This is a genomic window from Tritonibacter litoralis, from assembly GCF_009496005.1.
GTDB classification, from domain to species: domain Bacteria; phylum Pseudomonadota; class Alphaproteobacteria; order Rhodobacterales; family Rhodobacteraceae; genus Epibacterium; species Epibacterium litoralis.
Genome location: NZ_WIBF01000001.1, coordinates 1 through 55,561 on the forward strand (window position 1 = coordinate 1; position 55,561 = coordinate 55,561).

Annotated in this window: 55 protein-coding genes, 1 tRNA gene and 1 riboswitch (1 of these 57 cut by a window edge); of the genes, 28 read left to right on the forward strand and 28 right to left on the reverse strand. The window is 58.5% G+C overall.

The window, feature by feature from the left end; translation table 11 throughout:
- The 12 genes from GFB49_RS00005 to thiD form a co-directional block, all read right to left on the reverse strand.
- On the reverse strand, positions 1-230 hold a 230-nt coding region (locus GFB49_RS00005; RefSeq protein ID WP_281347130.1), incomplete at its 3' end, for an acetyl-coenzyme A synthetase N-terminal domain-containing protein.
- Between the two features lie 154 nt (positions 231-384).
- Positions 385-1,137 (reverse strand): ABC transporter permease, encoded by a 753-nt coding sequence (locus tag GFB49_RS00010; RefSeq protein ID WP_153213763.1) that lies wholly within the window; start codon positions 1,135-1,137, stop codon positions 385-387.
- Positions 1,134-1,787 carry a TenA family protein gene (locus GFB49_RS00015; protein WP_153213764.1) on the reverse strand — a complete coding sequence of 218 codons (654 nt, stop codon included), beginning with the start codon at positions 1,785-1,787 and terminating at the stop codon, positions 1,134-1,136. The genes GFB49_RS00010 and GFB49_RS00015 overlap by 4 nt, the downstream gene beginning before the upstream one ends.
- The gene (locus GFB49_RS00020; protein ID WP_343032419.1) at positions 1,787-2,512 is read right to left on the reverse strand and encodes an ABC transporter ATP-binding protein; all 726 of its coding nucleotides are present in this window, start codon (positions 2,510-2,512) and stop codon (positions 1,787-1,789) included. Before GFB49_RS00020 ends, GFB49_RS00015 begins: the two co-directional genes overlap by 1 nt.
- A complete protein-coding gene (tenA, locus tag GFB49_RS00025; RefSeq protein WP_153213766.1) occupies positions 2,509-3,183 on the reverse strand; it encodes a thiaminase II in 675 nt (224 codons plus the stop codon). The genes GFB49_RS00020 and tenA overlap by 4 nt, the downstream gene beginning before the upstream one ends.
- 2 nt (positions 3,184-3,185) lie before the next feature.
- Complete coding sequence (locus GFB49_RS00030; protein WP_153213767.1) at positions 3,186-4,121, reverse strand: ABC transporter substrate-binding protein; 936 nt, start codon at positions 4,119-4,121, stop codon at positions 3,186-3,188.
- Positions 4,118-5,128: a HesA/MoeB/ThiF family protein gene (locus GFB49_RS00035; protein ID WP_246149558.1), complete on the reverse strand. Its 1,011-nt coding sequence runs from the start codon at positions 5,126-5,128 to the stop codon at positions 4,118-4,120. Before GFB49_RS00035 ends, GFB49_RS00030 begins: the two co-directional genes overlap by 4 nt.
- A complete protein-coding gene (locus tag GFB49_RS00040) occupies positions 5,107-5,703 on the reverse strand; it encodes a thiamine phosphate synthase (RefSeq protein WP_153213768.1) in 597 nt (198 codons plus the stop codon). Before GFB49_RS00040 ends, GFB49_RS00035 begins: the two co-directional genes overlap by 22 nt.
- On the reverse strand, positions 5,700-6,473 hold the full coding sequence (locus GFB49_RS00045) for a thiazole synthase (protein ID WP_153213769.1): 774 nt from the start codon (positions 6,471-6,473) through the stop codon (positions 5,700-5,702). Before GFB49_RS00045 ends, GFB49_RS00040 begins: the two co-directional genes overlap by 4 nt.
- A gap of 11 nt (positions 6,474-6,484) precedes the next feature.
- Entirely contained in the window at positions 6,485-6,682 is a 198-nt protein-coding gene (gene thiS / locus GFB49_RS00050) for a sulfur carrier protein ThiS (RefSeq protein ID WP_153213770.1), read from the reverse strand.
- On the reverse strand, positions 6,660-7,646 hold the full coding sequence (locus tag GFB49_RS00055) for an FAD-dependent oxidoreductase (RefSeq protein WP_153213771.1): 987 nt from the start codon (positions 7,644-7,646) through the stop codon (positions 6,660-6,662). Before GFB49_RS00055 ends, thiS begins: the two co-directional genes overlap by 23 nt.
- Entirely contained in the window at positions 7,643-8,488 is an 846-nt protein-coding gene (gene thiD / locus GFB49_RS00060) for a bifunctional hydroxymethylpyrimidine kinase/phosphomethylpyrimidine kinase (RefSeq protein WP_153213772.1), read from the reverse strand. Before thiD ends, GFB49_RS00055 begins: the two co-directional genes overlap by 4 nt.
- Before the next feature lie 84 nt (positions 8,489-8,572).
- Positions 8,573-8,677: riboswitch (TPP riboswitch) on the reverse strand.
- Between the two features lie 361 nt (positions 8,678-9,038).
- Here thiD and GFB49_RS00065 point away from each other — a divergent pair.
- Positions 9,039-11,180 (forward strand): methyl-accepting chemotaxis protein, encoded by a 2,142-nt coding sequence (locus tag GFB49_RS00065; protein ID WP_153213773.1) that lies wholly within the window; start codon positions 9,039-9,041, stop codon positions 11,178-11,180.
- A 170-nt stretch (positions 11,181-11,350) separates the two neighbouring features.
- Here GFB49_RS00065 and GFB49_RS00070 read toward each other — a convergent pair.
- A tRNA-Asn gene (locus tag GFB49_RS00070) sits at positions 11,351-11,425 on the reverse strand.
- A 320-nt stretch (positions 11,426-11,745) separates the two neighbouring features.
- On the opposite strand from GFB49_RS00070, the gene dusA reads away from it, so the two are divergent.
- Positions 11,746-12,738 (forward strand): tRNA dihydrouridine(20/20a) synthase DusA, encoded by a 993-nt coding sequence (dusA, locus tag GFB49_RS00075; protein WP_153213774.1) that lies wholly within the window; start codon positions 11,746-11,748, stop codon positions 12,736-12,738.
- 90 nt (positions 12,739-12,828) lie between these two features.
- Positions 12,829-13,653 (forward strand): sulfite exporter TauE/SafE family protein, encoded by an 825-nt coding sequence (locus GFB49_RS00080; RefSeq protein WP_153213775.1) that lies wholly within the window; start codon positions 12,829-12,831, stop codon positions 13,651-13,653.
- 13 nt (positions 13,654-13,666) lie between these two features.
- On the opposite strand, the gene GFB49_RS00085 is transcribed toward GFB49_RS00080, so the two are convergent.
- Genes GFB49_RS00085 through ccmI form a run of 3 tightly spaced genes read right to left on the reverse strand, consistent with a single transcriptional unit; the run spans position 13,667 to position 15,618 of the window.
- On the reverse strand, positions 13,667-13,897 hold the full coding sequence (locus tag GFB49_RS00085; RefSeq protein ID WP_153213776.1) for a DUF1289 domain-containing protein: 231 nt from the start codon (positions 13,895-13,897) through the stop codon (positions 13,667-13,669).
- Positions 13,898-13,906: 9 nt separating this feature from the next.
- Complete coding sequence (gene ruvX, locus GFB49_RS00090; RefSeq protein WP_153213777.1) at positions 13,907-14,380, reverse strand: Holliday junction resolvase RuvX; 474 nt, start codon at positions 14,378-14,380, stop codon at positions 13,907-13,909.
- Positions 14,377-15,618, reverse strand: coding sequence for a c-type cytochrome biogenesis protein CcmI (gene ccmI, locus GFB49_RS00095; protein WP_153213778.1), 1,242 nt, complete (start codon positions 15,616-15,618; stop codon positions 14,377-14,379). The genes ruvX and ccmI overlap by 4 nt, the downstream gene beginning before the upstream one ends.
- A gap of 185 nt (positions 15,619-15,803) precedes the next feature.
- Between ccmI and GFB49_RS00100 the strand changes: the two genes are divergently transcribed.
- The 6 genes from GFB49_RS00100 (at position 15,804) to GFB49_RS00125 (ending at position 22,423) form a co-directional block, all read left to right on the forward strand.
- Positions 15,804-17,048, forward strand: a complete 1,245-nt coding sequence (locus GFB49_RS00100) for a sarcosine oxidase subunit beta family protein (RefSeq protein ID WP_153213779.1) — start codon at positions 15,804-15,806, stop codon at positions 17,046-17,048.
- A gap of 40 nt (positions 17,049-17,088) precedes the next feature.
- Positions 17,089-17,442 (forward strand): sarcosine oxidase subunit delta, encoded by a 354-nt coding sequence (locus tag GFB49_RS00105; RefSeq protein ID WP_153213780.1) that lies wholly within the window; start codon positions 17,089-17,091, stop codon positions 17,440-17,442.
- 70 nt (positions 17,443-17,512) lie between these two features.
- Positions 17,513-20,533, forward strand: coding sequence for a sarcosine oxidase subunit alpha family protein (locus GFB49_RS00110; RefSeq protein ID WP_153213781.1), 3,021 nt, complete (start codon positions 17,513-17,515; stop codon positions 20,531-20,533).
- The gene (locus GFB49_RS00115) at positions 20,526-21,095 is read left to right on the forward strand and encodes a sarcosine oxidase subunit gamma (protein ID WP_153213782.1); all 570 of its coding nucleotides are present in this window, start codon (positions 20,526-20,528) and stop codon (positions 21,093-21,095) included. The genes GFB49_RS00110 and GFB49_RS00115 overlap by 8 nt, the downstream gene beginning before the upstream one ends.
- 106 nt (positions 21,096-21,201) lie before the next feature.
- A complete protein-coding gene (locus GFB49_RS00120) occupies positions 21,202-21,609 on the forward strand; it encodes a hypothetical protein (RefSeq protein ID WP_153213783.1) in 408 nt (135 codons plus the stop codon).
- Positions 21,610-21,823: 214 nt separating this feature from the next.
- The gene (locus GFB49_RS00125; protein ID WP_153213784.1) at positions 21,824-22,423 is read left to right on the forward strand and encodes a superoxide dismutase; all 600 of its coding nucleotides are present in this window, start codon (positions 21,824-21,826) and stop codon (positions 22,421-22,423) included.
- A gap of 73 nt (positions 22,424-22,496) precedes the next feature.
- On the opposite strand, the gene GFB49_RS00130 is transcribed toward GFB49_RS00125, so the two are convergent.
- Positions 22,497-23,399 (reverse strand): LysR family transcriptional regulator, encoded by a 903-nt coding sequence (locus tag GFB49_RS00130; RefSeq protein ID WP_153213785.1) that lies wholly within the window; start codon positions 23,397-23,399, stop codon positions 22,497-22,499.
- A 95-nt stretch (positions 23,400-23,494) separates the two neighbouring features.
- Here GFB49_RS00130 and GFB49_RS00135 point away from each other — a divergent pair, with 95 nt between their 5' ends.
- Complete coding sequence (locus tag GFB49_RS00135) at positions 23,495-24,475, forward strand: sodium-dependent bicarbonate transport family permease (protein WP_153213786.1); 981 nt, start codon at positions 23,495-23,497, stop codon at positions 24,473-24,475.
- Between the two features lie 12 nt (positions 24,476-24,487).
- On the opposite strand, the gene GFB49_RS00140 is transcribed toward GFB49_RS00135, so the two are convergent.
- A complete protein-coding gene (locus GFB49_RS00140) occupies positions 24,488-25,030 on the reverse strand; it encodes an LOG family protein (protein WP_153213787.1) in 543 nt (180 codons plus the stop codon).
- A gap of 120 nt (positions 25,031-25,150) precedes the next feature.
- On the opposite strand from GFB49_RS00140, the gene GFB49_RS00145 reads away from it, so the two are divergent.
- From GFB49_RS00145 to GFB49_RS00155, 3 genes are all read left to right on the forward strand, one after another.
- A complete protein-coding gene (locus GFB49_RS00145; protein WP_153213788.1) occupies positions 25,151-27,013 on the forward strand; it encodes a LysM peptidoglycan-binding domain-containing protein in 1,863 nt (620 codons plus the stop codon).
- Between the two features lie 107 nt (positions 27,014-27,120).
- Positions 27,121-28,938, forward strand: coding sequence for an ABCB family ABC transporter ATP-binding protein/permease (locus GFB49_RS00150; RefSeq protein ID WP_153213789.1), 1,818 nt, complete (start codon positions 27,121-27,123; stop codon positions 28,936-28,938).
- Positions 28,939-29,231: 293 nt separating this feature from the next.
- Positions 29,232-29,480 (forward strand): penta-EF hand family protein, encoded by a 249-nt coding sequence (locus GFB49_RS00155; RefSeq protein WP_153213790.1) that lies wholly within the window; start codon positions 29,232-29,234, stop codon positions 29,478-29,480.
- 88 nt (positions 29,481-29,568) lie between these two features.
- Here GFB49_RS00155 and GFB49_RS00160 read toward each other — a convergent pair whose 3' ends face one another.
- The 3 genes from GFB49_RS00160 to GFB49_RS00170 form a co-directional block, all read right to left on the reverse strand.
- On the reverse strand, positions 29,569-30,345 hold the full coding sequence (locus GFB49_RS00160) for a Stf0 family sulfotransferase (protein WP_153213791.1): 777 nt from the start codon (positions 30,343-30,345) through the stop codon (positions 29,569-29,571).
- 103 nt (positions 30,346-30,448) lie between these two features.
- The gene (locus GFB49_RS00165) at positions 30,449-34,225 is read right to left on the reverse strand and encodes an efflux RND transporter permease subunit (protein ID WP_153213792.1); all 3,777 of its coding nucleotides are present in this window, start codon (positions 34,223-34,225) and stop codon (positions 30,449-30,451) included.
- 1 nt (position 34,226) lies between these two features.
- Entirely contained in the window at positions 34,227-35,474 is a 1,248-nt protein-coding gene (locus GFB49_RS00170; RefSeq protein WP_153213793.1) for an efflux RND transporter periplasmic adaptor subunit, read from the reverse strand.
- A 269-nt stretch (positions 35,475-35,743) separates the two neighbouring features.
- Here GFB49_RS00170 and GFB49_RS00175 point away from each other — a divergent pair, with 269 nt between their 5' ends.
- The 5 genes from GFB49_RS00175 to GFB49_RS00195 all read left to right on the forward strand — a co-directional run bounded on the left by GFB49_RS00175 (position 35,744) and on the right by GFB49_RS00195 (position 41,157).
- Complete coding sequence (locus GFB49_RS00175; protein WP_153213794.1) at positions 35,744-36,415, forward strand: hypothetical protein; 672 nt, start codon at positions 35,744-35,746, stop codon at positions 36,413-36,415.
- Positions 36,416-36,488: 73 nt separating this feature from the next.
- Positions 36,489-37,811, forward strand: a complete 1,323-nt coding sequence (locus GFB49_RS00180) for a PQQ-like beta-propeller repeat protein (protein WP_246149560.1) — start codon at positions 36,489-36,491, stop codon at positions 37,809-37,811.
- Positions 37,812-37,861: 50 nt separating this feature from the next.
- A complete protein-coding gene (gene der / locus GFB49_RS00185; RefSeq protein WP_153213795.1) occupies positions 37,862-39,331 on the forward strand; it encodes a ribosome biogenesis GTPase Der in 1,470 nt (489 codons plus the stop codon).
- A 203-nt stretch (positions 39,332-39,534) separates the two neighbouring features.
- Positions 39,535-40,494: a fatty acid desaturase gene (locus tag GFB49_RS00190; protein ID WP_153213796.1), complete on the forward strand. Its 960-nt coding sequence runs from the start codon at positions 39,535-39,537 to the stop codon at positions 40,492-40,494.
- A gap of 60 nt (positions 40,495-40,554) precedes the next feature.
- Positions 40,555-41,157: a helix-hairpin-helix domain-containing protein gene (locus tag GFB49_RS00195; RefSeq protein WP_153213797.1), complete on the forward strand. Its 603-nt coding sequence runs from the start codon at positions 40,555-40,557 to the stop codon at positions 41,155-41,157.
- A gap of 47 nt (positions 41,158-41,204) precedes the next feature.
- Here GFB49_RS00195 and serS read toward each other — a convergent pair whose 3' ends face one another.
- Complete coding sequence (gene serS / locus GFB49_RS00200; protein ID WP_153213798.1) at positions 41,205-42,497, reverse strand: serine--tRNA ligase; 1,293 nt, start codon at positions 42,495-42,497, stop codon at positions 41,205-41,207.
- Positions 42,498-42,717: 220 nt separating this feature from the next.
- Here serS and yajC point away from each other — a divergent pair, with 220 nt between their 5' ends.
- The 9 genes from yajC to GFB49_RS00245 all read left to right on the forward strand — a co-directional run bounded on the left by yajC (position 42,718) and on the right by GFB49_RS00245 (position 49,030).
- Positions 42,718-43,002, forward strand: a complete 285-nt coding sequence (gene yajC / locus GFB49_RS00205; protein ID WP_153213799.1) for a preprotein translocase subunit YajC — start codon at positions 42,718-42,720, stop codon at positions 43,000-43,002.
- Between the two features lie 33 nt (positions 43,003-43,035).
- A complete protein-coding gene (secD, locus tag GFB49_RS00210; protein ID WP_153213800.1) occupies positions 43,036-44,697 on the forward strand; it encodes a protein translocase subunit SecD in 1,662 nt (553 codons plus the stop codon).
- A gap of 3 nt (positions 44,698-44,700) precedes the next feature.
- Positions 44,701-45,669 carry a protein translocase subunit SecF gene (secF, locus tag GFB49_RS00215; protein ID WP_153213801.1) on the forward strand — a complete coding sequence of 323 codons (969 nt, stop codon included), beginning with the start codon at positions 44,701-44,703 and terminating at the stop codon, positions 45,667-45,669.
- Positions 45,670-45,838: 169 nt separating this feature from the next.
- Positions 45,839-46,192 carry an Mth938-like domain-containing protein gene (locus GFB49_RS00220; RefSeq protein ID WP_153213802.1) on the forward strand — a complete coding sequence of 118 codons (354 nt, stop codon included), beginning with the start codon at positions 45,839-45,841 and terminating at the stop codon, positions 46,190-46,192.
- 105 nt (positions 46,193-46,297) lie between these two features.
- Positions 46,298-46,912 (forward strand): heme ABC exporter ATP-binding protein CcmA, encoded by a 615-nt coding sequence (gene ccmA / locus GFB49_RS00225; protein ID WP_153213803.1) that lies wholly within the window; start codon positions 46,298-46,300, stop codon positions 46,910-46,912.
- Entirely contained in the window at positions 46,909-47,565 is a 657-nt protein-coding gene (gene ccmB, locus GFB49_RS00230) for a heme exporter protein CcmB (RefSeq protein WP_343032420.1), read from the forward strand. Before ccmA ends, ccmB begins: the two co-directional genes overlap by 4 nt.
- 31 nt (positions 47,566-47,596) lie before the next feature.
- Positions 47,597-48,352 (forward strand): heme ABC transporter permease CcmC, encoded by a 756-nt coding sequence (gene ccmC / locus GFB49_RS00235; RefSeq protein ID WP_153213804.1) that lies wholly within the window; start codon positions 47,597-47,599, stop codon positions 48,350-48,352.
- Entirely contained in the window at positions 48,352-48,507 is a 156-nt protein-coding gene (gene ccmD / locus GFB49_RS00240; protein ID WP_153213805.1) for a heme exporter protein CcmD, read from the forward strand. The genes ccmC and ccmD overlap by 1 nt, the downstream gene beginning before the upstream one ends.
- Positions 48,500-49,030 (forward strand): DsbE family thiol:disulfide interchange protein, encoded by a 531-nt coding sequence (locus GFB49_RS00245; RefSeq protein WP_153213806.1) that lies wholly within the window; start codon positions 48,500-48,502, stop codon positions 49,028-49,030. Before ccmD ends, GFB49_RS00245 begins: the two co-directional genes overlap by 8 nt.
- 78 nt (positions 49,031-49,108) lie before the next feature.
- Here the strand turns inward: GFB49_RS00245 and GFB49_RS00250 are convergent, their stop codons facing one another.
- Positions 49,109-49,393 (reverse strand): putative quinol monooxygenase, encoded by a 285-nt coding sequence (locus GFB49_RS00250; protein ID WP_153213807.1) that lies wholly within the window; start codon positions 49,391-49,393, stop codon positions 49,109-49,111.
- A gap of 394 nt (positions 49,394-49,787) precedes the next feature.
- On the opposite strand from GFB49_RS00250, the gene GFB49_RS00255 reads away from it, so the two are divergent.
- Positions 49,788-50,450: a DUF1223 domain-containing protein gene (locus GFB49_RS00255; RefSeq protein WP_343032421.1), complete on the forward strand. Its 663-nt coding sequence runs from the start codon at positions 49,788-49,790 to the stop codon at positions 50,448-50,450.
- Position 50,451: 1 nt separating this feature from the next.
- On the opposite strand, the gene GFB49_RS00260 is transcribed toward GFB49_RS00255, so the two are convergent.
- From GFB49_RS00260 to GFB49_RS00280, 5 genes are all read right to left on the reverse strand, one after another.
- Positions 50,452-51,369, reverse strand: a complete 918-nt coding sequence (locus GFB49_RS00260) for a lysophospholipid acyltransferase family protein (protein WP_153213808.1) — start codon at positions 51,367-51,369, stop codon at positions 50,452-50,454.
- A gap of 112 nt (positions 51,370-51,481) precedes the next feature.
- Positions 51,482-52,636 (reverse strand): flagellar motor switch protein FliG, encoded by a 1,155-nt coding sequence (locus tag GFB49_RS00265; RefSeq protein WP_153213809.1) that lies wholly within the window; start codon positions 52,634-52,636, stop codon positions 51,482-51,484.
- A gap of 78 nt (positions 52,637-52,714) precedes the next feature.
- The gene (locus GFB49_RS00270) at positions 52,715-53,248 is read right to left on the reverse strand and encodes a tetratricopeptide repeat protein (RefSeq protein WP_153213810.1); all 534 of its coding nucleotides are present in this window, start codon (positions 53,246-53,248) and stop codon (positions 52,715-52,717) included.
- Between the two features lie 247 nt (positions 53,249-53,495).
- Complete coding sequence (purB, locus tag GFB49_RS00275) at positions 53,496-54,800, reverse strand: adenylosuccinate lyase (RefSeq protein WP_153213811.1); 1,305 nt, start codon at positions 54,798-54,800, stop codon at positions 53,496-53,498.
- Positions 54,801-54,930: 130 nt separating this feature from the next.
- Positions 54,931-55,561, reverse strand: partial view of a bifunctional alpha/beta hydrolase/OsmC family protein gene (locus GFB49_RS00280; protein WP_153213812.1) — the 3' portion only. It continues 602 nt past the right edge of the window; only the last 631 of its 1,233 coding nucleotides appear in the window; its start codon lies off the right edge, out of view; it ends in the stop codon at positions 54,931-54,933.

The window sequence follows — 55,561 nt, forward strand, 5'->3', positions numbered from 1 at the left end:
GCCACATTCAGCGTGCCATCGGCAAACCAGTTGATCGACACATTGCCCGGCGCAAAGCTCACATCTTTGACTTGGGTAAACGGTTTGATCCAATCCACCCGCTTCGCCTGCTCCCCCCAGAACCCTTCAGGGTCAGACACAGATGCAGAATAAAGACTGCTGTATTGCGCTGCGTTGACATGGGCCTTGGCCACCATGTCCTGAGGTGGCTCATGTGTGTTTGTGGTCATCGATCTCTCCTCGCTGTCAGAAGCACGTTTAATTCTGCCGCCTGCGCGGTGGCTCCGGCAACGTGTTCTCTCCGTCTTTAGTGCACCATAGTTTGTCCCTCTTTGGGAAGGAACTTGACTTAAAGTCGTAGAGTTTTTGGAAGAAAAATTGTCGCTAGCGGTGCTGGTTCAGGATCTTCACACAAAATCGGTCCACGCAAGTGTGGAGAAGCAGTGTAAAGAACGCCAGAACCACAAGGGCGGCGAACATCAGATCGATTTTGGCACGGCCATTGGCCAGGAGCATCAAATAGCCGAGCCCCTTGGAGGCACCAACCCATTCACCGATGATCGCGCCAATCGGAGCATAGACGGCGGCCAGTCGCAGGCCCGAAGCAAAGCCGGGCAGTGCGGCAGGGATGCGGATTTGCCGCATGATTTGCCATTTGCTGGCGCCCATAACTTGGGCAAGGCCGAGCCATCCGCTGGGTGTGCGAACCAATGCATCAAAAAACGCGGATGTAACCGGGAAGAAGATGATCAGCAGCGCCATAGCGATCTTGGACAAAAGCCCATAGCCCAGCCATAGCGTTAATAGCGGCGCGAGGGCAAAGACCGGGATGGTTTGCGAGAACACCAAAAGCGGTCGCACCAGGACTTCGGCGGTTTTCGACGACGCCAGCCAAATCGCGGTAAGCCCGCCTATGGTGGCCCCCAGAACCAGTCCTGCAATGACCTCGAATATTGTGATCACCGCATGTTCCGCCAGCAATGCGCGGCTCTTCCACAGGGTTTCGGCAACCAGCTGCGGGGCTGGCAGGATGAATTTGGGCAGGTCAAAGACCACAACCACCCCATGCCACAGGGCCAACCCGACGCACAGCGACAGCGCCACCCTGTGCCAGGTTTTTAGCCCCGATAGGGTCATCGCGCGACCTCAAACCCGGCCCAGGCGGCGTCAAAGAAGGCACGCTCCAGCTGCACAGTGTCGAAGAACCGTTGTGTGGCGGCGGTTTGCGCCGTGTCGCTCAGCGAAGGCCAGATCGCGTCCAATTGACCGCGCAGATATTCAACCACGCCTTCAAAACCAGGGCCCGCGTGCAGGGTGATCCATTCGCCAAAGTAAAAGGGGAGACCAGCGGCGCGTTTTTCCTGCGGCGCAGCCCAGGACAGATAGGTCCACTCTGCAACCACGAGCACCGCCAGCATTTCCTCGTATTTGCCCGTCAAACGCGCGTCGCGCATTTGGATCAGAAAGGCCTGTGTTTGTGGTGCAGCGGCCTCCGCCTCGGGCGCGTCAAGGGCTGCGAGGCTGCGCTGGAAATAGGTGTTTTCGGGGCCTGTGATGACGGCCAGAAACTGTGCGGCGGGCACCGCGTCTGTTAGGCTGGGTGCGTTGGAAATTGCAGCCGCCAGAAGGCGCACGAATTCTTCGACAAACAGGTAGTCCTGTTGCAAATATCCGCGCATCTTGTCCAAATCCAATGTGCCATCACACAAGGCATCGGTGAAGGCATGGGCGGTTGCGGCGTCCCAGTTGGATTGGCATTGGGATTTCAGGAATTCGGTCGGGCGCATCAGCTGTCCTGTCTGAGTTGGTTCAAAAGCCGCGCCTGAAGATCCAGCACCTCGGCGCTGTCCACGGGGCGGGGGATGGCGGAGTGTGGCGCGGGGACCTTGATCAACTGGGTTTCCGTCAACACCAGGATCTGATGGCCAAGGCGCGCGGCTTCGCCGGGATCATGGGTCACATGCAACACGGTGCGGCCCGCGAGTTTGTCGGCCGCCAGATCCTGCATATCCGCGCGGGTGCGGGCATCCAATGCCGAAAATGGCTCATCCAGTAGCACAACGGGACGGTCTTCCATCAGGGTGCGCGCCAGCGCCACCCGTTGCCGTTGCCCACCCGACAGCTCGGCCGGATGTTTGCGGATATGCTCCGTAAGCCCAACCTCAGCCAAGAGGGTTTCGGCCAGATCACTGGGCGGTCGTTCCCGGCGCAGGCGTGCGCCCAGGCTGACGTTCTGGCGTAAATCCAGCCAAGGCATCAGCAGGTCTTCTTGGGCCATCAAAGCGATGCGCCCGGCCAGGGGGGCACCATCCGAGCTGCCAAAAGTGCCGTCAAAGGAAACCCCCGTGGCGAGGTCAGCAAAGAGTTTCAGGATTGTGCTTTTCCCCACGCCCGATGGTCCCAACAAACAGGTCCAGCGCCCAGCAGGCAGGGTTACGTCCACCGGGCCAAACAAAGGCTTGGCGTCGATACGGGCGCTGCCGCGCAGAAAAAGGCCCGGTGGCGTGGTCACGGGGTCATGCCCATTTGCCAGAACCCAACCTCCAGCCGGGTTGCGGTTGTAAAACGGTCACAAAGGGATGTCCACCGGGGGCTGTCTTCGGGATGGTCTCCCAGACGGCGGGCCACCGCGCTGTCGATCAACGCACCGGCCGCTTTGCAGACTTCTTGAAAGTCGTCACTGGCATAGGTGTCGATCCACTGTTGATAGGGGGTCTCGCCTGCCGCCTCCTTGAGCCGCGCGCCGATCTCTCCGTAACCGATAACACAAGGGGCAAGGGCTGCCAGCAGATCCAGAAAATCGCCGGAATGGCCCGCATCCAGGACAAAGCGCGTGTAGGCGAGGTTTTCGATCCGCTCTTCTGCCTTGGCCAGATCCGCCTCGGAAATGCCCGCCTCGGCGCAGATGCCAATGTGGAGCTTCATTTCTCCGTCAATCAGCGCGTTTACGGTGGCGGCGCAGTGGCGCATTTCGTCGATTGTGTCGGCTTTGGTCACTGCCAAGGCCCAAGCACGAGAGAAATGGATCAGGAAGATATAGTCCTGAACCAGATAATGCAGGAAGGACGCCTGCGGCAGGGAGCCGTCTCGCAGACCTTCGACAAAGGCATGATGGGTATAGGCAGGCCAGGTCTCCCCGGCCGCCGCCCGCCATTTGCCAAAAATGGAACCGTAATCAGACATGATTATTCGCCCAGATCCACCGCAAGATCACCAACCGCCTTGATCTCTTCAATCAGGCCGGCCTCATGCAGGAAGGTTTCAAACCGTGCATAACGCCCTTCGTCCAGCGCTTCGGGGCGCAGGGCAAAACGGGGCAGGGTGTCGACCCAGGCTTTGGCGTTCAGCTCATCCTGCAGCTCGGTCGAGGTGGCGGCAAAGATCTCCCAGCTGTCTTCGGGGTGGTTCACAATATACTGCGTGGCCTTTTCGGTCGCAGCCATAAACCGGCGCAGCATGTCCTTGTCCATCAGTTCGGGATTGGCGACATAGATCAGCTCGTCATAGGACGGCAGGCCTTCTTCTTCGATGTAGAAACAGCGGCCCTCGACGCCTTCGATCTCCATCTGGTTCAGCTCAAAGTTCCGATAGGCCCCAATCACCGCATCCACCTGACCCGACATCAGCGAGGGTGACAGCGACCAGTTCACATTGACCAGCTCTACGTCTTCATAAGCCACACCATGGGTGCCCAGAACCGTGCTCAACAACGCCTCTTCGACACCGGCGACAGAGAAGCCGATTTTCTTACCCTTTAGATCTGCGATTTCCTGAATAGGGCCGTCCTTCAAAACCAGCAGACAGTTGAGCGGTGTCGCAACCAGCGTGCCCACACGTTTCAGCGGCAGACCTTCGGCCACCTGCAGGTGCAGCTGCGGCTGATAGGAAATCGCCAATTCGGCCTTGCCCGCTGCGGCCAGTTTCGGCGGATCCGAGGGATCGGCGGGAGCGATGATTTCGACCTCAAGCCCTTGGTCGGCGAAATAACCGTTTTCCTGCGCAATAATGATCGGTCCGTGGTCTGGGTTGATGAACCAATCCAGCAGTAGCGTCATCTTATCAGCGGCAAAGGCCGGGCTTGCCACCATCAGGGCAAGGGCGGCGGTCAGGGTCTTTTTCATGGCGTGTTCTCCAAAGTCTGGCTCTGGTCTCCCAGAGCGATCATGGCAATGTCGCCCGCGTGATGCGGGGCAAGGGTTTCGGCAGCGGCCCAGGCTCGCAGGCCAGAGCGACAGCACAAAAGAATACGTTGGCCTGCCTGGGCCATCGGCGGGTTGTTTGCGATGTCGTCCACGCTGCGGCGCAGTGCGGTGGGATGGGCCAACGGCCCCTCGTCAGGCTGGCGCAGATCGATGATCAGATCATTTGTGGTCATGGCCGCAGGTGCGACAAACTTCGGCGCAAACGCAGGCTCGGGCGCGCGGTCAAAGCGAAATCCGCCAAAGCGAAATCCACGGGCATCAAAAGTCACAAGCTGGCCCAGAGGGCTCGGCGTTTGACCAGTCAGAACCGCGACGGCCATCTGGGCCTGAAGGGTGGCAAGAACGCCGACCACAGGCCCCAGAACGCCCAAGGTGGCACAGGTGCCAGCCGCGCGGGGCAAATCCGGGAACAGCGCCCGCAGCGAAGGCGCGCCACCACAGAACCCGCCGACATAGCCATCCATCCCCACAACCGACGCGCTGATGAGCGGCAGATGCATGTTTTGGCACATGTCAGAGGCGATGTAGCTTGCGGCAAAACTGTCGGCGCAATCCAGCACCAGATCCATGTCCTGACAGAGGGTCGCGGCGTTCTCGGGCCCGAATTGCGCCACATGTGCAATCACCCGGCATTTGGGGTTGAGCGTTGCCAGGTGATCCGCGGCCGCCACGGCCTTTGGACGGGAGACATCCGTTTCGCGAAACAACGTCTGGCGATGCAGGTTGGACAGTTCAACTGTGTCCGGGTCAACCACGTGGATCTCAGCCAGGCCTGCGCCCACCAGATAGGGCAGCAAAGGTGCTGCCAAGCCGCCTGCACCAATCACCAGAATACGCGCGCGTTCCAGCGCGGCCTGCCCAAGGGGGCCAAACTCCGGCACGGCGATTTGGCGGGCATAACGGCTCATCCGCAGGTCTCCAGCCATTGGCGCACGCGTCCTTCAGGGTCTTCGTTCAGGGTGATGTCCGTCACCGCTGACACCACATCTGCACCCGCCGCAAAGGCACCCGGCGCGCGCTCGACGTTCATACCGCCGATGGCGATCAAGGGCGTGTCGCCAATGCGGTCTTTCCAGTCTGTTAGCTTTTCAACACCTTGCTGGTGCCACTTCATCTTTTTCAAAATGGTGGGATAAACCGGTCCCAGGGCCACGTAGTCCGGCTGGCAGGCCATGGCGCGGTCCAGTTCGGCGATGTCATGGGTCGACAGCCCCAGTTTCAGGCCTGCGGCTTTGATCGCATCCAGATCGGCGGTGTCCAGATCCTCTTGCCCCAGATGCAGCCAATCACACTCCAGATCGATGGCCAGTTGCCAATAGTCATTCACAACCAAAATCGCGCCGTGTTCATGGCACAGATCGCGTCCTGCGATCAGCTGCGCGCGTAGCTCAGCCTCGGGCTGGTCCTTGATCCGAAGCTGCACCAGTTTGATACCCAAGGGCAGCAGACGTTCCAGCCAGTTCACATGGTCAAAGATCGGGTAAAAACGGGGTAGGCTCATTCCAGAAACGCCTTTCCAATCACTGGGGTTGACGGCGCGGCCATGTCGCGGGGCTCCATCGGGTCAGCCTCATAGGCCATACGCCCGGCTTCCACCGCTTGGGCAAAACCTTGGGCCATCTGCGCGGGGTCTCCGGCCTTGGCCACAGCGGTGTTCAACAGAACCGCGTCAAAGCCCAGTTCCATCGCCGCCGCCGCCTGACTTGGCAGGCCAAGGCCCGCATCAATCACCATAGGCACGTCTGGAAACTGGGCACGGATGCTGCGCAGGCCATAGATGTTGGACAGGCCCAGGCCGGACCCAATTGGTGCGCCCCAAGGCATCAGCACCTCGCAACCTGCATGCAGCAGCCGTTCGCCAAGGATCAGATCTTCGGTCGTATAGGGGAAGACCTGAAAGCCGTCGTCGCACAGGATCTTGGCCGCCTCGACCAAGGCAAAGGGATCGGGCTGCAACGTGTCCATATGGCCGATGACTTCCAGTTTGATCCAATTGGTATCAAACAGCTCGCGCGCCATATGAGCGGTGGTGACCGCTTCGCGCACCGAATGGCAGCCCGCCGTATTGGGCAGGACCGCAACCCCCAGATCCTTGATCAGATCCCAGAATGCGCTGCCTGCCTTGTCGCCGCCGGCTTCGCGCCGCACAGAGACGGTGGCAATGCCTGCGCCCGATTGCTTGAACGCATCTGCCAGAATGGCGGGGGATGGGTATTGCGCCGTGCCCAGCATCAGGCGGGAGGACACTTCGGTTCCGTAGAATTTCACCATTGTTTCGCTCCTCAGCCGCCCTGACGGGGGGCCACAATTTCCAACCGGTCGCCATCCGACAACGGGGTTGCAGCGCGCAGGGCTGCGGGCACAAAATCCTCGTTCACCGCGGTGGCCACTTTGGCACCGCCATATCCCAGAGCCTCAAGCGCCTCAGCCAAGGTTGCGGCCTCCAGCGTTTTGGCTTCACCATTCACCGTGATCTTCATCCATCATCTCCGGTTTGATGTCGTCGCACACAAATTCAGCCACCTGGCGCGCCATCGCGGGGGCCAGAAGATATCCGTGCCGGAACATCCCATTTACAAAAATCGTCTGCCCGCGGTGGCGGATGCGGGGCATGTTGTCGGCAAAGGCGGGGCGGGCGTCGACGCCGATTTCCAGGATCTCAGCCTCGCCAAAGGCCGGGTGCAGGGCAAAGGCTGCGGTCAACAGCTCAAGGGTGGACCGCACCGTGGGCCGGGTCCGCTCGCCGCTTTCGATCTGGGTGGCCCCCAACATAAAGACGCCATCGCCGCGCGGCACCACATACAAGGGAAAACGTGGATGCAAGAGGCGCACCGGACGGTGCAGTTTGACCTCGGTGCTGCGCAGGATCACCATTTCGCCTTTGACACCGCGCAAGTCCGTCAGTTGGTCCTGGGCTGCAAGCCCGCGACAGTCGATGATCCGCCCGCCGCTGGGTTGGTCATCGCTGATCTCAACATCTCGCGCCTGAAGCCCGTCCCACAGCTGCGCCAATGCGGCGCGGGGGGTGATATGGGCCTCGCTGTCAAACATTAGCGCCTCGCCGAAACGACCGCCGAGGTCCGGTTCCAGATCCGCAATGTCCTGCGCGTTTACGTGGCGGTGCCCCTCTGTGCGGCGCGCAAACCGGGCAAGCTCGCGCCTGTCGCGGCCCAGGGCCACCACCAGCGAGCCATTGCGGACCACCTTGACGCCGTGACGTTCCCACCAACCGGCGGCCTCCTGACCCAGGCGCACCACCGGTTCCTCGGCGCTTTCGCCTTCGCAGAAGGGGGCAAGCATGCCCGCCGCCCACCAGGAACAAGCCTGTGGTCCTGGCGCTTCGCCTTTTTCACAGATCCGAACCGGCACGCCGCGCGCGGTCAGCTCGGTTGCGACGCAGAGGCCGACAATGCCGCCGCCGTGGATGGTAATGCGCTCTGTCATGACCAAACCGCGTGGAAATGGTGCACCGGACCGTGGCCCTGGCCGATGTTGATCTGATCCGCCGCCTTGATCGCGGCATGCAGCCAGCTGTGCGCATGCCCCACGGCCTGGGGCAGGGCACGCCCTTTGGCCAGTTCGGCCGCGATGGCAGAGGACAGAGTGCAGCCGGTGCCATGAGTGTTTTGCGTGACAATGCGCGGGGCAGAGAAGTCCACAACGCTGTCCTTTGAGACGAGACGGTCCACACACACATCACCTGTGCCATGGCCGCCTTTCATCAGAACCGCTTTGGCCCCTAACTCACAAAGCTTGCGCCCCTGGTCCAATGCTTCGGCCTCATTTGCGGCCTCTTCCACCCCAAGGATCCGCGCCGCTTCGGGCAGGTTCGGTGTCAGAACCGTGGCGCGCGGCAACAACAGCGTCGTCAGCGCATCAATGGCATCTGTGGCCAACAGCGCATCGCCGGATTTTGCCACCATCACCGGGTCCAAGACGATGGGACCTTGATAGCCGTCAAGCGCCGCAGTGACTTCTTCGATGACCGCAACAGTGGCCAGCATTCCGATTTTGATCGCGCCAATCTCGATGTCATCCAGCACGGCGGCGATCTGCGCGGCAATCATGCCCGGTGCCGCCGCCTCGACCCGTGTGACCGCACGGGTGTTTTGCGCCGTTAGCGCTGTGATGGCGCTGCAGCCAAAGACACCCAGTGCAGAAAAGGTCTTGAGATCAGCCTGAATGCCTGCACCGCCGCCACTGTCGGATCCGGCAATGGTCAATGCCGCCACAGCCTGTGGCTTGGTTTGTCCGGCTTCACCGGTCTTTGAGGTCACGCGTTCCATGCCCACGCCTTTCGCTTGGCGATACGGGCGTCAGCGCAGATACATCGGGGGCGTTCCACCAAGACACCGCAGATGCTGCGGGACGGGTGTCAGGTCTCCGTTTCCTACGCCGGCATTGCCCGGATCAGGTTCGATGGGTTGACTGCTGCCTCTCAGCCCCAAATAAAAGGGGCACCCCAACGGATGTCGTAGGGACTGTATTTGGAAACGGCATCTGGGGCAAGGGGGGGGACTTTTGCACAATAGGTTCCAAAAAACGAATATCACACTGAACCTGATTGGTCACACATTCGACAAATTGGATAATTTCAAACCAACTGCGGATTTAGAGATGGCTTCAGGGATCACGAGCCGTGTTCAACTTTGGCGGTTGTCACGAAATGAGTATTTTCTAACGTACAATCCACTTATTTACCAATTTTCATGGGGATAAGCAGAAAGTGCACCGTGGATTCAGCTTTGATTTACTCCGTGATTCTACGAGTAGTTTGCATCGCATTTCGTTTTTTGGTTGTGTGATTCATCAGAAGCAAGATTTCAGGAGAGCCTGATGCGTTTACGTATTACAATGATTTTGGTTATTGCGCCCTTGCTGGCTTTGGCAGGATATTTTGCTTTTGTGGATGTTGGCATCCAGCGAGATCGACTGACTCATGCCCACGAAATCGCCTTTAAGACCGTTGAGGAAACGATCGTTCACGACCTGGTCCACGAAATACAAAAGGAACGGGGTTATTCCGCGGGTTTCCTGGCGTCGAGCGGTAAAAATTTCTCAACCGAACTCAAAGAGCAGCGCGGTTTTACAGATGACGCCATCGCAATCATGACGCGTGATGTCTCATTGATCTTCACCGAACAGCCTGCCCTCGCATCGGCCATTGAAACCAATTTTGCGCAACTCAAACAAATGCGGGAAGACGTTGATCAAAAGGGGCTAAAAGTCCCGCAGATGGCCAAGTTCTACACGCAGACAATTGATATGCTGCTGGAGGTGGCACGCCCTAATTTGACGGGAGAGGCGTCAGCACATCTGCAACGTTTGATGCAAGCCAGTATCCTGATTGCTGCAGCCAAGGAACGTGCAGGCCTGGAACGGGCGATGGGTGCCACTGGGCTTGGGGGCGGGTTTTCGGCCGCGGTTTATGAGCGGTTCCTGTCTTTGGGTGGTGGGCAAAAGGCCCTGTTGGCCGAAGCGCAGGGCAGTCTTGGTGATGCCGCCTGGATCGAAATGCTTCATACAGCGCCTGAGTTTCAAGCCATTGACCAAGCCCGAAAGACCATCATCGCAGGCTATGAAAGCGGCGATTACGGCACTTTAAAAGCTCCGGATTGGTTTGCGATTTCCAGCGCTTGGATCGACTTGTTGCGCGCCCAAGAGCTTGAAGTCAACGATGCGGTTAATGCGCTTTCTGCGGAAATTGATGGTACAGCTGCCGATGCATATACATGGACCCTTGGGTTGACCGTGGTGGTAAGTGCAATCGCATTTATGATCGCATTGATCATTTTCGAACTCATGATCCGTCGGATCAAAAGTCTCACGGCGGTTGTTGATGGGTTCACACGTGGGGATTTTTCCATTTTCGTTAGAGGCATCGAGGGTAAGGATGAACTCAGCTTGATGGCGCGCGCGATTTACCGCTTCAAGCAAGATACGCTTGAAATGATGAGAAATGCCAAAAAGCTTGAGGAAGACCAGATTGCAGCCAAGAAGGGGCAGGACTTCGTGGTGGATGAGTTGCGAAATGGTTTGGGGAAACTGTCCCAGGGTGACCTGTCTGCGAATTTTGATGCGGCCTTTCCTGAAGACTATGAAGATGTACGCAAGGATTTCAACCAGACTATCGATCGGCTACGCGACGCGTTGACCGAGGTGGTCGATGCTTCGGCGCTCATCCATAAGGGGGCAGTTGAAATCACCAATGCCTCAGATGATCTGTCTCTGCGTACCTCGAGTCAGGCGGCGACATTGGAGCAGACGACAGTGGCGCTGGAAGAAATTACAACAAGCGTGAAATCCGCCGCAGAGGGTGCGCAGAGCGTGAAGCAGACCACCGAAGACGCCCGTCTGGAGGCTGCGAGCAGCGGTGAAATTGTGCAACAAGCCATGAGCGCGATGGCTGAGATCGAGCAAAGCTCCACTCAGATTGCTCAAATCATCAGCGTGATCGACGACATTGCATTCCAGACCAATCTGTTGGCGCTTAATGCAGGTGTTGAAGCCGCCCGCGCGGGTGAAGCAGGGCGTGGTTTTGCTGTGGTGGCGTCGGAGGTACGGGCTCTTGCGCAGCGTTCGTCAGATGCGGCAATGGAAATCAAGACGCTAATCGGCAACAGTTCCCACCACGTGGATCAGGGGGTGCGCCTCGTGAATCAGGCCGGTGTAGCCTTGCAGAGCATTGTACAGCGCGTGACGAATGTTTCTGGTCTGGTAAAGGACATCTCTGAAGGCGTGCAGGAGCAATCGGAGGGTCTGGAAGAAATCAACATAGGTGTGGTTCAGCTGGATGGTGTGACCCAGCAAAATGTCGTTATGGTCGAGAGTGCAACGGCCGCAAGCCATCTGTTGAAAACCAATGCGCAGCGTCTCAAAGCCACCGTTGGGATGTTCACCTTGTCCACTGTGACTTCCGCCACCAAAGGCGATTTGTCGGATGATTGGGCCCGGGGCAGCCTGAGGCAGGCCGGGTGACGGATGGGTTTCCAAGGAACGGGTTTTTGAGGCAGGGGGCGGTTGGCGTCACCCTGCCTGTGCTTTGCACCTGACCGGAGATCTGAGTGCGCGTTGATCAAGCAAGTCTCTTGCAACAAACGACATCAGTTTGCGTCGTTTATTTCATTCTTCCACACTCATTTTGAGAATGGCTCCGGCGGTAGGGATCGAACCTACGACCAATTGATTAACAGTCAACTGCTCTACCGCTGAGCTACGCCGGAACATGCAGCGTCGTATAGGAGTATCTTTCGGGAGTTTCCAGAGGAAAAATCATCTGTTGCGCATTTTTTTGGACCACGGTTTTCGATGTGAATCTGGTTTAAACATTGTGATCGGGCCCCTGCAGCGCCAATTCAGAAATAGAGAACGAGCCCTCAGCTGGGTTGGCACATAAACGAGGGAAACGAAGTGACATGGTGTTGTGCGTCTTGAATGTGTTAAACCCTTGCACGCTCGAATCAGGATCGCTGAAGCCCCGTGCGCGCGTATCGTAAAACCGGTAATTTTCCACTGGATCAGATTGAAAGACGGATTTAACGCATTGAAAAATAATGCACATACTGCTTCTCGCCTGTCTGTGGCACCGATGATGGATTGGACTGATCGGTTTTGTCGGTTTTTTCATCGGCTGCTCAGCCAGGAGGCGCTGCTTTACACCGAGATGGTGACGGCGCCCGCATTGGTGCGCGGTGGGGCATTGCATCTGTTGGATCACGCGCCCGAGGAACATCCCGTGGCGCTGCAGCTGGGTGGTTCTGATCCGGTTGAGCTGGCGCAGGCCGCGAAACTGGGTGCGGATGCGGGCTATGATGAGATCAACCTCAATTGCGGCTGTCCCAGTGACCGGGTTCAATCGGGGTCTTTTGGGGCCATCTTGATGCAGACGCCGGAATTGGTTGCAGATTGTGTGGCCGCAATGCGAGAGGCGGTTGATGTTGAGGTGACCGTCAAGTGCCGCATTGGCGTAGATGAGCAAGAGCCACGTGATGTCCTGCCTGATTTTCTGGAGAAAATCCAAAAGGCGGGCTGCCAGCGCGTGACGATCCATGCGCGCAAAGCCTGGCTGCAAGGGCTGAGCCCAAAGGAAAACCGGGATATCCCGCCACTGGATTACGATCTGGTGCATCAGATGAAGGCAGAGTTCAGCGCGCTCCATATCTCGATCAACGGCGGCATCGCGACTTTGACCGAAGCCAAGGCGCATTTGGATGCCGGTCTGGATGGGGTCATGGTGGGGCGTGCGGCCTATCACCAACCGGGCGACGTCCTGGTAGGGGCCGATGCCTTGTTGTTTGGTCAAGACAGCGGTCGCAGCATGGAGGCGGCGGTTCTGGCCATGCTGCCCTTTATCGAAGCAGAGATGCAGAAGGGCACGCGTCTGCATCAGATCACCCGGCACATGCTGGGCGCCTTTGCCGGTCGTCCCGGTGCGCGTCAGTGGCGGCGTACCCTGTCCGAAGGGGCGCATAAAGCGGGGGCCGGGCCGGATCTGGTTCTGGCGGCGCTTGAGCATGTCAAAGCCCGCGCGGCCTGACGTTTCGTTACAAGATCTTTTGGCCGTGACGCGAGGGCTGGACATTCCGGCCGCTGCAACGGATGTACGCCTCCGAACAGGGAGGGCATGATGACTGAAACAGGACTACTTCTTCAAATGTTGGCGCTGCTGATCGCCATTGGCGGCATCGGAGGCGTCTTGGCTGGCCTTCTGGGAGTCGGCGGCGGCATCGTCCTGGTGCCAGGGTTTTTCTATATGTTCCAGACCCTTGGATATGGAAGCGACCAGCTGATGCAGATCTGTCTGGCAACCTCTTTGGCGACAATCATTGTCACCTCTGTGCGGTCGGTCTTGAGCCATAACAAAAAAGGCGCGGTGGAGTGGCAGGTCTTGCGCGGCTGGGCACCTGGCATTGTGGTGGGCGCTGTTCTGGGGGTTCTGGTGGCCGCGAGCCTGCGGTCGACGACGCTTCAATTGTTGTTTGGTGTTTTGGCGTTGATCATCGGGCTTTATATGGCGCTTGGTCGCAATCACTGGCGGTTGGCGGACCAGATGCCTGGGCCCCTGGGGCGCTCAGTGATGTCCCCCGTGATGGGCTTCCTGTCCGTTCTGATGGGGATCGGCGGCGGCAGTTTCGGCGTACCGTTGATGAGCCTGCACAATGTGCCCATTCACCGAGCAGTGGCGACGGCGGCAGGGTTTGGCGTTTTGATCGCGCTGCCCTCGGCCACCGGATTTCTGTTTGTCGACATTGCGTCGGAACATCGCCCACCAATGACGATTGGTGCAATCAACCTGCCGGCCTTTGGGATTGTCATTGCCATGACCTTACTGACGGCCCCGTTGGGCGTGCGTCTGGCCCATGCGCTGGATCCCAAGCCGTTGAAACGGGTGTTCGCGGTCTTCTTGATTTTGGTGGCGATAAATATGCTGCGCAAAGCGCTAGGACTTTAATAATTAAGGACGTCTAACGCTTTAGCCGCGCCGCGCGTCCGCCCCGGCGGGTTTTGGGCGCGGCCTCGCGGTTAGGCAGGTCTGACATCACCTGCAGCCGCTCATCATCACTCATCTTGGACCAGGCGGTAATCTCATCAATAGAGCGCGCGCAGCCAGTGCACAGCCGCGTTTCGGGATGGATCACGCAGATATTGATACAAGGCGACTGAATCTCGTCCCGTTTCCAAACATCCTTGGACATAAAACGCTCCTACTGCGTGTTCAGGTGACGCATCCGGTCCAGCGCCCCCTGAAGAATATAGGACGCCGCCACGTGGTCGATAACCTCTGCCCGGCGTCTGCGGCTGGTATCGGCTTCCAAAAGCGCTTTTTCAGCGGCCACTGTGGACAGACGTTCGTCCCAAAAGCCAATCGGCAGCTCGGTAATCCGTGACAGGTTGCGGGCAAAGGCGCGGGTGGACTGGCAACGTGGTCCCTCGGTTCCGTCCATATTCCGCGGCAGTCCCAACAGAAGGCCGTTCAGATCCCGTTCCTTGACGATCTCCAACAGGCGGGCGCTGTCGATGCCAAATTTCTTGCGCCGAATGGTTTCAAGTGGGGTGGCCACTGCACCAATCCGGTCGGAGACGGCAACGCCAATGGTCTTTTCACCCAGATCCAACCCGGCCAGCGCGCTCATCGGGGGAAGGGCGGCTGCAAACTCTTCAAATGTGTTGTGGATCATTCGGTGATCAACCCTGCCTGACGCGCCGCTGCATCAATGATCGCGGCCTGCTCCGGCGCATCAGCAAATCGCGACTGCGCCTCAGCATAGATGCGATTGGCCCGCTCCACATCCCCCAAAACGGTCAGCGCAGAAATCAACCGCGCCCATTCCGGCGCCGTGCCGCCTTCATTGGCCAGCCGGTCTGACAGACCTTCGACCATGCCGCGGATCATCTCTTGTTGCTCTTCCGGTGACATCTCGCTGGCGGCCTGCATCTGCTCTTGAGTGGGGCCGGGCTGGCCTGATGGTGGTTGAACCGAAAGCAATGCCGGATCAACTTCTTGGCCTGCGCGAAAGGCCATATCGGTGATCTGGGCCCGGATCGCCTCGATCCATGGGGCACCTGCGGGACCCGCGACCAATGTGTCGCGCCAGATGCCAAAGGCGATGTCCGGTCGGCCGTTCTGCCCCATCATAAGGCCCCAGTAATACCGCGCAGTGCCATTGCGGGGATCCAGGGTCAGCGCCTGTTTCAAAACCTCTTCGGTTTCGGGTGACACCAACCCACCAGCGGCCAGGACCATCAGCTCGGCCTGTTCGGCATAGTCTTCGGCTGTGGCCACGCCGGGCGACAGGTCGATGTATTTTGCCTTGGCCTGATAGGCTTTGGTGAAATTCCCCAGCCGGGCCTCATGCAGCGCCAAGAGCCCCTGACCACGGCTGTCGGTCGGACGGCTGGCGGCGGCCTCACGCAGGCGCTCCACCAGTTCCACATAGGCCGCGTCGGGGGCGGGAAGGTCAAAGGGAACCGCCTCCGCTTCCATCTGGGCCTGATCAGGACGGTTTGCAGCATGTTCCGCCGCCAGCGCCAGACGATAGTCGAGCCCCAGATCGCCATACCCCGGCGCGCCCAGGGACAGATAAAGCCCAAAAGCACCGCCCAACATAAGGACGCAGACGCCACCACCAGCGACAATCGACAGTACACGCGGTTGGGCCGATCCTTCGGAATGTTTCTTCAGCGCGGCATCTGCCGCCAGAATGCGTCGTGACACTTCGGTGCGAATACGCTCAGCGTCGCTTTCCTGAATGACCCCGCGCGCCAGATCGCGGTCCACTTCCTTCAGCTGCTGGCGATACAGCCGCAAATCATAAGCTGCCGCAGGCTCCCCCGTGCTGCGCGCCCGCAGGATGACCAGAAAGAACAGGACGCTGATCGACAGCGTAATAAGGGCGGTCACAATCCAAAAGGTCATAGGCTCTCCGATATTTGGTCCTTGTCTACAGGTCGCAAGGGCCAGACAAAACCCCTCTGACCTGCGGCCTCCTGTCCTTGCGTCACAAGAATGTCGCAAAGATGCATGGAAAGGACGAATAACGGCACGGTTAGGTGTTCTGTCCTCGGCATATAAGAGACAGACACGACGCATTGGATTCGCACATGAAACGCTATTCTGCCTTTGCAGTTGCCCGGGAGGCCCTGCGCTATCACACCGGCTGGGAACGGGCCTGGACCTCTCCGGCCCCCAAACGTCACTATGATGTGATCATCGTAGGGGCCGGCGGCCACGGTCTGGCGACCGCCTATTACTTGGGCAAAAACTTCGGGATCACCAATGTTGCGATCCTTGAAAAAGGGTGGCTGGGCGGTGGCAACACCGGGCGCAATACCACCATTATCCGCTCGAACTATCTTCAGGATCCCTCCGCTGCAATTTATGAAAAAGCGCGCTCCCTCTATGAGGATATGAGCCAGGATCTGAACTATAACGTGATGTTCAGCCCGCGCGGCGTGATTATGCTGGCGCAGACCGAACATGAGGTGCGCGGCTATAAACGCACCGCCCATGCCAATGCGTTGCAGGGCGTCAGCACCGAATGGATCTCGCCCGAGCGGGTCAAGGAATTGGTGCCGATCATCAATTTGGAAGGTCCGCGTTATCCGGTGCTGGGGGGCTTGTGGCAGGCCCGTGGCGGCACCGCGCGCCATGATGCGGTGGCCTGGGGCTATGCCCGTGCCTGTTCGGCGATGGGAATGGATGTGATCCAGAAGTGCGAAGTCACCGGCGTGCGCACCGAAGGTGGCCGTGTTGTGGGTGTCGACACCTCCAAAGGCGCAATCGACTGCGACAAAATCGGCATGGTTGTTGCGGGCAATTGTTCTGATCTCAGCCAGATGGCGGGTTTCCGTCTGCCGGTGGAATCGGTGGCGCTGCAGGCGCTGGTGTCCGAGCCGATCAAACCCTGTATGGATGTGGTTGTGATGGCCAACACCGTGCACGGCTATATGTCGCAATCCGACAAGGGTGAAATGGTCATCGGCGGCGGTACGGACGGGTTTAACAACTATACCCAACGTGGCTCGTTCCATCATATCGAAGAGACGGTGCGCGCGCTGGTCGAAACTTTCCCGATGGTGTCGCGCCTCAAGATGTTGCGCCAGTGGGGCGGCATCGTGGATGTCACGGGTGACCGCTCGCCCATTATCTCCTCAACACCTGTCAAAAACTGTTTCGTGAACTGCGGATGGGGCACCGGCGGCTTCAAAGCCATTCCAGGCTCTGGCTGGGCCATGGCGCAGCTGATGGCAACCGGCCACTCACCGTTGGCAGAAGAATTCACCATGACCCGTTTCAAAGAAGGCAAGTTCATCGACGAAAGCGTTGCCGCCGGGGTGGCGCACTGATGAATTTCTTCTCAATCTCTCTCAAGACGGAGCAGACGCTATGCTGATCCTTACCTGCCCTTATTGCGGTGCAACTGCCGAAGAAACCGAACTGCAGGCCGGCGGCGAAGCCCATCTGAAACGGTTTGGCCCGGGATCCTCGGATGAGGAATTCCACGACTATCTGTTTGTGCGTGAAAACCCAAAAGGCGTGCATTTCGAACGCTGGCGTCACACAAATGGCTGTGGAAAATGGTTCCATGCGGCCCGCTGCACCACCTCCCTCGAAGTCTTTGGCACCTATCCGGCCCAGACCACCGAGCCGCCACAGGATATTCAGGACAAGATCAGCAAAAAGCGCCCAGGCTGGAGCTGGCGTGAATTCTCTTGTGCGTCAGCCAAGGACGCCTCCTGATGTTTCATCTTTTCAAAAATACTCCCGCCGGAGGCATCCCATGCTCTCCGCTTGCGAAAGGTCCGCGCACATGAGCACTCGCCTCGCAAAACAGGGTCGCCTGATCGACCGTTCCAAACAGATCGTCTTTACCTTTAACGGCAAAAGCATGCTGGGCCATCCCGGTGATACGCTGGCCTCGGCGCTTCTGGCCAATGACCAGATGCTGGTGGGGCGTTCGTTTAAGTACCACCGCCCCCGCGGCCTCGTCGCCTCTGGCGCCGAAGAGCCGAACGCGCTGGTGGGGCTCGGGTCCGGCACGCGCTATGAACCGAACCAGCGCGCCACCACCACCGAATTGTTCGAAGGTCTGGCGGCACAGTCCCAAAACCATTGGCCCAGCCTCGAGTTCGACATTGGGATTGTGAACAGCAAACTATTCTCGCGCTTCCTGACGGCGGGTTTCTATTACAAGATGTTCATGCATCCCAAACCGTTTTGGAAACACGTCTACGAACCTTTCATTCGCCAATCTGCAGGTCTCGGCAAAGCCCCGGACAAAGAGCTGGTGGATGCCGACACCTATGAACATTTCTATTTCTTTGCAGATGTTGTGATCGTTGGCGGCGGTGTGGCAGGTCTTCAGGCTGCAAAAACCGCGGCCGCCACAGGGGCCAAGGTTCTGTTGATGGAACAAAACGCCCATTGGGGCGGTCGTGCGCCAGTGGACGGCGGCACCATCGACGGGATGGAGGCTGAGGCCTGGGTCACCAAGACCCTGGATGAGCTGCGCGCGATGGAGAATGTCACCCTGCGCGACCGGATGATGGGCGCGGGCGTTTATGACCACGGCTATCTTCTGGGGTATGAACGTCTCAGCGACCATATGCCAGGCAAACCGGGGCCGCGTCATCGTCTGTGGCGGATCCGGACCAAACAGATCATCACGGCCACCGGTGCCATTGAACGCCCCTTGTCCTTTGCGGGCAATGATGTGCCGGGTGTGATGCTGGCCGCGTCCATGCGTGACTATGTGGTGAATTGGGGTGTGACGCCGGGCAAACGCGTGGTGATTGCCACCAACAATGACGACGCCTATCGCACCGCGCTGATCCTCAAAGACGCCGGTGTCGAAGTCGCCTGCGTGGTCGACGCTCGCCGCCTGGGCGGTGGTGCCCTTGCGAAACAGGTGCGCGATGCGGGCATCCGTGTCGAAGACGGCCGCGCCATTGCGAAGGTCGCCGAAGGCAAACGTGTCACCAAGGTTGCAATCTGCCTGCAAAACGGCGATGGCCAATCCATCGAAGAGATCGAGGCCGATGCCGTGGCAATGTCCGGCGGCTGGTCGCCGGTGGTCCACCTGTGGTCCCATTGTGGGGGCAAGCTGACCTGGGATGACACCCAAGCCCATTTCCGCCCGGATCCAAACCGCGCACCGCTTTCGCATGATGGTCTGCCTTTTGTCTCTACCGCCGGTTCAGCTTCGGGTCCGATGGGCCTTGGCGCTGTTCTGAGCGATGCGGCAGAAGCCGGTGCCAAAGCCGCCGAGGCCGCTGGTCTGCCGGCGCAGGCTCCGGTGGCTGCCGTCGCCGAAGACGTCGAAGAGACCCAGATGGAGCCGGTCTGGCTGATGCCCGCCAATGCGGACATTCAACACCGGATGAAATCCTGGCTGGATTATCAAAACGATGTCAAAGTCTCAGACGTGCAGCTTGCGGCCCGCGAAGGCTTTGAAAGCGTTGAGCACACCAAACGTTATACCACGCTTGGCATGGCCACCGACCAGGGTAAGTTGAGCAATATCAACGGTCTGGCGATCCTTGCTGACAGTCTGGGGTCTGAGATCCCACAGGTGGGCACCACCACCTTCCGCCCGCCGTATCACCCGATTTCCATGGGAGCGATTGGTGGCGAAGCGCGCGGTGAAATCTTCCAGCCCCTGCGCAAGACGCCGATGTACGCGTGGAACGACAAAAACGGTGCGGATTGGGAGCCGGTGGGCCATTGGCGGCGTCCGTTTGCCTATATCCGGAATGGCGAAACCCAGCATGATGCGGTGAACCGCGAGGTGAAGAACACCCGCGAAAACCTTGGACTGTTGGACGCATCCACTTTGGGCAAGCTGATTGTCAAAGGACCCGACGCGGGCAAGTTCCTGGATCTGATGTACACCAACATGATGTCCAACCTGAAGGTTGGCAAATGCCGCTATGGTCTGATGTGTTCGGAAAACGGCTTCCTGATGGATGATGGCGTGGTTGCGCGCATCGATGACGACACCTGGCTGTGTCATACCACCACCGGTGGCGCGGATCGTATCCACGCCCATATGGAAGAATGGCTGCAGACCGAATGGTGGGACATGAAAGTGTTCGTTGCCAATGTGACGGAGCAATACGCGCAGATCGCCGTGGTTGGACCCAATGCCCGTAAAGTGCTGGAAAAGCTTGGCGGTATGGATGTCTCCAAAGAGGCGCTGCCCTTTATGGAGTGGCGTGATGGTGAGATCGGCGGGTTCAAAGCGCGCGCTTATCGGATCTCTTTCTCGGGCGAATTGTCCTATGAGATTGCGGTTTCCGCGTCCGAAGGTCAGGCCTTCTGGGACGCGCTGATGGCCGCCGGTGCAGAGTTCGGCGTCATGCCCTATGGTACCGAATGTTTGCACATCCTGCGGGCCGAGAAGGGCTTTATCATGATTGGTGATGAAACCGATGGCACCGTGATCCCGCAGGATCTGGGGCTGCATTGGGCGCTGTCCAAGAAGAAAGAAGACTATATCGGCAAACGCGCGCATTCGCGGTCCCATATGGCGGATCCCGAACGCTGGCAGCTGGTGGGGCTGGAAACGGTTGACGGATCCGTTCTGCCAGACGGCGCATATGCGGTCGGGCAGGGGATCAATGCCAACGGTCAGAAAAATACCATTGGCCGGGTCACCTCGACCTACTTCTCGGCGAGCTTGAACCGTGGCATTGCCATGGGCCTAGTGAAACACGGGCGCAAGCGGATGGGAGAGGTGATCTCGTTCCCGGGCACGGATGGCAAAACCTATGAGGCCAAGATCGTTGATCCGGTCGTCTACGACAAAGAAGGGGCAAAGCAGGATGTCTAAAGCGGTAAGTGTTTTGAACGGTGCGCGGTTTTCCGGCTTGGCCGAGGTTGCAGATGCAGGGTTGGTCGGCATGATCACCCTGCGTGGGGATCTCGAGTCGTCGGCCGTTGCTGCGGCGGTGCAATCGACCACCGGTTGCGCCATCCCTGCCGTGCGCAAAACGGTTGAGGCCTCCGGGAATTCTGTGTCCTGGATGTCGCCGGACGAGCTGTTGATTGTCACAGCCTATGATCAGGTCGCAGACCTCTGTGCCAAACTGCAGGAGGCGTTGACCCAAGAGCATGCGCTGGTGGTCAATGTCTCCGATGCGCGCTCCTGTTTTACCCTGTCGGGCAATGGCGCGCGTGAAGTGCTGGGCAAGGTGGCACCGGTGGATTTTGCCGCCGATCAATTCCAACCCGGTGATTTCCGTCGCAGCCGTCTGGCACAGGTTGCAGGCGCGTTCTGGCTGGATCAGGGCGGTGCCTTTCACATCGTCTGTTTCCGCTCCGTTGGCGAATATGTCTTTAATCTTCTTAAGACGGCAGCCGATCCAGATGCGGGCGTCGGGGTCTACAGCTAAACCAACAAGAATTGGGTCCAAACGGTTTCGGGTTGCGTCAAGTTTTCACTTTAGGGGTGAGTAAACTTCCTGTTAAATGAGGGGGTTAGAACTTGAAGGAATAGTAATGAAATCGTTTGGAACCGCCACATTTGGTGCCGTTGCAGCCCTTTTTTTGGCAACATCTCAGGCCGCAGCGCTTGAATATCTGTGTGAATTTAAAAATCCCAGCAGTCGCAAGACCATTCCGGAGCAGGTCCTTGTAAAAGTTTCGCCGGATGGGTCATCGGCGGACATTATCGACCCGTTTCTGCTGCACTACGGTCAAGCTCCGCTGAAAGCTTCTTCTTTCTCAGACAACGACAAGCTGATGAAGGCAAAATGGCTCCTCAAGGCGGACACCGGTGGAGCCTATGTGAAATTCAGCTATTTCCTTGTGTTCCGCAAAGCCCGTGGCAAAGCGTCGATCTCATTGACACCACATGGGTATGACAACAGCGAAAGCGGCACAGGATCCTGTAAAATCCGCACTTAGTCGGCGGCGGCCTGGACGTGACATCTGACCTGCTCAGCGCATGAGCGGGTCTTTTGGGGGCGAGCTGTCCTGAGGGGGCGGTTTTGGGTTTCATTGAGTTCTGGAAACAAACCAGTCAGGAAATCGACAATTAACCTCACCTCAGGCTTGACCTGCGCGCAGGCTGCGATCATCTATCATCCCGGAAACGCAACTTTTTTGACAGGGGGCCATCATGGCATTTGAACTTCCCGATCTTCCTTACGCGCATGACGCGCTGGCCGACAAAGGCATGTCCGCAGAGACTCTGGAATTCCACCACGATCTGCACCACAAAGCCTATGTCGACAACGGCAACAAGCTGATCGCGGGCACCGAATGGGACGGCAAGACTCTGGAAGAGATCATTGTTGGCACCTACGACAAAGCCGCTGTTGCGCAAAACGGCATCTTCAACAACATCTCTCAGCTGTGGAACCACAACCAGTTCTGGGAAATGATGGGCCCGGGCGCATCCGCAATGCCGACCGAGCTGGAAAAAGCAATCATCGACAGCTTTGGCTCGGTTGACGAGTTCAAGTCGCAGTTCTCGGCTGCGGGCGCAGGTCAGTTCGGCTCTGGTTGGGCCTGGCTGGTTAAGGACACCGACGGTGGCCTGAAAGTGACCAAGACCGAAAACGGCGTGAACCCTCTGTGCTTTGGTCAAACCGCATTGTTGGGTTGCGACGTGTGGGAGCACTCCTACTACATCGATTTCCGCAACAAGCGTCCGGCCTATCTGACCAACTTCCTGGACAACCTGGTTAACTGGGAAAACGTGGCGTCCCGCCTGTAATCTGGCGGCCTGTAATCTGGCCAACCGCCAAACATTCCGAAAACCCCGCCCAGGTGGCGGGGTTTTTTGTAGGTCACTGCAAAATCGCCGCTGCGGCTTTGCGCAATGTCTCGGTCACCAGCGACAGCCCATTGATTTCCCCACCTTCGCGGCGCGCCAGCAGGGCAATATCGCGGTCCGCATTTTCGGCCTGCAAGGGGCGCAGCGTGACCTCACTGCGGTGCATTGCATGCATGCGGGCAAACAGGTCTGGCAAGATGGCAACCCCCGCTCCGGAAGCCGCCATCAACAGCAATGAGTCCATGCTTGTGCCCTCATACTCATCAGACACCACACCGCCGGTTTCAGCCGCCAGCGCGTAAACGATGCGCGAAATCCGGTGGCTTTGGTCCAGGGTCAACAAAAGGCGGCGATCCAGATCAATGGCAGAGGCGGGCGCAGCGCTGCACGCCATCGGATCGTCACTGGCCACGGCGATCCACAGACGCTCATTAAACAGGCGGTTCTGAATTGTGTTTGGATGATCTTCGGGAGTTGAGATGATCACGTCAAAGCGGCCCGACTTTAATCCGGCCTCCAAATCCTTGGTGTTTTCTTCCCGCACCAGAACCCGCAACCCTGGCTCCAGCCGGTGCAATTCCCGCACCGCCTGCGGCAAGAGATAAGGGCCAATAGAGGGCAGAACCCCCAACCGCAGACGTCCGGCAAACGGCAGATCCGAGGCCATTGCGGTGCGCAGATCCTGCACCTCGCGCAGAATTTTCTGTGCACGATCAACAAAGTCTGCGCCTTTGGCCGTCAATTGAACCCCGCCACGGTTGCGTTCAAACAACCGCACGTCCAGTTCGTTTTCGACGGCGGCAATCTGGGCCGACAGGCTGGGTTGACTGACGTTCAGAACCTCAGCCGCTAGGTTAAAGCGCCCAAGCCGATGAACGGTGACGATGTATTCCAACTGACGCAGGGTGGGGCGCATTAAATAGCCTGATCCTATCCAAAGGTTAGAATAATAATATTGGGATTATCAAATGGGACAAGTCATTTCCGCAGAAACACTTATGCGGAGGCGATATGCCCAATTTGATCGAGACCCTCGCTGGCAACCTTTTGGTGCCCACCATCCTGTTCTTTGCGCTAGGGTTGTTGGCGGCGTTTGTTCGCAGCGATCTCTCCATTCCCGAAGGGGCGGCCAAATTCATGTCGCTCTATCTTTTGCTGGCCATTGGGTTCAAAGGCGGCAGCAACCTGGCCGAGCAGGGGGCAACCACGCATCTGTTCCTGACAATTTTGACCGGCGTGCTTTTGTCTTTTGCGATCCCATTTGCGGCCTTTGGCCTATTGCGGATCATGACCCGGCTCGATCCTTTGAATGCGGCCGCTGTGGCGGGGCATTATGGCTCGATCTCTATCGTGACCTTTGTCACCGCAACCAGCCTTCTGGACCTTGTGGGCCTATCCCATGACGGGTTTATGGTGGCGGTTGCGGCGGCGATGGAGGTCCCTGCGATCATCTCAGCCCTGTGGCTGGCCTCACGCAGGAGCGGGGCTGCGGATGCTGGCAGCGCGCAGTCCGGTGGAATGCTGTGGCGGGATCTTTTGGCAAATGGGTCGATTGTCTTGTTGACCGGGGCCTTTGCCATTGGCGCTGTCACCGGGGGCAAGGGTATGGATATGATCGCGCCCTTTATCGTCACGCCGTTTACTGGGATCCTGTGCCTGTTTCTGTTGGACATGGGCCTGAATGCCGGGCGCAGCCTGCTGCGCAATCGCCATATGTTGTCCTGCGGCTTGTTCGGCTTTGGCATGCTGATGCCCATGGTGGGGGCAGCTATGGCATTTGTCGCTGGCAGCATATTGGGTTTGATGCCGGGCAGCCTGTTTTTGTTGATGGTTCTGTCGGCGTCGGCGTCCTATATCGCGGTGCCGGCCGCGATGAAGATCGCCCTGCCACGGGCTGAGTCGGGGATCTACCTGACCCTGTCCTTGGGCGTGTCTTTCCCGTTCAACATCACCGTTGGACTGCCACTTTACCTGTGGCTCGCCACATTGTGACGCGGCGTGGGGTCATTGGGTGAGGGTGTCGAGCGCGTCTTCAACCGTGTCCACCCATGTCAGCGCATCGTGAACATCGGTTCCTGCAAACTCCTGATCGATCACATGGTCGATCAGGGCACGCAAAGGCTCCCAATAGCCATCGGTGTTCAGCAACAGGATGGGTTTGCTGTGCAGCCCCAGTTGACGCCAGGTGATGGCTTCGAACAATTCATCCAGCGACCCCATGCCGCCGGGCAGCACAACCACCGCGTCGGCATTGTAAAGCATGACTTTTTTGCGTTCATGCATGGTTTCTGTCACAATGTAGGTCGTCAAATCGGACTTGCCGATCTCGCGTTTGACAAGATGTTCCGGGATCACGCCAAAGACGTCGCCGCCACTGTCCATGGCCGCACGGGCAACGGTACCCATCAGCCCGACGTCGCCTGCGCCATACACCAGGCGTAATCCTTGGGCAGCCAGCCCACGGCCGAGCGCCGTTGCGGCTGATTCGAAGCTTTTGCTTGCTCCCAATCGGGAGCCGCAATACACACAGACGGAATTAATTTTCATTCGGCGGATCTTTGCTGTTGTTTCAAGGTGAAAGACGGCGCGCTTGAACGTCTGATAACGGGTCCTGGTCTGCGGCTCAACAAGAAGCGGGGAGATACCCCGTGCAAAGGAAGGAATACCATGGCGGGAACATCCAGCACAGGGGGCGTGGGGGCGCTCACGATCGCGGGGGTTGCGGCGGTTGTTGTTATTGTGGGCGGCGTTGTGCTGACACGGATGGGTGTCTTCGAGGGCGAAGCGCCTGCTGTTGATGCACCAATTGCTGGCGAACCTGCTGCCCTGGCTTCGTCATCCGCGCAAAACCCTGCGCCACAGACGGCCAATACGGACACGTCAGAGCCTGATGCGCCGCAAGCTGACGCGCCGCAGGCGGAAACGGCAGAGCCCGAAGTTGCCGAGGTGGCAGAGGACACATCCACGGCCCAAGTGGACGCGCCCGTAGAACCCGAAGCTGCTGAAGTGGCGGTTCCCGTTCTGACAGCGCCCACGATTGATGTCATCCGATTTGAACCCGACGGAACCGGTCTGATTGCAGGCAGTGCCGTGCCGGGTGCGCAGGTCTTTGTACGTTTGGATGCGAAGGTGATTGAGGAATTCACCGCCAACGACACGGGGGAGTTTGTGATCTTCCCGATCCTGGAGCCCGCAGCAAATCCTCGTGTCCTGACGTTTGAGGCGCGGTTGGGTGATCAATTAGTCATCTCGGATGAGAGTTTTATTCTGGCACCCGCCGTCCCGGTTGCCGTGGCCGAATCCCAGCCTGAACCGGAAGCGCCCGAGGTTGCTGCGCCCGCAGAGGTGGTTGTGAAAACCCCAACGCCTGAGACCCCAGCGATCCAAGACGTGGCCGTCGCCGCGCCAGCGGAGGCCCCGGCAGCCACACCTGTGCAAGAACCGGAACCGGCCCAAACGGCAACCGATGTTCCCGCTGAGGTCGCCGAGACTGCGGTGCCTGCTGAGGCTGCGATTGCTGAGGCCGCGATTGGTGAGCCCGCGACCGAAGAAGCGACGGATCAGGTCATCGCCGATGTGGTCGAACCCGAAGTTGCTGCAACAAGCAACGTAGAAACGGCCGAGGAGTCGGTGGCGACAACGGTTGCGGAGCCCGCGCAAACGTCAACAGGCGAGGCGCTGGCCGTGGCCGAAGCTCCAGCAGAGGTCGCCACAGAAGCGCCGGAACCGGCCCCCGTTGCATCCGAAGCGCTTGCCAGCCCAACCATTGACGCGGTTGTTGGTACAGAACCGGTCAAGCCATCCGTCGACACGCCTGCAGCGCAGGAGGACCCGGCACAGACCTTGGCTTTGTTGCAGACCCCTGCGCCGGCCGTCGACCCACAGCCCGCGCCAGAACCCGCCCCGCAGCCAGCCCCGACTGTGGCCCCCTCCGCCGAAGAGACCGTGACGCCTTCGCCCAAGCCGCGCGCTGCTGCAATTGCCGTTTTACGTGCGGGTCCGGACGGGGTGGAGGTGGTTCAACCCGTTGCACCGCCGACACCGGAATTGGCGGACAAAGTCGCGCTGGATGCCATCAGCTACACGCCCAAGGGAGATGTGGAATTGGCAGGCCGCGCCCGTCCGGCGGCTTTGGTCCGGGTCTATATCGACAACAGCCCGGTGGTTGATGTGCGCACCAATGTAAACGGCCGCTGGCGGACCCGGTTGGATGATGTGGCACCGGGGATTTACACCCTGCGTCTGGATGAGCTTGATCCGCTGGAAGGCAAAGTGCTGAGCCGTCTGGAAACCCCGTTCAAACGCGAAGCCCCCGAAGTCTTGGCAGCACCTGCGCCTGAACCCGGCGAGCCCGAGGTTGAAACCACGGTGCGGGCGGTGACCGTGCAGAAAGGTGACACGCTTTGGGCAATTTCGCAGGATCGCTATGGCGATGGTTTCCTGTTTGTGCGGGTGTTTGAAGCCAACCGAGAGGCGATCCGCAACCCGGATCTGATTTATCCGGGCCAGATCTTTACCTTGCCGGAATAAGCCAAACCAATCATAAGTTTAAAGCGCGCCGCCTCTGGCGCGTTTTACAATTCAGCCCCAAGCCACGCCCGCCGTTCCATAGGACCACGGGCCAGTCAGGTATGTGAATGCGCAGCAGACGTCCAAGCTCCCCATCGAATTCAACGGAAATGCGGGACTCTGGATGGCGCACCATTCGTCGGGTTGCGCCTTATATTTGGTCCAAAGACCCCAAATGGGTGCGCATTCGGGTGTGTCTGGCCATGGCGGTCCTGGTCCTGTCCAAAGCGGTCGCGGTCTATACGCCGGTTCTGTACAAAGGGGCGGTGGACAGCCTGGCCGAGGATGGCGCGTCGCAGTTGGCACTGGGGGCAATTGGCCTGACGGTGGCCTATGGGATGGCGCGGGTGATGACCATCGGTTTTCAGCAGCTGCGCGACGCGATCTTTGCCCCCGTGGCACAGCGCGCGTTCCGGCAACTGGCGCTGGAGACGTTCAATCACATCCACCGCCTGTCGATGCGCTATCACATCACCCGCAAAACAGGGGGACTGTCTCGCATTATTGAACGCGGCGTCAAAGGGGTGGAATTCCTGCTGCGGTTCCTTGTGTTCTCCATCGGGCCCTTGTTTCTGGAGCTGTTTCTGGTCGCGGTGGTCTTGGCCATCCTGTTTGATGTCTGGTACCTGGGTGTCGTTCTGGCAACCATTGCGGTCTATGTCTGGTTCACCTTTGCGGTCACCGAATGGCGCGTCAAACTGCGCCGCCAGATGAACGATCAGGACACTGACGCCAATCAAAAGGCGATCGACAGCCTGCTGAACTATGAGACCGTCAAATATTTTGTCGCCGAAGACCGGGAGGCGGCGCGATACGATGTGGCGCTTAAAGGCTATGCCTCTGCCGCGCTCAAGACGGCCTATTCTCTGGCGTTCCTGAATTTTGGACAAAGCCTGATCATCACCACCGGTCTGGTTGGGGTGATGGTTCTGGCCGCGGTTGGGGTGCAGAACGGCACCTTGACGGTGGGCGATTTTGTGATGGTCAACGCCTATATGATCCAGATCACCGTGCCACTGAACTTCCTTGGTTCGGTCTACCGCGAAATCCGCCAAAGCCTGGTCGACATGGGAGAGATGTTTGACCTGCTTGAACAACCCGCCGATGTCTCAGACAAGCCGGGCGCGGGCGTGTTGAAGGTGACCAAGGGCGCGATTACCTTGCAGGACCTGCGGTTTTCTTATGAGCCAGAGCGTGAGATCCTCAAAGGTGTCTCTATCGACGTGGCCGGCGGGCAGACCGTGGCCATCGTGGGCTCGACCGGGTCCGGGAAATCCACCATCGGACGTCTGTTGTTTCGGTTTTATGATGTGACCGGCGGGGCCTTGTTGATCGACGGGCAGGATGTGCGGGACGTGACCCAGAAAAGCCTCCATCAGGCCATTGGCGTGGTGCCGCAGGACACGGTGCTGTTTAACGACACAATCCGGTACAACATCGCCTATGGGCTGGATGGCGCGACACAAGAGCAGGTCGAACAGGCCGCGCGTGATGCGCAGATCCATGACTTTGTGATGGCACTGCCGGATGGCTATGACACGCAGGTGGGCGAACGGGGGCTGAAGCTGTCGGGTGGCGAAAAACAACGGGTTGGTATCGCCCGCACGCTGCTCAAGAACCCGCCCATTTTGTTGCTGGACGAGGCCACATCGGCTCTGGACACCGACACCGAGCAAGAGATCAAAGAGGCGCTGGCACGCGCCGGGCAGGGCCGCACAGTGATCACCATTGCCCACCGCCTGTCCACGGTTGCTGAGGCTGACAAGATCGTGGTTCTGGAACAAGGCGAGATCGCCGAGGTCGGCACCCATGATGCCTTGTTGGCAGAAGAGGGTCGGTATTGGCATCTGTGGCAATTGCAGAAATCTGACGAGATGGTCGCCTAAACCCCCCCTTTGCACTTCAGTGCTGAAAAACGCCGACCGGGCAAATTTGGCCATATGCGCCAAGTTCGGCCGGTTTTTCGCGTTTCCCCAGCGCGCTTTGGCCGGTTGCCTGAAACTGCATTTGCACCCGCGGCTTGCCGCCGACCGGGCCCGGCGTTTCCTGCATGGGCTCGCCGGAAACAGCGCCATTACCACCATAGCATAGTGCCCGGCGACGCGGGCTGTCATCTTCCTCTCAATCCCGGAGCACAGGCGCCGGGAGCAACAAACCCTCAATTTTCCTGGAGGATAATATGACACGTCATTTTTCAATCGCTCTTCTGACCACCGCTATTTTTGCAACCCCCGTTCTGGCGGGCAGCGTCCCGGCAGAGATGGATCTGGATGGCAACGGAAGCCTTTCGTTGGCTGAAATGCAGGCAACTTTCCCCGAACTGACCAGCGAGACCTTCGCCTTGATTGATGTCAACAGCGACGGTGAAGCCGACGACAGCGAGATCGCCGCAGCGATTGAGGCGGGATACCTGGTTGTGAACAGCTGACGATCCCCCGGGTCTGCGCTTGGCTCGCCCCCAACTGACAGGCGCAGACCTGAAACGGTGCACTCCCACGCACCGGAAGGCTCCGCAATTATGCGGGGCCTTTTTCGCGCTCGGCAGGGTTTGCATCGTGCATGTACCGCTCGATCCAGTCCCGGTTCGTGGCATCCGCCAAACGGGCCAGAGGCGCGGTGACATGCGCTGCCGCCGCGACATCACATCCCAGATCTGCCAATACCTCAGCCAGCACTGCGGATGGATCGGCGGCCAGCGCGTCATAGCTGATCCTGTAGGGCGTGATGCCCTGGGCCGTAAACCAGGCCTGCCAATCCAGCTGGTCGCCTTGGAAACGCTGAACGGCCGCGTGGATGGCTGCAAAATCATACCGCGGCGGGGCAGGTGGCGCGAGGCGCTCCAGCTCGCTCCCATCGGCGGCGCGGTGCCACAATCCGGTTTGTTCGGCCCGCACATATGACACGGCCTGAGCCACAACATCGGGGCGGTGCAGGTGGATGAACCGCACCCGTCCAAAGCTTTGCGTCAGCCGATCCAGATCTGTATCGGCCTGCGGCCAGCGCCGCGCCAGCTGCGCCATGAAGAAATCAAAGCTGTGCCGTTGCAGGCGCACCCCACACAGATCACCGCCCGCACGCCCAAGGTGATGCGCCCGCACGAGTGCGGCGTCCAGATCACGCAGGCTGTCCCCGGTCGGCGACAGCTTCATATAGGACAGCCACGCCCCAAGGTCTGCTTCATGAAAATACGATTTGGGATGTCCCGCGCATCCAGAAGCGCTCAGCAGTTTGCACAATAACGTGCTGCCGCTGCGTGGGGAGGTGCAGATGAAATAGGCGTTATATTTGGTCATAAGCCGCAATAGCAGGCGCGCATTGACAGGTTCATGACAGGACATAAAAACCCCCGCCGGTGGAACCACAGGCGGGGGGCAGGCGTTAAAGAGGCAAGGAGGTTTATTCAGCGGCCCGCAATGGGGGCGTTGCGGCTTTGTCCGCTTTGGCGTCCTTGCAGTCTTTGTCCACCGCGATCTTGTCGTCCCACAAGATTTCCGTCGCGGGCAGGTGGCTTGCTTCACGCGCCAGACGCATGTCCTGTGCGGCGGCGCTGGATTTGCCACCGCTCACACGGGCCACCAGACGGCCAAAGGCGGCGACATAGGTGGTGACCCAGACCCGGATCGCCAGCAGGGACGGGGTGACCACCAAGGTCAGCACGGTTGCAATGCCCAGGCCAAAGACCACGGCCGTCGCCAGCTGTTTCCACCACAGCGCTGTTGGGCTGTCGATGGTATAGCCGCCGTTGATGAAATCCAGGCTGAGGCCGAACATCATCGGTGCCAGGCCGGCCATCGTTGTGATGGTGGTCAACAGAACCGGGCGGATCCGCTGTTGTGCGGTGCGAATGATCGCCTCGATCCGGGGCATCTGCTGGCTGAACTCTTGGTACGTATCGATCAGAACAATGTTGTTGTTCACCACGATCCCAGCCAAAGCCACAATCCCCGTCCCGGTCATGATGATCGAGAAGGGCTGTTGCATGACCATCATACCAATCAGCACCCCAGTGGTCGAAAGCACCACCGCCAACAAAACTAGAACCGAGTTATAGAAGCTGTTGAACTGGGTCAGCAGGATCACAAACATCAAGGCCAGCGCACCGGCAAAGGCTTTGGACAGGAAGGCACCGGATTCCTCTTGTTCTTCCTGATCCCCGGTCCATTCCCAGGATATGGCGCGATCAAACGGATTGGTTTCCAGCCACTTGGTCAATGCGGCGATACGCTCGTTTGCGTTCACCTGCACCAGACGGCCATCCCCGGCCAGCGCGTCCTTGACGTCCGCTTCAGATGCAGCACCGGTCAGCGCATAAAGGTCAAAGCTTTTGCCGTTTGCCGCGGTCAGGGATGCGGCCGTGGCATCTTCGACCTGTTTCAGCAGCGCCAGTTCAACCGCGTCGTCACCGTCACCCAGAACCAAGGCGGTCAGACCGGGTTCAAAGTCTGCTTTGACATCATAATACCGCTGCTGGTCCACACGGTCGATCTGCGCCAATTTGGGCACCGGCTTGCGGGTGACAAAGTTTGACAATGGCACCGAGCCGCCGGGGGTTGGCACTTTGAGGGTGTCCAGCGTCGACAGCACCCGGTCCTGTTCCGGCAGGCGCACACGGATGTCGCTTTCCTCGTCTGAGTTGTTGATCCGCATTTCACCCAACAGGATGCCGCGGGTCACCAGTTGGACCATCGCGCCCACGGTGGCCACATCCGCGCCATAGCGGCCGGCACGGGCCACGTCCACGTCGATCTCCCAGTCGATGCCGGGCAGGGGGAGGCTGTCTTCTTGTTGGATCAGACCGGGGGTCTCATCAAACTTCTGACGGGCCAGGGCGGTTGCTGCGCGCAGCGTGTCCCAATCATCGCCCTTGATCCGCAGATGCACTGGCTTGCCTGCCGCAGGACCATCGGCCAAGGCACGCAGTTCCACAATAAAGCCCGGGATGTCCGCAACCATCTGGTTCAGCTCATCCATCACATAATCGCCGTCAAACTCTGCCGCCGTCACCTCGCGGGTGAACCAACCGTTCAACAGGCTTTGTGATTCCTTGGGGCGTTCGTCCCAGGGGATGATTTCAAACTGGACCTGGCCCACAGTATCTGGCGGCAAAGATGCGCCAGAGCTGTCGGTGTTCAGGCCACCATCACCCGCAAAGGAGAAGACGTTGATCACCGCCGGATGCGCGCCGATCACCTCTTCGGCGATGCGGACCATCTCATCCTTTTCGGTCAGGGACAGGTTGCCGCGCGCCCGCACATAGGCGGAGGCCTGTTCCGGCTCGGTCTCGACAAAGAATTCAACACCATAGTTGTTTTCCGAGAACCGATCAAACACGGTTGCGATGCCAAACCCCACAACGATCAGCGTAAGAACCGGCATAATCGGGTTGCCAACGATCAGCTTAATGATCCAGCCAAAGCCGTTGAGGCGGAAGCCTGTTTGCGGCTCTTCCTCTGGTGCTTGGCGTTCCACGGCCGACAAGGTGACCGAGGCCGCAAAGGCCGAGACAGCAAACAGCAACGCGCCGACCAGCATGGGGCCCACGCCGGTGGATCCTTCTGGCAGAAGATAGCCGGGATTCAGCATCTGCATCGCGCCTGCGAACATGCCAAACAGCGACAGCGGCACCAAAGGCGCACGCAGGATCCACGGCAGGACGCTGCGCAGCCAATCCGCCATATAGCCAAAGCTGCGGCTCATCCGGCCCGACACACCGCCCATAACGGGCAGATAGATCAGCGCCACAATCAATGATGCAGACAGAACAAAGATCAGCGTAACCGGCAGCATGCCCATGAACTCACCCGGAACACCGGGCCAGAACAGCATCGGCAAAAACGCACACAGCGTGGTCGCGGTTGAGGACACGATCGGCCAGAACATCCGCTGGGCCGCTTCAACATAGGCATGCATCGGGCCCACGCCCTCTCTGATGCGTTTGTCGGCATATTCCACCACAACAATTGCACCATCCACCAGCATCCCCACAGCGAGGATCAGACCAAACATCACAATGTTTGAGATGCTGATCCCCATCAGCGCCAGGAAGGCAAAACACAACAAGAAGGAGGTCGGAATGGCAAAGCCCACCAACAGCGCCGCGCGGCTGCCAAGGGCCGACAGAACCACGATCATCACCAGCGCAATCGCGGTCAGAACGGACCCTTCAAGCTGGCTCACCATTGAGCCCACCTGGAAACTCTGGTCGTTTGAGGTGCCGACAGTGACCGCCATCTGCAGCTCTTCGGGCCAACGCGATTTGGCGACTTCCAGCGTTTCTTTCACCTTCTGGACGGTGTCGATCAGGTTATAGCCTTTGCGTTTCACAACCTGCAGCGCGATAGTGTTTTCGCCGTCAAACCGGGCGGTGCCTTCGCGGTCTTCAAAGGTAAAATTGATCTCTGCCAGCTCACCCAACGTGACCACACGGTCCCCATTGGTTTTGATCGGCAGCTCATAGATGTCCTGAACCTCATCAAAGGTCGATGGGATCTTGACCGAGAACGCGCCCTGGTCCGTGTCCACTTCGCCCGCGGCAATCAGCTGGTTGTTGTTTTGGACAACCTCGATCAGCTCCAGCGCGGTGACGTTATAGGCTTCAAGACGCAGCGGGTCGATAATGACTTCAACCATCTCATCCCGCTTACCCGCAATCCCCGCCTCCAGAACCGCATCCAGCGATTCCAGATCATCCTGCAGATTGTTGGCAATCCGGGTCATCGTCCGTTCCGGCACCGAGCCGGTCAGGTTCACGATCACAATCGGGAATTCAGAGAAGTTGATTTCGGTGATCGAGTATTTCTCGGCCCCTTCGGGGAATTCCGCTTCGGCCGTGTCCATAGCATCGCGGATATCAGCGATGATTGCTGTCTTGTCCCAGCCAAACTCAAATTCCAGCGCGACACCCGCATAGCCCTCTGCCGCGGTTGAAGACATGGTGTCCAGCCCGTCAAGGTCTGACAGTTCCGTCTCCATCACCTTGACCAGAAGGGTCTCAGAATCCTCGGCAGAAATGCCCGGGAAGGGAACCGAGATAAAGACCGCCGGGATCTCAATATCCGGCTCACCTTCCTTGGGCAGTGCCGAATACGCAAACCCGCCCACCAAGAGCGAAATCACGATAAAGGCTATCACCATTCGGGCGCGGCTGGCGGCCCAATCTACAATACCGGTCATATCAGAACGCCTCTTTGTAGGTGGCGGCTACGGCCACACCATGGGTCACAAAATCCTGGCCCACGATGATCACGTCCGCCTGTGCGGGCAGACCCGCAAGCCAAACTCCGTCCGCCTCATCCCGCAACAGGGTCACGGGCACAAATTCAACCATGCTGTATGCACCAACGATGCGCACACCCAGACGACCATCCTTGTTCAGGGTCAGCGCCGATTGCGGCAGCTTATGCGCCTTGGCACCATCGGCAGAGATGACGATGTCCGCAGTTTGACCGTCCCGGATGCGCAGGTCGTCGTTTGGCACCAAAATATCAATCTCAAAGGTGCGGGTTTCCGGATCGGCAGAGCGGCTGACAAAGGTCACTTTACCCTGAACCTCAGCGCCGGAGGCCAATGTGGCAGTCGCAACGGCACCGATGGTCACACGGTCCACTTCGGCTTCGGGGACAAAGCCGATCAATTTAATTTCATCCAGCTGGATCACGGTGCCACAAGGGTCGCCGGGCTGCAACAGGCTGCCCAGCTCGGCTGTGTCGCTTTCCAAAAGCCCATCAAAGGGAGCGGAGATGGTCAGACGCTCCATCTCCTTTTCCGCTTCGCGCACCGTTGCCGTGGCCGCTTCGACATTTGCGGCAGTAGATTGAATGCCCGATTCCGCGGTGGCGATGGCTGCGATTGCCGTGCGCTCCGCAGCTTCGGCAGCAGCCAGTCGCGTTTCAGAGGCAAAACCGCCTTTTGACAGTTGTTGCGCGGCGGTCAGGTTGATCTTGGCCTCTTTCAACAGTGCATGAGCCTCTTCCAGCCGGGCTTCGGCTTCGGGACGGCTTGCATTGGCTTCGGCCAGACGGGCGCGTGCTTGCAACAATTGCGCCGGACGCGTGCCGGGATCCAGAACACACAGAGCTTCGCCCGCAGAGACCTTGATCCCTTTGCGCAGTGGTGCGTTGATTACGGTCGCAGTGGTTTCGGCGCGGACCTCAACCTGACGCTTTGCCTCTGTGCGCCCCCGCAAGACAACGGCGCTGTCGATGTCACGCGCGGCACTGCGCAGGGCAACAACACGCACGCGCTGCACTTCGTCGTCGGGGGTTGCAGCAGCCTCAGTCGTTGTTTCAGCCGTCTCAGGCTCAGAGTCCAGCGACGCAGGTTCATCGCCACGGGCAAACGCCAACAAAGTCTCGCGTTCGATCACCAGCATGTAAAGGAACGCTGTCACCAGAATGGCGGTCAGAATGGGAATAATACGCATGATAGTCAGACCTAGGAAAACGGATAAGGCGACGCTGACACGCCACAATTTGAGGATGGGATGGATCGGCACCCCTGTGGAGGGCGACTCACATATAGGTGAACGCACGTCTAAACTAAGTAGTTTAGATCACATTAGAAGCGCAAAGTCGCATTTTTCTTGCACATTGCCCAACAACCACGCTCTTGGCTTGCCCGGCTGGGCAGGGTAAGACGGGCCAAAAGACACAGCTGGGTCGACAGATGTCGGCGCTCAGAAGGGAGTTTCGCATGAGCAACACCGACAGTTTCATCGATGAAGTCACCGAAGAGGTCCGTCGCGACCGGCTGTTCCTGATGTTGCGCCGCTATGGCTGGATCGGCGCGGTTGCCGTTGCGGCCATCGTCGGTGGCACTGCCGTGCGCGAATACAGCCGTGCCCAACAAGAGGCTGCGGCGCAAAAACTGGGCGATGCGATGATTGCGGCGCTGGAACCTGCTGAGGCCGCCGACCGCGCCACTGCGCTGGCAGAGGTGACCACCGACGGTGTGGACGGTCAGATGCTGGTGGATATGGCCCGCGCCGGATCTCTGGTGGATGCCGGAGACACCCAAGCCGCCATTCCATTGTACCAAACCATTGGCTCAAATGGGGATGTTCCGCTGGTTTATCGCCACATCGCCTCGTTCAAGGCGCTGGTGCTGCAAAGCGACACGCTCAGCGTGGATGAGCGTCGCCTGCAGTTCAACGCCCTGGCGGCGCCCGGCGCACCGTTGGAGTATCTGGCGCGTGAGCAACTGGCGCTGCTGGAGGTCGAATCTGGTGACGCTGAGGCTGCGATTGCCCTGTTGCGGACGTTGGTGGATGACGCCAATGCCTCGGTAGACGTGCGTGATCGGGCAAATCAACTGATTGTCGCCCTTGGCGGTGAACGTTCTGCGCCTTCCGATCACGGTGGATGATGAACGGAGGTTGATCAACCGCCTCACTTCGTGTGAGAAAACTGCAGACGATCGAAGACTTAAAGGGCCAGCAATGAAACAGGCGTTTGTGATTTCCCGGATGGGACGTTTTCTGTGCGGAACCGCATGTGCACTGCTGGTGGCGGCTTGTACCGAGAAAGAGCCGGTGTTGCAGGGCGCGCGTGAACCGATCCGCCCGGATGAGACGGTGAAGATTGAAAACCAGTCGCGGGCCATCAGCCTGGCCAAGCAGACGGTAAACGCTGCATGGCCGCAATCCCATGGCACCGCACAATTCCGTACCGCACATCCCGCGCTCAGCGCTGCTCCGACCGAGGCCTGGTCTGTGTCCATCGGCACCGGCGATGAGCGCCGTCAGCGAATTACGGCGCAGCCTGTGGTTGGAGATGGCCGGGTCTATACTTTGGACAGCGGTGGCCAGGTATCTGCCGTGTCGCCCAATGGTCAGATCCAATGGCAAAGCGACATTATCCCTGTCACGGATGAGGAAGGTCAGGCCACCGGCGGCGGTCTCGCCTTTGCGGATGGGGTGGTTTATATCTCGTCCGGCTTTGGCGTTTTGACCGCGCTTGAGGCCGCTTCTGGCGATCAGATCTGGCAACAAGAGCTTGAGGCCACAGGATCCGGTCAGCCATTGGTGCGGGACGGTCTGGTCTATGTTGTGGCAGGCGATGACACCGGTTGGGCCGTGCGGGCCAAAGACGGGCGGATTGCCTGGCAAGTGAAAGCAAGCCCAAGCCCTGCAAATATTCTGGGTGCTCCGGCGCCGGTTCTGACGCGGGATCTGGCCGTCTTTGCCTTTGGCTCGGGCGATCTGACCGCGACTTTCCGCAAAGGCGGCTTTCAGCGCTGGAATGCATCCATCGCGGGGGAACGGACCGGTAGCACCATTGGCACCATCAATGACGTGACCGGCGGTCCCGTCGTGGTGGGCAGCCGGATTTTTGTGGGCAATCACGGTGGCCGCACCGCCGCCTTTGACGCCGAAAGCGGTCTGCGGTTGTGGACGGCGCGCCAGGGGGCCTTGGGTCCGGTCTGGCCTGCAGGCGATAGCCTGTTTCAGGTCAGCGATACCAACCGTCTGTTGCGCCTTGACGCTGACAGTGGCGACGTGATCTGGTCGGTGCGTCTGCCGGGCTTTGTCAAGGACAAGCCGCGCAAACGGGCAGAGGTGGTCGCGAACTATGGGCCGATTCTGGCCGGCGGTCAGGTGATCGTCGCCTCAAACGATGGCTTCCTGCGGTTTTATGACCCCACCAACGGCAGCCTGACACGGCAGGTTGAGATCGATGGCGGGGCCACCACAGCGCCGGTTGTTGCGGGTCAAACTCTGTACGTTGTGTCGACCAAAGGCGAACTCCACGCTTTCCGTTGACGCCAAGATGCGCTATGGGGCGCGTCTGAAAACGCTGAAAGTGTGAGATCATGTCCTTTACCCTGGCCATCGTGGGCCGCCCAAACGTGGGCAAATCGACTTTGTTCAATCGCCTCGTGGGCAAGAAACTGGCTTTGGTCGATGACCAGCCGGGCGTGACTCGCGACCTGCGCGAAGGGGAGGCCAAGCTGGGCGATCTGCGGTTCACCGTGATCGACACTGCGGGCCTTGAGGATGCAACCGACAACAGTCTCGAGGGGCGGATGCGCCGCCTGACGGAACGCGCCGTAGATATGGCCGACATCTGCTTGTTTATGGTAGATGCGCGCGCCGGGATCACGCCGACGGATGAAATCTTTGCCGATATCCTGCGCCGCAAATCTGCGCATGTGATTCTGGCCGCGAACAAAGCCGAAGGCAATGCGGCCGAAGCCGGCGTGCTTGAAGCATACGGTCTGGGTCTGGGAGAGCCGCTGCGTCTGTCCGGTGAACATGGCGAAGGCATGCCGGATCTTTATTCCGTATTGATGCCGCTGGCCGAAAAGTATGAGGCCGAGGCAACGGATACCGGACCAATCGTTGATGTGGATGTCGACGAGGATGATGACTGGGACGAGGAAGAAGATTACGAAGTCCCAATGCCCACCGCTGACAAACCGTTGCAGGTTGCGGTGATCGGTCGTCCAAACGCCGGAAAATCCACTCTTATCAACAAGATCCTGGGTGAAGATCGCCTGCTGACCGGCCCCGAAGCCGGGATCACCCGCGACGCCATCTCGCTGCGGCTGGAGTGGAATGATGTGCCGATGCGCATCTTTGACACCGCCGGTATGCGCAAAAAGGCGAAGGTGCAGGAAAAGCTGGAAAAGCTTTCGGTCTCGGATGGCTTGCGGGCGGTGAAATTTGCCGAGGTTGTCGTGGTCCTTCTGGATGCGGCGATCCCGTTTGAACAGCAGGATCTGCGCATTGCAGATCTGGCTGAACGCGAAGGCCGTGCGGTTGTTGTGGCGGTTAACAAATGGGACGTGGAAGAGGACAAACAGGACAAGCTGAAAGCGCTGAAAGAGAGCTTTGAACGTCTGTTGCCGCAATTGCGCGGTGCGCCGTTGATCACTGTTTCGGCCAAAACCGGCCGGGGTCTGGACCGCCTGAATGCTGCGATTATCCGCGCCTATCAGGTTTGGAACCGCCGGATCCCAACAGCGGCGCTGAACCGCTGGCTGACCGGCATGCTGGAACAGCACCCGCCGCCCGCACCGCAGGGCAAGCGGATCAAAATGCGCTATATGACCCAGGCCAAAACCCGCCCGCCGGGGTTTGTTGTGATGTGTTCGCACCCAGACAAAGTGCCCGCAGCCTATTCCCGCTATTTGGTCAACGGGCTGCGTCAGGACTTTGAAATGCCGGGCACCCCGATTCGCCTGACGTTGCGCGGGCAGGGGGACAAGAACCCCTATAAGGGGCGCAAGAAAGCGCCACCGTCAAAACTGCGTAAACACCTTGAAGGGCGCAGGGGTTAACTCTTATTCTCACAGTATGACTGACAGCGGGCGTCGTTTCGGCGCCCGCTTTAGTACGAGCCAATTGAATTTCAACAGAAGATTGTCATTTTAATCACTTGCCAGGATCGCTGGTAGTGCCCAAAATCAGGGCATGTCTCGGACACAGAACAGTTTTCGACGTTCTGTTTTTTTTGGTGAATTTATCGATTGTAGGTGCCTCAATGGATTTGCGCGCACATACGCGTGAGTATTGCAGGAAAGACAATTGGCTGGCCTCCGCCAGCTATTTTGGAACTTTTGTTGTTTATTTTCTTTCGCTCTGGGTTGCGATTGACCAGATGGACCGCTGGTATGTGATGCTGCCCGCCGGTGTGATCTTTGCCTTTGCGGCGGTGCGACTTTATGTGCTGCAACATGACACGGGGCATCATTCCCTGTTCGAAACACGGCTGCAAAATGAACTGGCTGGGCATGTCTTGTCGCCTTTCACATTTGCGCCGTTTGAGGTGATGAAGCAGAACCACAATTTGCATCATTCAAATGTCGGAAATCTGGAACACCGCGAGACAGGAGAGATCCACACCATGACGGTTGCGGAATGGCGCACGGCAGATTGGCGTCATCGCCTTGCCTATCGCCTGTATCGCAATCCAATCCTGTTGGTCTCTTTTGGTGCGGCTTTTACCTATTTCATCCGCTATCGCTGGCCCAAGAATACGTTGCGGTTTGGCGTCTTGGGGGTGATTTGCCACAATCTGGTAATCGCTGCATTGCTGTATGCGCTATATCAAGTTGCGGGGTCAGATGGCGTGTTGATCTGGCTGGCGTTCTCTTTCCTTGGCGGGATGATCGGCGTGTTTCTGGTCTATCTTCAGCATAACTTTGAAGACACCTATTGGGACCGCCGCCCGGATCTGAACCCGATGGAGGCGGCATTGCATGGCTCGTCCTGCCTGGATTTCGGTTGGTTCTTTGACATGGCGGTGGCCAATATCACCCTGCACGACATTCACCATTTTAACGCGCGCATCCCGTCCTATCGTCTGCGCCAATGTCATTACAGCCTGCCGGATGAGATCGCGCCGCGCCGGATAAAATGGGGCGAAGCGCTGCGGGCTTTGCGCCTCAAACTTTGGGATGAAGAAAAAAAGCGGCTTGTCCCCTTTCCAAAAAGCTTATGATAGATGATATTATGACGTCATTGCGTCATCATGAGTAAAACAGTTGAAAGGAGCAGGGAGATGACACCGCTACTAAAGATCGCTGGCGTGGGTCCGGCCTTGGCAAGGGCGTTGACAGCAGAAAAGCTGACCTCGGCAGAGGCGATTTCAAACCTAAGCATCGGCGAATTGTCCGAGATCCCAGGGATTGGTGCCCGTCGCGCGCCCAAGTTGAAAGAGGCCGCCGCCGCTGCTGTGGCTGCCGCAAACGGAGCGGCGCCTGTTGCCAAAGCCGCAGCAAAGCCAGCCGCCCGCAAACCGGCGGCCAAACCCGCCGCGCGCAAACCTGCGGCCCGCAAGGCAGCCGCAAAAACCGCGCCCAAACCCGCAGCAAAGCCGAGTGCACAACCTGCCGCTCCGTCATTGAGCGAGGCGCTGGCTGTGGCCGAAGCCGCACGTGCTGCTGCCGAAGAACGCGCCGCCAAAGCGGAAACCAAAGCCAAGAAGGCCCAGAAAAAAGCCGCAGCCCTGGCCGCTGAATTTGCGTTGGCCAAGGAGAAGGCCAAGAAAAAAGCAAATAAAACCAAAGGCAAAGCCACCAAAGCGATTGCCAAGGAAAAGGCAAAGGGCGATGCGATTATGGCCGCAAAACGGGCCAAGAAGGGCAAGAAGGCAAAAAAATAACCGGCCCCCAATAGGGCCGGTTTCTTATCTTTAGCGCTGCGCTGGAGTTAAACCAGAACGCCATCCGCGCTGAGGGTTAGCTTGCCGCCCAAATAAGGGGCCAGCACCTCGGGCAGTTGGACCGAGCCGTCTTCTTGCTGGCCGTTTTCCAGCACCGCAATCAAGCAGCGCCCAACGGCCAGGCCCGATCCGTTCAATGTATGAACAAACTCGGGCTTGCCGCCCTCGGCCGGTTTGAACCGCGCATTCATGCGGCGGGCCTGAAAATCACCGGTGGTGGAGACCGAAGAGATCTCACGGTAGGTGTTCTGACCCGGCACCCAGGCTTCGATGTCAAACGTACGACGCGCGCCAAAACCCATGTCACCGGTGCACAGGATCACGGTGCGATAGGGCACGCCCAGTTTCTCCAGAATGCCCTCGGCGCAGCGCAACATGCGTTTCTGTTCTGCGTCAGACTCATCGGGATGCACGATCGAGACCATCTCGACCTTTTCGAACTGGTGCTGGCGCAGCATGCCCGACGTGTCACGCCCGGCGCTGCCCGCTTCCGAACGGAAACACAGGGTATGGGCCGTGTAGCGTTGCGGCAGGTCGGCTTCTTCCAGCATCTCATCGGCGACGGAATAGGTCAGCGGCACCTCGGAAGTCGGCACCAGCCACCAGCCGTTTGTGGTCTGATAACTGTCCTCGCCAAATTTCGGCAGCTTATCGGTGCCGTACATGGCCTCATCGCGCACCAGCACGGGCGAGTTCACCTCGGTCAGGCCGTTTTCATCCACATGGGTGTCGACCATGAACTGGGCCAGTGCGCGGTGAATGCGGGCAACCGCGCCTTTGAGCATCACAAAACGCGCGCCCGAAATTTTTGCAGCGGTTTCAAAATCCATCGACGCCGCAACGCCTTTGATCTCAAAGTGTTCTTTGGGGGTGAACGAAAACGCAGCGGGTTCGCTCCAACGGTTGACCTCGACGTTGTCGTCTTCATCTGCGCCATTTGGCACATCATCCGCAGGCGCGTTTGGGATGCGGGCCAGCATATCGGTCAGCTTGGCGTCCAGCTCTTTGGCCTCTGCCTGCATGGCGGCGACTTCGGCCTTTTTCTCGGACACGGCGGCGCGCAGGCGTTCAAACTCTTCGGTGTCTCCTTTGGCTTTGGCGGCACCTATGGCTTTGGCGGCTTTGTTTTGTTCGGCCTGAGCTTCCTCGGCAGCCTGAATTTTGGCGCGGCGTTGTTCGTCCAGCGCCAGGACATCAGACGAGATCGACGCATCCCCACGCCGCGCCAAAGCGGCGTCAAAGGCGGTTGGATTTTCGCGGATTGCGCGAATGTCGTGCATGGGTCTTGCTCCTGGCTAATTGAATCAATGACCAACCTATGCCGCAGGTCGCTACAAAGGAAAAGAGGAGAGCGGCGCAATCCTGAAACTTGCGGCATTTCCACCCGAGGTGCCGTTTGAACGCGGCGCGGCTATCCTCCTTGCAAACCCCCCGGTCAACGCATAGGTTCCCGGCAAAATATTGGTGCAAATTCCGCACCTCAGACAGAAGGAACGTCCCATGGAAGGCAATGCGATCGCGCAGTTTGTCCCCCTTATTCTGATCTTTGCGATCATGTATTTCCTGCTGATCCGTCCGCAGCAGAAAAAGATGAAAGAGCATCAGCAGATGGTTCAGGCCCTGCGCCGCGGCGATCAGGTCGTGACCCAAGGTGGCGTGATCGGCAAGGTCTCCAAAGTCAAAGAAGATGGCGAACTGGAAGTTGAGATTGCCGAAGGCGTGAAAATCCGCGTTGTGCAATCCACCATCGCGCAAGTTCTGAACAAAACCGAGCCCGCAGCGTAACGCGTCTGCCTCCCAAACGGAAAAGGCAGAGCTATGCTGCAAATTGATCTTTGGAAAAGGGTCATGATCGCGCTGGTATGCGCGACGGGCCTTTTGCTGGCTCTGCCAAATGCGTTTTATACGCAGGTGGAACAGTCAAATGACGCTGAGGCGGCGATTGTCGCTGCTGGCGAGACGCCGGAACGGTTGGAGCAGGCGGCCCAATGGCCGTCTTTTCTGCCATCTGGTCTGGTGAACCTGGGGCTGGATCTGCGCGGCGGTGCGCATCTTCTGGCGGAGGTTCAGGTCGAAGACGTCTATGAGGCGCGTATGACCGCGTTGTGGCCCGAGGTGCGCACAGCGCTGCGGGACCAGCGGGCCGCGGTTGGCACGTTTCGTCGCCAACCAGGTCCCGCGGATGAGATCCGTGTGAAAATTTCAAATCCCGAAGGCATGACCACAGCGCTGCGCGAGCTGCGGGAACTGGCCACACCCGTTGTGACCCTGACCGGAGCTGGTGCCAATGATATCGAGGTGTCAGGGCAGGGCGATATTGTCACAATTACTCTGTCGGATGCTGAAAAAGTTGCCAGCGATGACCGCACCGTGCGTCAAGCGCTGGAAATTGTCCGTCGCCGGATTGACGAGGTCGGCACCCGCGAACCCACAATCCAACGTCAAGGCGCTGACCGGATCCTGATCCAGGTGCCGGGTATCGGGTCGGCCTCTGAGCTGAAAGACATCATTGGCACAACCGCGCAGCTAACCTTTAACCCGGTGGTGCGTCAGGGCTCTGATGCCAATGCCGCTCCCGGCGTGGGCAACAAGGTGATCCCATCCTTGGATGAGGAAGGGATTTTCTACACCGTGGAATCCGCCCCCGTGGTCACCGGTGAGGAACTGGTGGATGCGCAGCCCTCGTTTGACCAGAACGGCCGCCCGGCGGTGAGCTTCCGGTTCAACCCGGCGGGCGCGCGCAAGTTTGGCGACTATACGGCTGAAAACATCGGCTCTCCCTTCGCGATTGTGCTGGATGATGAGGTCGTCTCGGCCCCGGTGATCCAATCGCATATTCCGGGCGGCAGTGGCATTATCACTGGCAACTTCTCGATCGAGGAAAGCACCAATCTGGCGGTTCTGCTGAGGGCTGGTGCCTTGCCGGCTGAGCTGACCTTCCTCGAAGAACGCACCATCGGTCCAGAGCTGGGTCAGGACAGCATTGATGCGGGCAAGATCGCCACAATCGTTGCCTTTGTTGCGGTGCTGGTCTTTATGGCGCTGAGCTATGGTCTGTTTGGGATCTTTGCCAATGTGGCGTTGTTGATCAACGTTGGTCTGATCTTTGGCGCGCTGTCCCTGATTGGCGGCACGCTGACCCTGCCAGGGATTGCAGGCATTGTCCTGACCGTGGGTATGGCGGTGGACGCAAATGTTCTGATCTTTGAACGGATCCGTGAAGAGCTGAAAGCAGGCCGTGGCCCGGCGCGATCAATCGACGAGGGCTATTCCAAAGCACTCTCGGCCATTGTCGATGCAAACGTCACGACGTTCATCACTGCTGTGATCCTGTTCGCCATGGGCTCCGGCCCGGTGCGCGGCTTTGCAATTACCTTAGGTCTTGGCATCTTGACCTCTGTCTTCACCGCGATCTTTGTCACCCGCCTGCTGGTGGTGATTTGGTTCGAACGGCGCCGTCCCAAAACGATTGAGGTGTAACCCATGCGACTTAGACTTGTTCCTCAGGAAACCTCGTTCAACTTCTTTGGCCGGTCCAAACTGTGGCTTGGGATCTCGGTCCTGTTGATCATTGTGGGCCTTGCCTCCTTTGGCCTGCAGGGTCTGAACTTTGGCATCGATTTCCGCGGTGGTACTACGGTGCGGACCGAGGCGTCGGAAACCGTGGACGTGGGCGCATATCGTACTGCCATTGCGCCGCTGGATCTGGGGGATGTCTCCATCACCGAGGTTTTCGATCCGTCCTTTGCCGAAGACCAGCATGTGGCGATGATCCGCATTCAGGCGCAAGAGGGTGGCGAAGCCATCTCGGGTGCGCAGATCGAAACCTTGCGTTCGGCTCTGGATGCGGTGGCGCCGGGTATCAAATTTGTTTCTGTCGAAAGCGTTGGCCCCAAGGTCTCGGGTGAGCTGATCTGGACGGCGGCGCTGGCGGTGGGCCTCGCGATTGCGGCGGTTCTGGTCTACATCTGGCTGCGGTTTGAATGGCAGTTTGCGCTGGGGGCGGTTGCCGCGTTGGTGCATGACGTTATCTTGACCATCGGCGTGTTTTCGGAACTGCAAATCAAATTTGATCTGGCAATTATCGCGGCATTGCTCACGATTGTTGGCTATTCGTTGAACGATACTGTTGTTGTGTTCGACCGGGTGCGTGAAAACCTGCGCCGCTACAAGAGCAAGGATCTGGCCGAGGTTTTGAACATCTCCATCAACGAGACACTCAGCCGGACGATGATGACCTCGGTCACCACTTTGATTGCGCTGATCTCGCTCTTTGTGCTGGGCGGGGACGTGATCCGCGGTTTTGTCTTTGCGATGATCTGGGGTGTTGTGGTCGGGACTTATTCCTCGATCTTTGTCGCGTCGATCATTCTGTTGCGTCTGGGTGTCAAACGCGACTGGAACAAACCTTCGACCCCAAGCGGCAACCAGTTCGCCAATATCGACGCCTAAAAGCGCCTGTCATAACTTTGAAAAAGCCGCGGAGATCCTCTGCGGCTTTTTTGCGTCCAACGCAGGCACTCCCTGCGGCGCTCCGACGCCAGAGGCGCAGCTGAGGTTCCGTGACGGCGTGGCATGTGCTAACCAGGCTGCACGACGCGAACACAGAAGGATCCATCCGATGCGCCTGAACGAGGTAAGCTATACCGACGCCGAACCCATTGATGGCTATGGACCGGGTTTTTTCCGGATCGGCGGCCAGGTGCATCAGGGCGCGGTTGTTGCTTCTCCCAAAGGGACGCAGGCCTGGGGCGGCTATGAGGATCACAAAATCTTGTTGGATTTGGCGGGTGACATTGACGTGCTGTTTGTCGGCACCGGGGCCGAGATTGCCCATCTGCCGGGGGATCTGCGCCCACAGCTGGAGGCCGCGGGCATCGGGGTTGAAACCATGAATTCTCCTGCCGCCTGCAGGACTTACAACGTTTTGTTGTCCGAAGGTCGCCGTATCGCGCTGGCCGCCTTGCCGGTATGATCCCATGGCAGGGGCCACCATCGCGCCCGTCCAGATTTGATCTGTCGCAAAGCAGGCGCGCACATCCTCTGCTTTGAACAGACCACAAGAATTAAAAGGCAGGGCATGACCTTATCCATCACTGATCTGACTGTGGCCCGGGGCGGGCTGCCTGTGCTTGAGGGGGTGTCTTTTGACGTACCACCCGGCGTTGCGCTGATCCTGCGCGGGCCCAATGGCATCGGCAAGACCACCTTGCTGCGCACCGTTGCGGGGCTCCAACCGCCCATGAAAGGCCATGTGACCGGCGGAGAGGATCAGATCGCCTATGCGGCCCATGCGGATGGGATCAAGCCCACGCTGACCGTTGCCGAAAACCTGCGGTTCTGGGCCAGCGTCTTTGGCCAAGACGGGATCGAGCGTGCGATTGACGGGTTTAATCTGGGCGCGTTACGCGACCGTCCGGCGGGGGCCTTGTCTGCGGGGCAGAAACGTCGCCTGGGCCTTGCGCGGATGTTGGTCACCGGGCGGCCCATCTGGATTATGGATGAACCCACCGTCAGCCTCGACACAGATCACGTGCGCCAGTTCGCCCAGATCGTACAGGACCATCTGGACCAAGGCGGCAGCGCGCTGATTGCCACCCACATCGATCTGGGACTGGAAGGTAAGGTTTTAAATGTCGGCCCCTTCAAGGCAGCTCCGCCACCCATTGATGATTTCGACGGAGGCTTCCTGTGATTGCACTGTTGCTGCGGGATCTGCGGCTTGCGATGCGAGCCGGCGGCGGGTTTGGCCTTGGCCTTGCGTTTTTTCTGATCGTGACCGTTATGGTCCCCTTTGCGGTGGGGCCCGAGACCGAGCTTTTGTCGCGGATTGCGCCCGGTGTCTTGTGGATCGGGGCATTGTTGGCGTGCCTACTGTCGCTGGACCGTATTCTGGCACTGGACTGGGAGGATGGCTCACTGGACCTGCTGGCCACCGCGCCCCTGCCGCTTGAAGCGATTGTGACCATGAAATCCTTGGCTCATTGGGTGACTACAGGGCTGCCACTGGTGCTGATCGCGCCGGTTTTGGGTGTGATGTTGCAGCTGCCTGCGGGCGCCTATGGATGGCTGTTCCTGTCACTGCTGCTGGGGACACCGGGCCTGTCGGTCATTGGCACCTTTGGCGCAGCCTTGACGGTGGGGCTGAAACGCGGTGGGTTGCTGCTGTCGCTGCTGGTCTTGCCCCTGTATGTGCCAACCCTGATTTTCGGGGCCGAGATGGCCCGGCGCGGTGCCTCGGGTTTAAGCGTCGAGACCCCGATGTTGCTGTTGGCCGGAATTTCGGCCGCCTCTGTTGCGCTGTTGCCCTTTGCCAGTGCCGCTGTGTTACGTATCAATTTGCGCTAAGCTCCAGGACTAGGAAAGGCGAAGAAAACCGATGTCGATCTGGGAATATGCGAACCCAAAAAAGTTTCTGGCAACCTCGGAAAAGGTGATGCCAGCCCTGTGGGTCCTGTCCATCGCGCTCTGTGTGGGCGGGTTGATCTGGGGCTTTTTTCTGACGCCCGACGACTATCGCCAGGGATCAACGGTCAAGATCATCTTTATCCACGTACCTGCTGCGCTGATGGCGATAAACGCCTGGTTCATGATGTTGGTGGCCTCTCTGATCTGGGTGATCCGTCGCCACCATGTCAGTGCTCTGGCGGCCAAGGCGGCCGCCCCGGTGGGTGTAGTCATGACGCTGATTGCGCTGATCACCGGCGCGATCTGGGGCCAGCCCATGTGGGGCACCTGGTGGGCCTGGGATCCGCGCCTCACGTCCTTTTTGGTGCTGTTTCTGTTTTACCTCGGCTATATTGCTCTGTGGGAGGCGATTGAGGATCCGGACACAGCTGCCGACCTGACGTCCATCCTGTGTCTGGTGGGATCTGTCTTTGCGGTGCTCAGCCGCTATGCAGTACTGTTTTGGAACCAGGGGCTGCATCAGGGGGCGTCTGTGATGCGGGCAGGGGCCGTGGCAGGGGATACCGAGGAACGGGTGAGCAACGTGTTTGCAACGCCCTTGTTTGTCTGTATGGGCGGCTTTGCCCTCTTGTTTCTGGTGCTGGTCCTGTATCGCACCGGAACCGAAATTCGCGCACGCCGGATCAAGGCGTTGTTGGCACGGGAACGTTTGGAGGCAGAAGCCTGATGGTTGATCTTGGAAAATATGCGGACACGGTCTTGTCAGCCTATGCGGTCTCGCTGCTGATGCTGGTGGCACTGGTGGTCTTGTCCATCCGCCGCGGCCGCAAGGTGCGCGCGGAAATGGAAATGATCGAAGAACGAGGGCGCAAACATGGTTAAGGTTTCTCCGCTGATGGCCGTGCCGGTTCTGATCTTTGGCGCCTTTGCTGGGCTGGCCTTCTTTGGGCTGCAACGCGAAGACCCCGAAGGCCTGCCCTCGGTCCTGGTCGGGCGCAGCGCGCCCGAGGTCACATCGGCTCCGCTGTTGGACCATCCTGAATTTCAGACCAGTGATCTGATGGGAGAGGGCGTCAAACTGGTCAACTTCTGGGCCAGCTGGTGCGCACCGTGTCGCGCCGAACATCCCAACCTGATGGAACTGGCCAAAGAGTTTCCGATCTATGGCATCAACCAGGATTACGGTCAGCAAGAGGCGCAGGGTTTTCTGGATGAGCTGGGGAACCCCTATTCCGGGCTTTTGTATGATGTTAAAAAGCGTCAGTCGATTGATTGGGGCGTTTACGGCCTGCCGGAAACCTTTGTCATCGACGGCAAGGGCAAGATCCTGCTGCGCATCGCGGGTCCATTGACCCAACGCGTGATCGAAAACAGTTTGAGGCCGGTTCTGGACCCCAACAGTTAGAACTGCAAAACCCGCCGATTCTGGCGGGTTTTTGTTATCCTGTTGTGATCGTCTAGCGATGCGTTGCCTTCGGCAGGATCACACCACTTGGAAGGATCTGTGGATCTGTTCCTCGGCAATCAGCTCGGCGACCTTGTCAAACACACCGCTCTGAGCGCGCCAGTCCAGGTAATCGTCATGTGCTTCACTGTCCTGCCACATCTGAACAAGGGCAATCTCATTCAGTGAGCGGTTGTGGTAGACTTCGGCCATTTTGCAGCCTTCAAATGCACGCGTTTCAGGCAGAACCGAGCTCAACAAGTTGAGAAGATCGTCAAAACACTCTTCGGAAGGAACCAAGGTCACAATAATCGCTTCTGTCATAAGCCGCTCGCAAAGTCGCTGATTTCAAATATTCTTTAAACTTCTTAACTGTTTTTTTGACCCCAGACTTTGGTTTTACGCAAGCGTTACGTTCACCTTTGTGTGAAAAAGTTGTTAACGTGTTAATCTTGATCGGCTGCAAAATTTGTGGGTACAAATGGATCTGGTTTGCGAGAAGTGTGATCCTCCCGTGTTGTATCAAGTCACGGTAAAATGACGTTTTTACGGGTGTTTCGTGCTCTCCTAACCATCAAGAATGATTGATTGGTCAGTTCTTTCGCCAGTCGTTACCTTTGATTTAGGAAATCTGGGGGACCTGTTTATGCGCATCCTGTCCGCTGCCGCCTTAACAATTGGACTTGTTTGCTCGTCATTTAGCGTTCACGCACAAGACGTGGGTGAAACGCGATCGGTGCAAAATGCACCCGTTGTTGTTGAGCTTTATACGTCACAAGGCTGTTCATCCTGCCCGCCAGCAGATGAGCTGCTGACCCTTCTTGCCCAACAGGATGATGTGTTGGCGTTGGCCTTGCATGTGGACTATTGGGACTACATCGGCTGGAAAGATGAGTTCGCATCGCCTGCGCATACCAAACGGCAAAAGGGCTATGCCCACGCAGGTGCGCGCCGCATGATCTATACGCCGCAGATGGTGATCATGGGTTATGAGGATGTGGTAGGAGCCAATGCACCGGCGGTGGCCGAGGTGATCCGCAAGTATCGCCAGACCCCGCAGCCGGTTGCGTTACGTGCCGAACAGGTTGGGGCCGAGGTTACACTGAAGGCATTGGCCCAGCAAAATGTGTCCGGCTCGGAACCTTTGTTGATCCACCTGGCCCGGTATGAGCCGATGCAAACCGTGTCCATCACGCGTGGTGAGCTGCGCGGGCACACGCTAAACTACGCAAATGTCGTCGAAGAGCTTTCGGTGATCGGCCAATGGGATGGATCCGGCGAGTTTTCGGTCACAATTCCTGTTGAGGGCTCTGAAAAAACGGCGTTTTTTGTACAGCAAGGGGCCCACGGCCGGATTGTCGGTGCGCTGAAGCTGGATTGATTTAGTCAGACACTGCCGTGGGAGAGCTCTGTGCATAGGGCTTCCACCGGCGGTGGATCCAGAACCATTGCCCCATGTGGTCTTGCACAACTTTTTCCAGATCCTGTGTGACTTCGGTGGTCATGCGCAGGGCGTCGGTGTGTTCGATCGGCTCTTTCATGATGATCTCGAAATCCAGGCCGTTTTCCTGGCGCACCGCGTATACCGGGATCATGACGGCTTTGAACTTTAGCGCCAGTTCCGCAGTGACCAAGGACGTGAGCGCAGGTTTGCCAAAAAAATCGATCGGGCTGCCGCCGATGGCGTGAAGATCGGTCACAATCGCCAGATTGCCACCTTGTTTCAGAAACCGCACCATTTCGACCATGCCGCGTTTGCCCTGTTCGAACATCGGCTTGCCGGTGTCATGCATCGCCTTTACGTAATGTTCGTTGAAATAGGGATTGGCCATCCGCCGATACAGTGCGCCCATTGGAAACCCAAGGCTCATCAATTTGACCCGTGCCGCGTCATAATTGCCAAAATGGGCCGTCACAAAAATCACCGGCCGCCCGTCCGCTTTGGCCTGTTCCAAGGCTGCCAGACCAGGCCCGCCGATTTTGGCGGCACGGGCGCGCTCCCAGAAGGGTTGACCCGCATAAAATTCAGCAACCGTGCGGCCTGCATTGTCGGCAACCTCATGGCAGATCCGCTGGGCTTCAGGCTCGGGCAAATCCGGCAGCACATAGGATAAATTGCGCCGGATCCGCTTGCGGATCCCAAGCACGCCGGACAGCCGTCGCACCAACCCACCCATCAAACGCAAGCGCAACGCATATGGAAACAACCCCAACAGCTTGATCGTGCCGCGCAATATCAGATTGCTCGTGAAATACTGCGCTTTTTGGATACGTGTCAGGTCTTTTCGGGAATTGGACATAGGGCGGCGGGGCCTGCGGGGCTGGATAGGGTTCAAGAGAGCACCTTATACGCAGCCACCGCAGGGACAAGCAACCCGTAACAAAAGGGGACAAACGGGTGCCTGTTGGGCTTTATTCCTCGTCGTCCTCATCTGGTTCCGCCGACTTCAACTCGATCTCACCGTTTACGACCATGTCGCGCAACGCACTGACGATATTGGACATTGCGGTTTCACCCGCTTTACGTGGGACCTTTCCGCGCTCCGCAACTTCTTCACGAATATTGGTGGCCATACGCGCAGACATATTGCCAAGGAGGAACTCGCTGGCGGCAACATCCTCGTCTGCTTTGCCATAGGCGATGGCGGTCACCAGATCCTGCTGGGGAACCACTCGGGTGATTTTCGGCACATCGGTGGGGCTGAGGCGTGTGCCGATCAGCGCAAAAGTGAACAGGGATTTGCGTACATCTGTGGCGAATTCCTGATCTTCCTCGTCCAGCGCGTCCATAACTTCGTCGCGTTTGGCCGAGGGCGATTCTGTCAGAATCGCACCAACACGTTCGCCCGGCGTCTGGTTGAACGCCATCTCGGGACGCGCATCCACCTGGGCGGCCAGCGACAGGCCAATGCGGTCAACGGTGTCAGGTGTCACAGATCCGGTTTGACGCACGGCATAGGTGATGCGGCGGGCTAGGGGGCCTGGCAGGCAGGCCAGCATGCTGGCCGCTTTGCCTGTGTCCAGCATCGACAGCATAACGGCTGCAACCTCGATACTTTCGGCTTGGGCCAATGTGGCCAGATCTTCGGGCGGCAGCTGTTTCAGACGTTGCCACGGATCTCCGAACTGGCGCACCCCGGCTTCCTTGCGAAGGCGGCTGTAGGTATGGCGGCTGATCTTGCCCTCCATGGCGGACAGCGCACCGGCCAAACCGTTGGGGAAGGACAGGCCCACATTGTCCAGCATATCTGCAAATTCAGCAGCAACCGCGTTCAGCGTGTTGCGATCCACCAGACGCATTTTACCCATTTGGCGGGTCAACTCGGTCTGTAACTCTTCGGGAAGTTCCTCAATCGGGATATCGGCGCCTTCATTCAACAGAAGGCGCACGACGATGGCTGCCTTGGCCTTGCCGCTCAGCTCCACTTTGGGCGCTGCGGACATTGGCGTTTCCGCCATGGGCATCCGGGCAGGCTCTGCTGCGGGCATCGGCGCAAGGGCGGGAAAGTCGCCAAATTCATTCCCCATACCAATATCGGGGAGCGCCAAAGCTGTGTCTTGTTCCATTCTTGAGCCTCAACCAGAAAGATTCTTCTTTGGTGACAGGTTCAAGATAGGCCCGCAGCAGTAAATAAAGCCTTAGCCTCAATAGCTAAATGTGCGCCCGTCTTCCAAAGCGGTCCGCAACGAGACTTCTGCCCAGCTGTCCGTGCCGCCGCGGGTACGGATCTCTTTCCACTGTGCAAAGGCTTCGCCCAGACGCCCTTCTTCTACCAGACCCTGACCATAATAAGAGCGGGCCAAAAGGTTATTGGGATCGTTCTCCAGCGCGGCCTGATAATACTGTTTTGCCAGATCCAGATCGCCTTGTTTGCGGTGGGTAAAGCCCCAATACGTCTGAACACGGCTTTCGGTTTGATCCGTCATGGCGGCCAATACCGCCTGTGCGGCCTCAATGCGTCCGGCATAGGCCAGCGCGCGGGCGTCATCGAACAACTGATCGTCATTCAACGAGGATTGCTGAGGTTTGACGCATTTTCCTTTGTCGGCGTCATACACACGTTTGCCCCAGCATTTCTTGACAGTGTCGGTGGGTTTGGGCGGGGTGAAATCATCATCGCCTGCGGCAAAGCCAGCGACAGGAAGCATCACGAGAGCGGCAATAATAGGAAGGCGCATATTGGTTTCTCCAAAGAACAGAGCACTATGTGAACGTAGTACATAACCTACAATACGGATGCTATTTTTCTAAAGCTCGCAGATATGTGAAGAAGCACCCGCAAGCCAAGAAACCGAAATCAATAAATCGAACGGCTCGGCCAAGGTGTTGAAATCATGTTGACAAAATTTTCAACACCCAGGGGGAAAAATAAAGAAGCCCCGTCATTTCTGACGAGGCTTGTAGATTTTCTGCGGTTTCGCGATTTTACGCGCCAAACACACGCTTGAAAATCGTGTCCACATGTTTGGTGTGGTAGTCCATATTGAACTTCTCGTTGATGCCGTCTTCGCCCAGGGCCGCGACCACATCTGCGTCTGCCAGCAGCTCTTCACGGAAGTCAGTGCGCAACTCCCAGACTTTGAGCGCATTGCGCTGCACCATGACATAGGCGTCTTCGCGGCTCACACCGGCTTGGGTCAGCGCCAGCAGTACGCGCTGGGACATCACGAGGCCGGGGAACTTGTTCATATTGTCGAGCATGTTTTCTGGGAACACGAGCATCTTGTCGATCACACCGGTCAGACGCGCCAGTGCAAAGTCCAGCGTCACACAGGCATCCGGGCCAATCGCGCGTTCAACGGAGGAATGTGAGATATCGCGCTCGTGCCACAGGGCGACGTTTTCCATCGCGGGGATCACGGCGGCGCGCACCAGACGGGCCAGACCGGTCAGGTTTTCGGTCAGAACCGGGTTTTTCTTGTGCGGCATCGCCGAGGAGCCTTTTTGCCCCATGGAGAAGAATTCCGCCCCTTCCAGCACCTCGGTGCGCTGCATGTGACGGATTTCAATCGCGACGTTCTCAATGGAAGACGCAATCACGCCGAGCGTCGCAAAGAACATCGCGTGACGGTCGCGCGGGATCACCTGGGTCGAGATCGGCTCTGCGATCAGGCCCAGTTTTTCGCAGACGTGCTGCTCAACCGCCGGGTCGATATTGGCAAAGGTGCCCACGGCACCCGAGATTGCACCGGTTGCGATTTCTTCACGGGCCAGTTTCAGACGCGCCAGGTTGCGGTCCATCTCGGCGTAGAAACGGGCAAAGGTCAGGCCCATTGTGGTGGGTTCCGCGTGGATGCCGTGGGAGCGGCCCACACGAACAGTGTCCTTATGTTCGATGGCGCGTTTCTTCAGGGCGGCCAGCAGGCCTTCCATGTCCTTGATCAGGATATCGGCAGAGCGCACCAGCTGCACGTTCAGGCAGGTGTCCAGAACGTCCGAGGAGGTCATGCCCTGATGGACAAAACGCGCCTCTTCCGACCCGACGTGTTCCGCTAGATGCGTGAGGAACGCAATGACGTCATGTTTGGTGACTGCTTCGATCTCATCGATGCGGGCCACGTCGAATTCAACGTCTTTGGCTTTCCAGACCGCTTCCGCATTTTCCCGCGGGATCACACCCAAATCCGCCTGTGCGTCACAGGCATGGGCCTCGATCTCATACCAGATGCGGAACTTGGTCTCAGGAGACCAGATGGCAACCATTTCGGGACGGGAATAGCGGGGGATCATGGGCGTAGGCACCTCTGTATGAATTCGGCAGCAGATGCGCGCGGTTTAGTCGAGGATTGTCAAAACAGCAAGGGGCCGCCACCCCGGAAGAGATGGCGGCCCGGTGGAAAATACTAAGAAATGCAGGTGATCAGCGTGGCGCGGGTGTTACCTCGGACAGACGCGTGATGACTTTGGCCCCTTGTTCCAGGGTACGGTGCACCGGGCATTTGTCGGCGATCTCTAACAGTTTGGCCTGTTGCGCGGCGTCCAATGGTCCACACAAGCGGATCACGCGGGTAAACTGGTCGATCTTGGCCGCCGCGCCCGGAAAGGCATCCTGGGCGTGCACCTTGTCGTGGCAGACATCGACGCTGATCCCATCCAGCGGCCATTCCTTGCGGCGGGCATACATGCGGATGGTCATCGAGGTGCAGGCGCCAAGCCCGGCGGCAATAAATCCATAAGGCGACATGCCGCGATTGGTGCCACCATAGGCTTTGGGCTCATCTGCCAGCGTATGGTGGTAGGGACCGGATTGAATGTCCTGGAGGAACCCGTTTGGGTCGGCCTCACTGACGCGCAGCACACCTTCGGGCGCACCCGGCGGCGGGGCTGGGGGCGACAGATCCACATAACGACCCGCCCAGGCGGCAATCACCTCGGCGGCGTACTCCGCGTCGCGCGGGCGTGAGATCAGATGGTCCGCATCGTCGAGGGTGACAAAGCTTTTGGGATGTTTCGCTGTGCCAAAGATCGAGGCGGCATTGTCAATGCTGACG

What these genes read in the sequence shown, in the direction of transcription:
- GFB49_RS00080 (WP_153213775.1), top strand. Translation starts at nt 12,829, where the DNA reads ATGACTGAAACAGGACTACTTCTTCAAATGTTGGCGCTGCTGATCGCC.
- GFB49_RS00270 (WP_153213810.1), bottom strand. Translation starts at nt 53,248, where the DNA reads ATGCGCCTTCCTATTATTGCCGCTCTCGTGATGCTTCCTGTCGCTGGC.
- GFB49_RS00150 (WP_153213789.1), top strand. Translation starts at nt 27,121, where the DNA reads ATGCGCAGCAGACGTCCAAGCTCCCCATCGAATTCAACGGAAATGCGG.
- GFB49_RS00190 (WP_153213796.1), top strand. Translation starts at nt 39,535, where the DNA reads ATGGATTTGCGCGCACATACGCGTGAGTATTGCAGGAAAGACAATTGG.
- ruvX (WP_153213777.1), bottom strand. Translation starts at nt 14,380, where the DNA reads ATGATCCACAACACATTTGAAGAGTTTGCAGCCGCCCTTCCCCCGATG.
- thiS (WP_153213770.1), bottom strand. Translation starts at nt 6,682, where the DNA reads ATGAAGATCACGGTGAATGGTGAAGCCAAAACGCTGGAGGCCGCAACC.
- GFB49_RS00170 (WP_153213793.1), bottom strand. Translation starts at nt 35,474, where the DNA reads ATGCGTATTATTCCCATTCTGACCGCCATTCTGGTGACAGCGTTCCTT.
- purB (WP_153213811.1), bottom strand. Translation starts at nt 54,800, where the DNA reads ATGATCCCCCGCTATTCCCGTCCCGAAATGGTTGCCATCTGGTCTCCT.
- GFB49_RS00165 (WP_153213792.1), bottom strand. Translation starts at nt 34,225, where the DNA reads ATGACCGGTATTGTAGATTGGGCCGCCAGCCGCGCCCGAATGGTGATA.
- GFB49_RS00160 (WP_153213791.1), bottom strand. Translation starts at nt 30,345, where the DNA reads ATGACCAAATATAACGCCTATTTCATCTGCACCTCCCCACGCAGCGGC.
- GFB49_RS00140 (WP_153213787.1), bottom strand. Translation starts at nt 25,030, where the DNA reads ATGAAAATTAATTCCGTCTGTGTGTATTGCGGCTCCCGATTGGGAGCA.
- secD (WP_153213800.1), top strand. Translation starts at nt 43,036, where the DNA reads ATGCTGCAAATTGATCTTTGGAAAAGGGTCATGATCGCGCTGGTATGC.
- ccmI (WP_153213778.1), bottom strand. Translation starts at nt 15,618, where the DNA reads ATGACCTTTTGGATTGTGACCGCCCTTATTACGCTGTCGATCAGCGTC.
- GFB49_RS00220 (WP_153213802.1), top strand. Translation starts at nt 45,839, where the DNA reads ATGCGCCTGAACGAGGTAAGCTATACCGACGCCGAACCCATTGATGGC.
- tenA (WP_153213766.1), bottom strand. Translation starts at nt 3,183, where the DNA reads ATGTCTGATTACGGTTCCATTTTTGGCAAATGGCGGGCGGCGGCCGGG.
- yajC (WP_153213799.1), top strand. Translation starts at nt 42,718, where the DNA reads ATGGAAGGCAATGCGATCGCGCAGTTTGTCCCCCTTATTCTGATCTTT.
- GFB49_RS00045 (WP_153213769.1), bottom strand. Translation starts at nt 6,473, where the DNA reads ATGGTGAAATTCTACGGAACCGAAGTGTCCTCCCGCCTGATGCTGGGC.
- GFB49_RS00245 (WP_153213806.1), top strand. Translation starts at nt 48,500, where the DNA reads ATGGTTAAGGTTTCTCCGCTGATGGCCGTGCCGGTTCTGATCTTTGGC.
- GFB49_RS00135 (WP_153213786.1), top strand. Translation starts at nt 23,495, where the DNA reads ATGCCCAATTTGATCGAGACCCTCGCTGGCAACCTTTTGGTGCCCACC.
- GFB49_RS00115 (WP_153213782.1), top strand. Translation starts at nt 20,526, where the DNA reads ATGTCTAAAGCGGTAAGTGTTTTGAACGGTGCGCGGTTTTCCGGCTTG.
- GFB49_RS00015 (WP_153213764.1), bottom strand. Translation starts at nt 1,787, where the DNA reads ATGCGCCCGACCGAATTCCTGAAATCCCAATGCCAATCCAACTGGGAC.
- GFB49_RS00110 (WP_153213781.1), top strand. Translation starts at nt 17,513, where the DNA reads ATGAGCACTCGCCTCGCAAAACAGGGTCGCCTGATCGACCGTTCCAAA.
- GFB49_RS00035 (WP_246149558.1), bottom strand. Translation starts at nt 5,128, where the DNA reads ATGGCTGGAGACCTGCGGATGAGCCGTTATGCCCGCCAAATCGCCGTG.
- der (WP_153213795.1), top strand. Translation starts at nt 37,862, where the DNA reads ATGTCCTTTACCCTGGCCATCGTGGGCCGCCCAAACGTGGGCAAATCG.
- GFB49_RS00030 (WP_153213767.1), bottom strand. Translation starts at nt 4,121, where the DNA reads ATGAAAAAGACCCTGACCGCCGCCCTTGCCCTGATGGTGGCAAGCCCG.
- GFB49_RS00085 (WP_153213776.1), bottom strand. Translation starts at nt 13,897, where the DNA reads ATGTCCAAGGATGTTTGGAAACGGGACGAGATTCAGTCGCCTTGTATC.
- serS (WP_153213798.1), bottom strand. Translation starts at nt 42,497, where the DNA reads ATGCACGACATTCGCGCAATCCGCGAAAATCCAACCGCCTTTGACGCC.
- GFB49_RS00155 (WP_153213790.1), top strand. Translation starts at nt 29,232, where the DNA reads ATGACACGTCATTTTTCAATCGCTCTTCTGACCACCGCTATTTTTGCA.
- GFB49_RS00130 (WP_153213785.1), bottom strand. Translation starts at nt 23,399, where the DNA reads ATGCGCCCCACCCTGCGTCAGTTGGAATACATCGTCACCGTTCATCGG.
- GFB49_RS00175 (WP_153213794.1), top strand. Translation starts at nt 35,744, where the DNA reads ATGAGCAACACCGACAGTTTCATCGATGAAGTCACCGAAGAGGTCCGT.
- GFB49_RS00040 (WP_153213768.1), bottom strand. Translation starts at nt 5,703, where the DNA reads ATGAGCCTACCCCGTTTTTACCCGATCTTTGACCATGTGAACTGGCTG.
- GFB49_RS00120 (WP_153213783.1), top strand. Translation starts at nt 21,202, where the DNA reads ATGAAATCGTTTGGAACCGCCACATTTGGTGCCGTTGCAGCCCTTTTT.
- GFB49_RS00065 (WP_153213773.1), top strand. Translation starts at nt 9,039, where the DNA reads ATGCGTTTACGTATTACAATGATTTTGGTTATTGCGCCCTTGCTGGCT.
- GFB49_RS00180 (WP_246149560.1), top strand. Translation starts at nt 36,489, where the DNA reads ATGAAACAGGCGTTTGTGATTTCCCGGATGGGACGTTTTCTGTGCGGA.
- secF (WP_153213801.1), top strand. Translation starts at nt 44,701, where the DNA reads ATGCGACTTAGACTTGTTCCTCAGGAAACCTCGTTCAACTTCTTTGGC.
- GFB49_RS00195 (WP_153213797.1), top strand. Translation starts at nt 40,555, where the DNA reads ATGACACCGCTACTAAAGATCGCTGGCGTGGGTCCGGCCTTGGCAAGG.
- GFB49_RS00055 (WP_153213771.1), bottom strand. Translation starts at nt 7,646, where the DNA reads ATGACAGAGCGCATTACCATCCACGGCGGCGGCATTGTCGGCCTCTGC.
- GFB49_RS00265 (WP_153213809.1), bottom strand. Translation starts at nt 52,636, where the DNA reads ATGGAACAAGACACAGCTTTGGCGCTCCCCGATATTGGTATGGGGAAT.
- GFB49_RS00260 (WP_153213808.1), bottom strand. Translation starts at nt 51,369, where the DNA reads ATGTCCAATTCCCGAAAAGACCTGACACGTATCCAAAAAGCGCAGTAT.
- GFB49_RS00125 (WP_153213784.1), top strand. Translation starts at nt 21,824, where the DNA reads ATGGCATTTGAACTTCCCGATCTTCCTTACGCGCATGACGCGCTGGCC.
- thiD (WP_153213772.1), bottom strand. Translation starts at nt 8,488, where the DNA reads ATGGAACGCGTGACCTCAAAGACCGGTGAAGCCGGACAAACCAAGCCA.
- GFB49_RS00010 (WP_153213763.1), bottom strand. Translation starts at nt 1,137, where the DNA reads ATGACCCTATCGGGGCTAAAAACCTGGCACAGGGTGGCGCTGTCGCTG.
- GFB49_RS00250 (WP_153213807.1), bottom strand. Translation starts at nt 49,393, where the DNA reads ATGACAGAAGCGATTATTGTGACCTTGGTTCCTTCCGAAGAGTGTTTT.
- ccmD (WP_153213805.1), top strand. Translation starts at nt 48,352, where the DNA reads ATGGTTGATCTTGGAAAATATGCGGACACGGTCTTGTCAGCCTATGCG.
- ccmA (WP_153213803.1), top strand. Translation starts at nt 46,298, where the DNA reads ATGACCTTATCCATCACTGATCTGACTGTGGCCCGGGGCGGGCTGCCT.
- GFB49_RS00105 (WP_153213780.1), top strand. Translation starts at nt 17,089, where the DNA reads ATGCTGATCCTTACCTGCCCTTATTGCGGTGCAACTGCCGAAGAAACC.
- GFB49_RS00145 (WP_153213788.1), top strand. Translation starts at nt 25,151, where the DNA reads ATGGCGGGAACATCCAGCACAGGGGGCGTGGGGGCGCTCACGATCGCG.
- ccmC (WP_153213804.1), top strand. Translation starts at nt 47,597, where the DNA reads ATGTCGATCTGGGAATATGCGAACCCAAAAAAGTTTCTGGCAACCTCG.
- GFB49_RS00100 (WP_153213779.1), top strand. Translation starts at nt 15,804, where the DNA reads ATGAAACGCTATTCTGCCTTTGCAGTTGCCCGGGAGGCCCTGCGCTAT.